Origin of the sequence: Pedobacter vanadiisoli (assembly GCF_042684385.1) — a bacterium.
GTDB classification, from domain to species: Bacteria; Bacteroidota; Bacteroidia; order Sphingobacteriales; family Sphingobacteriaceae; genus Pedobacter; species Pedobacter vanadiisoli.
The window spans coordinates 56951-105397 of sequence record NZ_JBHULL010000042.1 but is presented as its reverse complement, the minus strand read 5'-3'; the positions used below and the strand labels follow the sequence as shown (position 1 = coordinate 105397).

The 48447-nt window shown below is 38.0% G+C and carries 33 protein-coding genes (1 of these 33 running past the window's edge); 22 read left to right on the top strand and 11 right to left on the bottom strand.

Features of this window, described 5'->3' with window-relative positions; translation table 11 throughout:
- The coding region (locus ACFSR6_RS20205; protein WP_379081631.1) for an IS3 family transposase at positions 1-81 on the top strand (81 nt) is incomplete at its 5' end.
- A 414-nt stretch (positions 82-495) separates the two neighbouring features.
- On the opposite strand, the gene ACFSR6_RS20200 is transcribed toward ACFSR6_RS20205, so the two are convergent.
- Positions 496-1191, bottom strand: a complete 696-nt coding sequence (locus ACFSR6_RS20200) for a zinc metallopeptidase (RefSeq protein WP_379082292.1) — start codon at positions 1189-1191, stop codon at positions 496-498.
- A gap of 83 nt (positions 1192-1274) precedes the next feature.
- Here ACFSR6_RS20200 and ACFSR6_RS20195 point away from each other — a divergent pair, with 83 nt between their 5' ends.
- Entirely contained in the window at positions 1275-2414 is a 1140-nt protein-coding gene (locus ACFSR6_RS20195) for an NAD(P)/FAD-dependent oxidoreductase (RefSeq protein ID WP_379082290.1), read from the top strand.
- Positions 2415-2599: 185 nt separating this feature from the next.
- On the opposite strand, the gene purU is transcribed toward ACFSR6_RS20195, so the two are convergent.
- A complete protein-coding gene (gene purU, locus ACFSR6_RS20190) occupies positions 2600-3439 on the bottom strand; it encodes a formyltetrahydrofolate deformylase (protein WP_379082288.1) in 840 nt (279 codons plus the stop codon).
- Positions 3440-3557: 118 nt separating this feature from the next.
- On the opposite strand from purU, the gene ACFSR6_RS20185 reads away from it, so the two are divergent.
- Positions 3558-4931, top strand: a complete 1374-nt coding sequence (locus ACFSR6_RS20185) for a DNA recombination protein RmuC (protein ID WP_379082286.1) — start codon at positions 3558-3560, stop codon at positions 4929-4931.
- 313 nt (positions 4932-5244) lie between these two features.
- Here ACFSR6_RS20185 and thiL read toward each other — a convergent pair whose 3' ends face one another.
- From thiL to nadA, 3 genes are all read right to left on the bottom strand, one after another.
- Positions 5245-6285 (bottom strand): thiamine-phosphate kinase, encoded by a 1041-nt coding sequence (gene thiL / locus ACFSR6_RS20180; protein ID WP_379082283.1) that lies wholly within the window; start codon positions 6283-6285, stop codon positions 5245-5247.
- Between the two features lie 121 nt (positions 6286-6406).
- Positions 6407-7645: a dicarboxylate/amino acid:cation symporter gene (locus ACFSR6_RS20175; RefSeq protein WP_379082281.1), complete on the bottom strand. Its 1239-nt coding sequence runs from the start codon at positions 7643-7645 to the stop codon at positions 6407-6409.
- A gap of 70 nt (positions 7646-7715) precedes the next feature.
- A complete protein-coding gene (gene nadA / locus ACFSR6_RS20170; RefSeq protein WP_379082294.1) occupies positions 7716-8756 on the bottom strand; it encodes a quinolinate synthase NadA in 1041 nt (346 codons plus the stop codon).
- A 407-nt stretch (positions 8757-9163) separates the two neighbouring features.
- On the opposite strand from nadA, the gene nadB reads away from it, so the two are divergent.
- Together nadB and ACFSR6_RS20160 are read left to right on the top strand one after the other, a co-directional pair.
- Entirely contained in the window at positions 9164-10750 is a 1587-nt protein-coding gene (nadB, locus tag ACFSR6_RS20165) for an L-aspartate oxidase (protein ID WP_379082278.1), read from the top strand.
- A gap of 228 nt (positions 10751-10978) precedes the next feature.
- The gene (locus tag ACFSR6_RS20160; RefSeq protein WP_379082276.1) at positions 10979-11491 is read left to right on the top strand and encodes a gamma carbonic anhydrase family protein; all 513 of its coding nucleotides are present in this window, start codon (positions 10979-10981) and stop codon (positions 11489-11491) included.
- A 73-nt stretch (positions 11492-11564) separates the two neighbouring features.
- Here ACFSR6_RS20160 and ACFSR6_RS20155 read toward each other — a convergent pair whose 3' ends face one another.
- From ACFSR6_RS20155 to ACFSR6_RS20130, 6 genes are all read right to left on the bottom strand, one after another.
- Positions 11565-13202, bottom strand: a complete 1638-nt coding sequence (locus tag ACFSR6_RS20155; RefSeq protein ID WP_379082274.1) for an Ig-like domain-containing protein — start codon at positions 13200-13202, stop codon at positions 11565-11567.
- Between the two features lie 121 nt (positions 13203-13323).
- Positions 13324-15186, bottom strand: a complete 1863-nt coding sequence (gene mnmG / locus ACFSR6_RS20150; RefSeq protein ID WP_379082272.1) for a tRNA uridine-5-carboxymethylaminomethyl(34) synthesis enzyme MnmG — start codon at positions 15184-15186, stop codon at positions 13324-13326.
- Positions 15187-15373: 187 nt separating this feature from the next.
- The gene (locus ACFSR6_RS20145; RefSeq protein WP_379082270.1) at positions 15374-17236 is read right to left on the bottom strand and encodes an ABC-F family ATP-binding cassette domain-containing protein; all 1863 of its coding nucleotides are present in this window, start codon (positions 17234-17236) and stop codon (positions 15374-15376) included.
- 245 nt (positions 17237-17481) lie between these two features.
- A complete protein-coding gene (locus ACFSR6_RS20140) occupies positions 17482-18114 on the bottom strand; it encodes a GIN domain-containing protein (protein WP_379082268.1) in 633 nt (210 codons plus the stop codon).
- A 376-nt stretch (positions 18115-18490) separates the two neighbouring features.
- Positions 18491-18928: an rRNA maturation RNase YbeY gene (gene ybeY / locus ACFSR6_RS20135; protein ID WP_379082266.1), complete on the bottom strand. Its 438-nt coding sequence runs from the start codon at positions 18926-18928 to the stop codon at positions 18491-18493.
- A gap of 147 nt (positions 18929-19075) precedes the next feature.
- Positions 19076-22147, bottom strand: a complete 3072-nt coding sequence (locus ACFSR6_RS20130) for a DUF4175 family protein (protein ID WP_379082264.1) — start codon at positions 22145-22147, stop codon at positions 19076-19078.
- Positions 22148-22702: 555 nt separating this feature from the next.
- Between ACFSR6_RS20130 and ACFSR6_RS20125 the strand changes: the two genes are divergently transcribed.
- The 17 genes from ACFSR6_RS20125 to ACFSR6_RS20045 all read left to right on the top strand — a co-directional run.
- On the top strand, positions 22703-23251 hold the full coding sequence (locus ACFSR6_RS20125; protein ID WP_379082262.1) for an RNA polymerase sigma factor: 549 nt from the start codon (positions 22703-22705) through the stop codon (positions 23249-23251).
- 99 nt (positions 23252-23350) lie between these two features.
- On the top strand, positions 23351-24412 hold the full coding sequence (locus ACFSR6_RS20120; RefSeq protein ID WP_379082260.1) for a FecR family protein: 1062 nt from the start codon (positions 23351-23353) through the stop codon (positions 24410-24412).
- 31 nt (positions 24413-24443) lie between these two features.
- Complete coding sequence (locus tag ACFSR6_RS20115; RefSeq protein WP_379082258.1) at positions 24444-27536, top strand: SusC/RagA family TonB-linked outer membrane protein; 3093 nt, start codon at positions 24444-24446, stop codon at positions 27534-27536.
- A 9-nt stretch (positions 27537-27545) separates the two neighbouring features.
- Positions 27546-28979, top strand: coding sequence for a RagB/SusD family nutrient uptake outer membrane protein (locus ACFSR6_RS20110; RefSeq protein ID WP_379082256.1), 1434 nt, complete (start codon positions 27546-27548; stop codon positions 28977-28979).
- Positions 28980-28995: 16 nt separating this feature from the next.
- Complete coding sequence (locus ACFSR6_RS20105; protein WP_379082253.1) at positions 28996-29757, top strand: DUF4843 domain-containing protein; 762 nt, start codon at positions 28996-28998, stop codon at positions 29755-29757.
- A 20-nt stretch (positions 29758-29777) separates the two neighbouring features.
- On the top strand, positions 29778-31301 hold the full coding sequence (locus ACFSR6_RS20100; protein WP_379082250.1) for a PKD-like family lipoprotein: 1524 nt from the start codon (positions 29778-29780) through the stop codon (positions 31299-31301).
- A 30-nt stretch (positions 31302-31331) separates the two neighbouring features.
- On the top strand, positions 31332-32711 hold the full coding sequence (locus ACFSR6_RS20095; RefSeq protein WP_379082248.1) for a TlpA family protein disulfide reductase: 1380 nt from the start codon (positions 31332-31334) through the stop codon (positions 32709-32711).
- A 74-nt stretch (positions 32712-32785) separates the two neighbouring features.
- Complete coding sequence (locus ACFSR6_RS20090; RefSeq protein ID WP_379082246.1) at positions 32786-33940, top strand: TlpA family protein disulfide reductase; 1155 nt, start codon at positions 32786-32788, stop codon at positions 33938-33940.
- 20 nt (positions 33941-33960) lie between these two features.
- Positions 33961-35457, top strand: a complete 1497-nt coding sequence (locus ACFSR6_RS20085; RefSeq protein WP_379082243.1) for an aspartyl protease family protein — start codon at positions 33961-33963, stop codon at positions 35455-35457.
- A gap of 4 nt (positions 35458-35461) precedes the next feature.
- Positions 35462-36595, top strand: coding sequence for a thioredoxin family protein (locus tag ACFSR6_RS20080; protein WP_379082241.1), 1134 nt, complete (start codon positions 35462-35464; stop codon positions 36593-36595).
- A 175-nt stretch (positions 36596-36770) separates the two neighbouring features.
- Positions 36771-38276, top strand: coding sequence for a glycerophosphodiester phosphodiesterase family protein (locus ACFSR6_RS20075; RefSeq protein ID WP_379082239.1), 1506 nt, complete (start codon positions 36771-36773; stop codon positions 38274-38276).
- 234 nt (positions 38277-38510) lie between these two features.
- Positions 38511-40880, top strand: a complete 2370-nt coding sequence (locus tag ACFSR6_RS20070; protein ID WP_379082237.1) for a phosphocholine-specific phospholipase C — start codon at positions 38511-38513, stop codon at positions 40878-40880.
- A 55-nt stretch (positions 40881-40935) separates the two neighbouring features.
- The gene (locus ACFSR6_RS20065) at positions 40936-43857 is read left to right on the top strand and encodes a ligand-binding sensor domain-containing protein (protein ID WP_379082234.1); all 2922 of its coding nucleotides are present in this window, start codon (positions 40936-40938) and stop codon (positions 43855-43857) included.
- Positions 43858-43892: 35 nt separating this feature from the next.
- Complete coding sequence (locus ACFSR6_RS20060; protein WP_379082232.1) at positions 43893-44519, top strand: response regulator transcription factor; 627 nt, start codon at positions 43893-43895, stop codon at positions 44517-44519.
- A 105-nt stretch (positions 44520-44624) separates the two neighbouring features.
- Positions 44625-44990, top strand: coding sequence for a VOC family protein (locus ACFSR6_RS20055; RefSeq protein ID WP_379082230.1), 366 nt, complete (start codon positions 44625-44627; stop codon positions 44988-44990).
- 1 nt (position 44991) lies between these two features.
- Positions 44992-45858 (top strand): helix-turn-helix transcriptional regulator, encoded by an 867-nt coding sequence (locus tag ACFSR6_RS20050; RefSeq protein ID WP_379082228.1) that lies wholly within the window; start codon positions 44992-44994, stop codon positions 45856-45858.
- 289 nt (positions 45859-46147) lie between these two features.
- On the top strand, positions 46148-48447 hold the 5' portion of the coding sequence (locus ACFSR6_RS20045) for a SusC/RagA family TonB-linked outer membrane protein (protein ID WP_379082226.1). It continues 877 nt past the right edge of the window; only the first 2300 of its 3177 coding nucleotides appear in the window; it begins with the start codon at positions 46148-46150; the stop codon falls past the right edge of the window.

Sequence of the window (48447 nt, the reverse complement as noted above, 5' to 3'; positions counted from 1 at the left end):
TATTATAACAATAAAAGGATAAGATTGAACTTAAATGGAATGAGCCCGGTTGAATACCGGGCACAAGTCTTAAATAATTAATAAGTTTGTCCAACTTTTTGGGGGCAGTCCAGCGCTGTGGGCTTTTCACGGCAATCAGGTTTAATTTGCAATAATACTACTGCTATTAATGGTTAACGCTATAGTGTGTGAAAAGAAGTATTCTGCTCCTTGCAACCCCAAATAGTAGAACCTGCTGTTCCACCTAAAACCGGATCGAAGCAGGATGCCGATATTTTTCTATCGGCAGCAGCGGGAGCGGAGCTCACATAGCACCGCAAAACCTGCTTTCCTAAAACTGGATATATCTTACCGCTACAAAAAGTTAATAACTTATGTGCCAAATATACTTTACGTATATCGATCTAGACCCAGAAATAATTTAAGGATGACGACAAAGCAAAAACGGCCAGGATATTATCCCGGCCGTGCAATAATTTTATCATTGGATATTTCTTAATCCCTGCTTCTACCAAAAAGCATAGATGCATAATAGAGCAAGTTAGCAAGCGCACCAACAGCAGCTACCACATAAGTCATGGCTGCCCACCACAGTGCGTCTTTCGCCTGTGCATTCTCTTCCTGCGTTTGCATTACGCCACTATTATTTTTTAACCAGGCCAAAGCCCGGTTACTCGCATCAAATTCGACCGGTAGGGTAATAATACTAAAAACGGTTACCAAGGCTAAACCGACCACACCAATAGCCAAAACAATTGGATTTCCGGTAAAACCGATCAACAGTATACCAATTAATAAAACCCACTGTAAAAGATTAGATGATATGCTCACAACCGGTACCATACTGCTCCTTAACTGCAGCCAGTTGTATGATTTCGCTTGTTGAACTGCGTGCCCACATTCATGAGCCGCTACAGCCGCAGCAGCTACGCTTCGGCTATAATATACATCTGTACTTAAATTAACGGTTTTATCTGATGGATTGTAATGATCTGTTAATTGTCCTTCGGTACTCATCACCCTCACGTCGTATATCCCATTATCGTGTAGCATTCTTTCTGCCACCTCCTTTCCCGATAAACCAGAGCTTAGTTGCATTTCGGCATACATAGAAAACTTGTTCCTAAAACGCCACTGTACAAACATGCTCAACAATAATACCGGGATGATTAATATTAAATAAACTCCCATTTTCTTATGTATGTTTTCCGTTAAACATATATCAAAAAGCGTTCCTATATTATTTTGGTACTAAAAAACAGTACATTTATACCATGCCAACCGAGCTTTCATACTGGGAAAAAGAATCATTTTTTTGTAATTATGATGCCATTATTATTGGCAGCGGCATTGTTGGATTAAACGCAGCCATACACCTCAAAAAATCGTCCTCATCGCTAAAAATAGCGATACTCGAAAGGGGATTTCTACCTACGGGTGCAAGCACAAAAAATGCTGGTTTTGCCTGTTTTGGAAGCATTTCTGAACTCATTGAGCAAGAAGAAATGATCGGTACCGACCAGCTTGCGGCACTCATCGAAAAACGATGGAAAGGCTTGCTCAAACTACGCAATTTACTGGGTGATAATACCATAGATTACCAATGTTTGGGCGGATATGAATTATTTAAAAATGAAGATCATTTTTTAGCTGAAACAGGTGTATCGAAAATTGAACATTTTAACCGTCTTACTAACGGTATTGTTGGGTCGGATGCTTTTAGTTTAAAAAATAAAAAAATCAAGTCCTTTGGTTTCGATGGGGTAAGCACTTTAATAGAAAACCAGTACGAGGCCCAGATCGATAGTGGTAAAATGATGTCTGCTTTACTCCAATATGCGCAGCAGCTCGGCATTAGCATTTTTAATAAATGTACTGTAGATCGGATTGAAGAAAACTCAAAAGGTTTACGCCTGATCACAAGCGACGGAATTTTTTTCGGTAAACAATTAATCATTACAACCAATGCCTTTATCAAAGATCTTTATCCTGATGTTGATATTAAGCCGGGCCGGGGTCAGGTTTTAATTACCAAACCCATCAAAGATTTAAAGATAAAAGGAACTTTTCACTACGATAAAGGCTATTACTATTTCAGAAATATAAATAACAGGGTTTTGTTGGGTGGTGGCAGAAATATTAATTTCAAAGCTGAAGAAACCGCTGATTTCGGACAAACTGAACCGGTACAGCTGGCCTTAGAAAATTTATTAAAAACCATAATCTTACCAAAAACTGCTTTTGAAATCGATTACCGTTGGAGTGGTATTATGGCCTTTGGTAAAATACTAGAACCCTTTATTGAAGAAATCCGTCCAAATGTGTTTTGTGCAACCAGGTGTAATGGCATGGGTGTTGCCATCGGTTCGCAAACAGGAGAAGATGTGGCGGAACTGTTGCTGAAGCGTTTGTAATTGCTTTTACCACAGAGAACGCGGAGTTTTATATTTAAATTACGGACAAAAAGCATTGTCCTCTCGACTGAAACGCCGTGGAACGGAGAGATTTACTTCGATAGGTTTCACTCCGCTTGAAATGACGAGTAGGTGAGTAAAGTCTCTCAAAAAACCTAAGCGCAATCCACCAAACGCTAACCGCTCTACTTAAACACTACCGTTTTATTCCCACTTACAAAAACCCTGTCTTCGAAAATAAGTTCTAACGCTTCCAACAATACTTTTTTCTCTATTTCCTTGCCGGCACGCACCATTTCTTTCACCCCAAAGTTATGGTCGACATGATTGGTATGCTGGGTAATAATTGGGCCTTCATCCAGGTTATCGGTAACAAAATGGGCTGTGGCCCCAATAATTTTTACACCACGCTCAAAAGCTTGCCGGTAAGGGTTAGCACCTATAAAAGCTGGTAAAAAAGAATGGTGGATATTGATAATTTTACCTGCGTAATCTTTTACAAAATCAGCAGAAAGAATCCGCATAAACTTGGCCAATACCAGGTAATCTACCCCAAATTGGTTAATGATTTCTTTTATTTCTGCTTCGAATACACTTTTATCTTTGTTGTTGTGATCTACATAAAAATAAGGAATACCCAGTTTTTCGGTAAAACCCCTCAGGCTTTCATAATTACCGATAACACATTTAACATTGGCACCTAACGTTTTAAACTGATTTTTGATCAGTATTTCAGCCAGACAATGGTACTCCTTGGTTACCAAAACAGCAATCTGTTTCTCTTGTTCCGTAATTAAATTTACCTCGGCAGCATTAGGAAGATTTTCTAAAAGTTTAGCTTTTAATTTTTCAGCGTTCTCCAAATTTCCGGTACAGGCAATTCTGGTAAAAAAAGCCTTATTGGCTTCATCAACAAACTCACGCATGGCAATAATATTAAGTTGATGTGCTGCCAGCACACGGGTAATATGGGTAACCAAACCCACCTGATCGGGACAGGAAATAAGGACTGTTAATGCATTCATTTATAAAATACTAATGTTCAATTATAAATAAATTTTACGGTTTTATCTGCCTTAAATTGACTAATTTTTTTTGGTATATCTATTTTAAATTTCCATTTTTACTAAAATTTTTATCATTATGGAAGTTATTGGCATTGCTTTACTAATTGTTATTTTAATTGCCCTGGTTGTTTTATTGCTAAAGAAACCTCAAGCCGCATTATCGATTGTTTCAGTAGAAGATTTTGAACGGATGAAAAGCGAAAATGAAGCATTAAAAATCAGTTTAGCGAAAGCCGACGAGCGCGTTTCTAATCTATCTGCTGAAAAAGAGCACATTACTATTCTCCTTAAGCAGGAGCAACAGCGCTTAATAGACGAACTGCAGGCCGAACGCGACCGCCTGGCAGATGCCAACCGTGAACTTGAAAGTACAAGGTCGTTTTACCTGGCCGAAAAAGAAAAATTAGCGGAACAAAAATCAAGTTATGAGCAATCGCAGCAAAAGTTGAACAAAGATTTCGAATTGATTGCCAATAAAATACTGGAAGAGAAATCTACTAAATTTATAGAGCAGAACCGGACCAACCTCGATATCATCCTCAATCCCCTGAAAGAAAATATCAAGGCTTTTGAAGATAAGGTAGAAAAGGTTTACAAAGCTGAATCAGACGAAAGAAATATACTGAAAGGCGTGATTTCCGAACTGCAGATTCAAAGCAAACTCATCCAGGAAGATGCCAATAATTTAACCAAAGCTTTAAAAGGCGACAGTAAAAAACAGGGAAACTGGGGAGAAATCATTCTGGAAAAGGTACTGGAACGTTCTGGTTTGGTACGCGATCAGGAATACCGCATTCAGGCTTCGCATACTTCTGCCGAAGGCAGCCGCTATCAGCCCGATGTGGTGATCGATCTTCCTGATGATAAACACCTGGTTATTGATGCTAAGGTAAGCCTGGTTGCTTACGAGCGCTCTGTATCGGCAGATACTGACGAAGAGCGTGAGGGCTATTTAAAACAGCATCTCGCGTCAATTAAGAACCACATTCAGGAGCTGTCATCAAAAAATTATCAGGATTTATATAAAATCAATTCCCCTGATTTTGTTTTATTGTTTGTACCCATTGAATCTTCTTTCAGTATTGCGGTACAAAAAGATGCCGAACTCTTTAATTTTGCCTGGGATAGAAGAGTGGTAATTGTAAGTCCTTCTACTTTACTGGCTACTTTACGCACCATAGCCAGCATGTGGAAACAGGAGCGCCAAAACCGTAACGTCATGGAAATTGCCCGTTTAAGCGGCAATATGTATGATAAATTCGTGGGTTTTATTACCGACCTCGAAAATATTGGCAAATACATTAAAAACGGACAGGATGCTTACGATAAAGCGATTAATAAATTATCAGCAGGTGCCGGAAATTTGACCAATACTTCAGAAAAGATTAAAAAACTAGGTGCAAAGGCCACAAAACAGATTGATACGAAGTACTTAGACAGTATCGAATAATCTTAACCATTTGATACAAAAGGGGCGAAGCCCCTCGATTTTTTAGAGCTTTTAAAATAAAATCAAAAACCCACTAAGTTAGTAATTTTTATTGACATCCCCAGGACGATTTTTTTAGTATTTTTTGTTTTTCGGAGCATAAGCTACTAATAAATTCATCATGACGATCGTATTTACAAAACGTCGTCATTTCGAGCGAAGTGCAACGAGTCGGGAACCACCTTAGTGCCAGTGAAGCTAAATCTATATTAGCAGATCTCTCCTTTTCGCTACGCTACAGTAGAAATGACGACATATCGTTTTTTACAAAAATCTATTTACTAAAAGCATTCCAGCCCTGGGCTTTTAGCTCATGTACATTATTCGATTTTGAAACCATTTTACACCCTGAATTTTTATCGGTAACATGCCCAATCACAGTGATATCTACATCATGTTTCAGTTTTTTATAATCATCCTGACTAATGGTAAATAACAACTCATAATCTTCACCACCACTTAATGCGCAAACTGTTGGATCTAAACCTAGCTCACGGGCAGTTTCATAAGTCATCGGATCTAAAGGAATTTTCTCTTCATAAATCGTAATTCCTTTATCTGATTGTTCTGCCAAATGCAAGATCTCAGAAGCTAAACCATCAGAAATATCGATCATGGAAGTTGGTTTAATATTCATTTCATCCAAAAGGGCAACAATATCCATTCTTGCTTCCGGTTTCAACTGTCTTTCAATGATATAATCCTTTCCTTCCAGATCAGGCTGGATCTGAGGATTTTCCAGGTAGATTAATTTTTCTCTTTCCAAAATCTGCAGGCCTAAATAAGCGCCACCCAGATCGCCAGAAACACAAAGTAAATCATGTTCCTGGGCACCGTTTCTGTATACTACTTTATCTGCATCAGCATACCCTATGCTGGTAACACTGATCACTAAGCCTTGTTTACTCGACGAAGTATCGCCACCTATTAAATCGATGTTATACTTATTGCAGGCAAGTTCAATACCTTTATAAATTTCTTCAACAGCCTCCAGCGGAAATTTACTGGATAAGCCTAACGAAACCGTAATCTGACTGGCTTTTCCATTCATGGCGTAAATATCGCTCAGGTTTACCTGTACAGCTTTATAGCCTAAATGCTTTAAAGGCACGTAAGACAGGTCAAAGTGGATTCCTTCCAGCAATAAGTCGGTCGAAATTAAGATCTGTTTTCCTTTTGCATCCAAAACGGCTGCATCATCACCTACGCCTTTTACGGAATAATCGTTTTTAATTTTAAAATTAGTAGTCAGGTGTTTAATCAATCCAAACTCGCCTAATTTATTGATATCTGTACGCTCTTTGTTCTCAAACATATCCATTAGTTAGGGTTAAACCCTTATTTTTATTTTAAAAATTTACTGTCATTCTGGGCATAGCGAAGAATCTTTATAATGACTTAAGCAAGCAATTCATAACAAACAGATCCTTCCTTCGTCAGGATGACAAGTCTTTATTTTCAATCCAATTTTTACCTTCGGTAAATCTGGCAATCAACATGGCCGCAACATTATCGCCGGTGGCATTTAACAAAGTAGCCATGGGGTCAACCAGAGTTCCGATAATCATAGCAGGTGGCAAAGCTTCAGGTGGTAATTGATAAGCCGAAATCATTAACAGTTCTCCAATATACCCTCCATTTGGTATGCCACCTTCTACTATACTCACCAAAACTGTAATGCCTAAAGCCAAAATGATAGTATCTACATGTACCAGGTCCTTACCAAATATGGCAAAAACCACGGCAATTTTTATAATGGAGCTAATGCTCGAACCATCCTTATGCAATGTTGATCCCAAAGGAATAGTTACATTGGTAATGTATGCCGGGACACCCATTTTTGCAGTTCCTTCCAAATTTGCCGGAATAGTGGCAATGCTGCTACAGGTTCCTATTGAAGTTAAGGAAGGCACAATATTATTTTTCCAAAACAATTTTATCGCTTTAAATCCTCCAGCAACAAAAGCATATAAAGTGAAAAAGACAATAAAATAAAATGCCCCAATACCATAGTACAAGCCTAATGCCTTTGCATAAGTACCAAAAAGTTGTGGCCCAAATACACCAACCTGATAAGCAAAATAAGCACCTAAACCTATAGGCCCGAGTTTCATGATCAAAATGATAAGTTTCTTCATCACTTCATTACCAGAAACGAGGAATTTCTTAAAACTTTCTCCTTCTTTTTGGGCATATAAAGTAGAAAAACCCACTAAAACAGAAAAAATAATCAGTGCCAGCATATTTTTCCTGCTTCCAATTTCAAAAAACTCTCCAACAGTTAAAAGTTGGGTCATTTGTTCGCCAAATGACTGAATTTTTTCTGATTCTGTCGGTATTGTAGCATTTCCCAATTGCTGATGAATTGGAAAAATCCATGTAGCTACCAATGTTAAAACTGCAGAAATTAATACCGTAGCCAGGAAAACCAAAACCATTGTGGTTAATAATGTACCCAGTTTTTTATTCCGGTCGATATTTGCAATAGCAGATGATACTGCAAAAAATACCAATGGGATAACGGCAGTAAACAACAAGTTCAAAAATATATCACCCAGGGGTTTTATATTCTCAACACTTTTCCCCAAAATTAAACCTACTATGCTACCAACAGTAATACCTGCCAAAAGCCATAATAAACCTGAGTAATTTTTAAGAATGTTGTTTTTTTCCATTTTATACCGTTGTGTCAGTCTGAGCTTGTCGAAGACTATAGCACTTCGACAGGCTCAGTGTGACAATTATTTATAAACCCAGCTCTGCCGAAATATCCAACATACGTTGGATCGGTTTACGTGCCTGTTCAATAATATGCTCAGGAACAGTTACTTCTGGCAAACCATTTTTAATACATAAATATAGTTTTTCTAAAGTATTTCTTTTCATATACGGACAATCGTTGCAGGCACAGCTGTTGTTCGGTGGCGCAGGAATAAAAGTCTTTGTTGGATTTGCCTTTTCCATTTGGTGAATAATGCCGCTTTCTGTTGCCACAATAAATTCGGTTGCCGGGTTACTAATGGTGTACTTTAATAAACCGGTGGTAGAGCCAATATAATCAGCCATTTTCAAAACCACTTCTTCACATTCCGGATGTGCAATAAATTTGGCATCCGGGTGGCGTTCTTTCAGTTTTGTAATTTTCTCCTGCGAAAAAATTTCATGAACCATACAGGCACCATTCCATAATACCAGGTCTCTTCCTGTTTTTTTTGCAACATAGGCACCCAGGTTACGATCGGGACCAAAAATTATCTTTTGATCTTTCGGTAAACTTTCTACAATCTGCACAGCATTGGTACTAGTACAAACAATATCACTTAAAGCTTTTAACTCGGCTGTACAGTTAACATAGGTAATGACCAGGTGATCCGGGTATTTTTCTTTAAATTTTCTAAATAAATGTGGCGGACAGCTATCTGCCAATGAGCATCCTGCCTTTACATCTGGTAATAAAACAGTTTTATTAGGCGATAAAATCTTTGCCGTTTCGGCCATAAAATGTACGCCTGCAAACACAATTACATCAGCATCCGTTTTGGCGGCTTCCTGCGATAAGCCCAAACTATCACCAATATAGTCAGCAATATGCTGAATATCAGGGTCTTGATAGTAGTGTGCAAGGATTATAGCATTCTTTTCCTTTTTTAATCTCTCAATCTCTGCAAAAAGATCGAGTGTAGGATCAATTTCTTCTTCTGCGAAACCTTTTTTGTTGATTTCTTCTAAGACATCTATGTTCATTTTAAAATTTTCCTTTTTTGAATTTTGACGTTTGTCAAAGATAAAGCTTTCCACGTCTCAATAATTAATAAGTTATTTTAAATAAATAAATCTTGTTTGTTTATTAGTGTGTTAATATTGTTGGCAAGTTTAGAAATTTCTTTCGTTTAGATAAGTTATTAATTGTTTACTAACATTTAGATTACATTTATCTAATATTATAAGTTTGATTTTCAGCTCGATCTAAAATTGGTTCAAATTTTATCAATACTGGAATGTTAATTGTTTATAAGTAGTAAAAAAGTTAATTACTTGTATAAAGCTGCTTAAAAATTGCGCAAAAGATTGTGGCAAATTGTGTTTTTAGAGTAGCTTTAAACATTCAAATTTATTTGTTAGAATAATTTAGACATGGAGTTAACATTTATCAATAAGTTGTTAACATCGTGGATAATTAAAAGGTTTTATTGATGAGAAAAGTAGATTTTCTGGTAATTGGTTCAGGTATAGCGGGTTTAAGTTTTGCACTTAAGGCTGCAAAGTTTGGTAAAGTTTTAATTATTACTAAGTCGAATGAGGACGAATCGAATACTAAATACGCTCAGGGTGGTGTTGCAGTTGTGGTAGATAAAGGTGATTCTTTTGAGAAACATATCGAGGATACTTTGATTGCCGGAGATGGATTGTGTGATGAAAAAATTGTGGAAATCGTTGTAAAAGAGGGGCCTCAGCGTATCCAGGAGATTATTGACTATGGTATAAATTTCGATAAAGACAACTCTGGTTTCTATGATTTGGCTAAAGAAGGGGGGCACTCCGAGCACCGTGTTTTACACTATAAAGACATCACAGGATACGAAATTGAGCGGGTGTTGCTAAAAGAAATTCACGAGAATAACAACATAGAGATATTAACACATTACTTTGCATTGGAGCTGATCACACAGCATCACCTTGGTGAATTTGTTGATAAGCGTACAGAAGATATTAACTGTTATGGGGTATATGCCTTTAACACAGAGCTTAACGATGTGGAAAAGATTGTGGCAAATGTGACTGTGATGGCGTCAGGTGGAGCTGGACATGTATATTCTGCTACAACTAATCCGGTTATTGCCACCGGCGATGGTATGGCCATGGTTTATCGTGCCAAAGGAAAGGTGAGGAATATGGAATTTATTCAGTTCCATCCGACTGCTTTGTACCACCCTGGTGAGTATCCATCGTTTTTGATTTCGGAAGCTGTAAGAGGCTTTGGCGGTGTTTTGAGGCGTAAAAATGGTGAAGAATTTATGCATGAGTACGATGAGCGTAAATCATTAGCCCCTCGTGATATTGTTGCCCGCGCTGTGGATAACGAAATGAAAAAGTCTGGTGATGATTTTGTTTATCTGGATATTACCATGCGCAGTAAGGCTGATATCTTAAAGCATTTCCCAAATATATATGCAAAGTGTTTATCGATAGGGATTGATATGACGAAAGATTATATCCCGGTTACGCCGGCATCGCATTACATGTGCGGGGGTATCCTTGTTGATGAATATGGCCGTTCTTCAATTAAAAACCTGTATGCTTGTGGGGAATGCTCTTCAACAGGTTTACATGGTGCCAACCGGTTGGCTTCCAATTCGTTACTTGAAGCTACTGTTTTTGCGCACCGCATTTATCAGGATGCTGTTGAGAATTTTAAAAATAATATTATTCCAGATCATATTCCGGAGTGGGATTCGAAAGGTGTTACACAAAGCAATGAAGATGTATTGGTAACACATAATTTAAGGGAGCTGCAAAAAGTGATGGGCGACTATGTAGGTATTGTACGTTCTGATTTTCGTTTGGAAAGAGCGCATCGCCGTTTGTTTTTAATTTACCAGGAAACAGAAGAATTTTATAAAAAGAATAAGGTTTCGGTTAAACTATGCGAGCTTAGAAATGTAATCCAAACTGCATACCTGGTTATTAAATCGGCGATGCAGAGAAAAGAAAGTAGGGGATTACATTATACTACCGATTATCCTGAACATGCCAAAGAATTAGTAGATACTGTTTTTTAACTCCTAAATCCCCTTCAGGGGGACTCGGATCATCATGCTGAATTTAGTTTAGCAATTATAATATTCTGTAGAAATTATTAATTTAAAGGAGCTTGTATTATACATATAGAATTGTCATCCTGAGCCTGTCGAAAGACCTACTATAACATCATTTATGGTTCGTTTAGATAAGCTCGGCATGATAAATTTGTTTATTACATCATCCCATTAACCATATTACATCATAAAATGCCTTTAATACTGCCTGTAAAAGACAAATATCCTGAAATAGGAGAAGATAATTTCATAGCTGAAAATGCCACTATTGTTGGCGATGTTGTAATAGGTAACAAGTGCTCGGTATGGTTTAATGCCGTAATCAGGGGCGATGTAAATGCCATTACGATAGGAAATGAATCAAATATACAAGATGGGGCAGTAATTCACGCAACCTATTTAAAAGCCTCTACCCACATTGGTAATAGGGTCTCAGTTGGACACAATGCCATAGTACATGGCTGTACAGTTCATGATAATGTTTTAATTGGTATGGGTGCTATTGTAATGGATCATGCTATTATTGAAGAGTATTGTATTATTGCGGCCGGTTCTGTTGTTCTTGAAAATACAATATGCGAAAGCGGCTATTTATATGCAGGTACACCTGCAAAAAAAATAAAGCCCATTACTGAAGAGCAAAGGGCTTTATTGAATAAATTACCGGATAATTATATCATGTATTCCGGCTGGTTCACTACTTAGTATCCTTCATGCTGAACTTGTTTCAGCGTCTTTTTTATTAAGAGCCTGAAGTAAATTCAGGGTGACGAATATTTTAAGGTGTTGGAGGTGGAATAACCAGTGGATCTTCCCGTTCCCAATTAGGCTTTAAATCCAGTAGGGCCTTTAAATACCAGACTTTTTCAGGCTGATAACCACCTTTAATGCTTCCGGTATCCCAGATTCCGTTTTTATTATCATCATAAACTACCCTTAAGAGATATTTCCCAGCTGGGTATTTTGAGAAAGTAATCTTTGAATTTTTATTTATAGGGTACGATTTTATAATATCTTTTTTTTCGGTTAAGAACTGCACCACATAATTTTTGCTCGTATCAGGGACAGTTACATTTAGTACGAGTGTAGTGTATGCATCCTGGCTTTCTAATGTGAACCTTTTAGGAACATCTTTATTTTTGGCGTTAAAAATGGCTGTAAAAGCACCTGCACCCAGCTTTAAATCGTAAGTTCTTTTAGTTTTCCAGGGATACTTCAGATAATATTTCTGTTGGTCTACACTGTCTTTTACCAGCTCAAAATTGGTACGTTTTACAGAATCTTCCAGTAGGGTAATCTTTGATGGATCTGCACTGATCATTGGAAACGGAAAGATCAGGGTTAATTGCTGGAAGGGATTTAATTTGCCTCCAGATAGGTTATCGTTAATAATTACATCACGTGTGTAGGTATCTTTTTTGCCGCGTGTAAAATTTAAAGTTTGTAATACTTTTCCCTGATCCTGGATTGCCACTTTTACAGAATCAAAACTTAAATCTTTTAACCAGATTTTGGCCGTATCGTTATTTTTGGTAAAGTGAACATATTTTCCGACGTCAACTGCCGGTGGGTCCGTTACCGTAATTTTAGGGCTTTTAAGCTGCTGATTGAAGATAATTGATATACTACCATCATTATTCAGTTTTCGGTCTACAACGCGAAATTCGGGGGCTAATTCCTTAAAAATTTGAAGGTTAATGTTATCCAGGTTTTTGTCTATTACCAAAGGTTCTTTAATAAAACCTACTTCATCAGAAATTTGCTGGTAAATTTTATCGCCACCACCGCTTTCCTTAAGGGCATAAACTTTATAAGTGCCTTTTCTTAAGTTGTTTAATTTATAATTACCTGCACTATCCGTAGTGGTGTATATTGAAGGGCGTTTTTTTCCAAAAATAGTATCTCTTTCGAGGGGAAGAATCATTACTGTAGCATCTTTTTCCGGCTCATCACTTAGCGAATTGATTACTTTACCACTGATTGAGAGTGAATCGATTTCCGGACCGGTAGAAAAAACGTAAGATAAATTTTTAACCACGTTACCTTCATTTACATCGGCAATTGCTTTACCAAAATTTAAGGTATAAGTTGTGTTTTTTTCCAAAGAATCCTGAAGTACAATTTCGAGTCTTTTCTGACGCTTCTTTAAAACCGGTAATTTTTCCTGATCGGGTGAAATTGAAAATTCTTTAAACTCGTCTTTGATATTAAAATATTCATCAAACTCAATTACGATTTTTTTTGCATTAAAATTTCTCGTCTGGTTTTTAGGCGTCATACTTAAAACTTTGGGCGGTTTGGTATCTTTTGGTCCACCCTGAGGACTTTGGATACTCGCACAACCAAAAAATAGGAGCAAGGCCGAAAAGGCCAGTAGATTTTTAAGGTTAAAATATTGATTTTTTAAATTTGGCATATTTTAAGCGTTCTGACGAATTTTTATACTTTTTGGAACTGTTATATTAAAAAATCTTTTTAATGCTTTATATCGATTTATTTAAAGTCTATTTTTATTTAGTTAAAATACTGATTATCAGTTATTTATTAATATAGACCATTAAAACCGAGATATCTGAAGGTGAAACGCCTGAAATTCGTGAGGCCTGACCTAAAGTACGTGGTTTGATCTTAAATAATTTCTCTCTCGCTTCTTTGGAGATGGAAACTATTTTATTGTAGTCGAAATCTGGTTTAATTTCCTTGTCTTCCATTTTTAGCATTTTCGCTACAATTTCATTTTCTTTCTCAAAATAACTTTCGTATTTAATTTTGATTTCGGCCTGCTCAATAGTTTCATTATCTAAATCATTAGTAGCATCAGCAAGAGGTTTGCTAACTTTAATTAGATCCTGTAAACCAACATGCGGTCGTCCTACTAAGCTATGGATTTTTACATTTTGATTTAGAGCGCTTGAACCTAAACTTTCAAGAACAGGATTTACATCGTTCATTTCGATACTCTGGTTCCTGGTAAATTTTACCAGGGTATCTGCATTAGCAATTTTCTGGTTTACTTTTTCTAAACGCTCATCTGAAATTAAACCAAGTTCGTGACCAATAGGGGATAGACGGATATCAGCATTATCCTGTCTTAATAGTAAACGGTGTTCGGCCCTTGAGGTGAACATGCGATACGGCTCTTCGGTTCCTTTGGTTACCAGGTCATCAATTAAAACACCAATATAACTTTCTGATCTTTTCATGATCAGTTCGTGTTTGTTATTGATTTTTTGATGTGCATTTATGCCAGCCATGAAACCCTGGCATGCGGCTTCTTCATATCCAGTAGTTCCATTTATCTGTCCGGCCAAAAATAAATTGCTGATCAATTTGGTTTCTAACGTTAATGATAATTGGGTAGGTGGAAAGAAATCGTATTCTATGGCATAGCCAGGTCTGAACATTTTTGCCTGTTCAAAACCAGGTATTAACCTTAGTGCCTTAAATTGTACATCTTCAGGAAGTGAGGTAGAAAATCCATTTACATAAATTTCGCAAGTGTTCCATCCCTCAGGTTCAACAAAAATCTGGTGACGATCGCGCTCTGCAAAACGGTTAATTTTATCCTCGATAGAAGGGCAATATCTCGGGCCTAAACCTTTAATACGACCGGTAAACATTGGGGATTTTTCAAATCCTTCTTTCAACGTTTCGTGTACTTCACTATTGGTATAAGTTATCCAGCAGCAGCGTTGATCTGAAGAAACGGTGGTATCTGTATAGGAAAATTTACCTGGGTTTTCATCTCCCCATTGTTCTTCCATTTTAGAATAATCTAAACTTCTACCATCAACACGGGGTGGGGTACCGGTTTTCATCCTGCCTGCTTCCATACCTAAGGCTACCAATTGCTCAGTAATTCCGGTTGAAGATCTTTCTGCAGTTCTGCCTCCTCCGAATTTCTTTTCTCCAATATGGATGATTCCATTTAAAAAAGTTCCATTGGTTAGTACCACAGCGGTACTTTCGATCTCTATACCTAAGGATGTTTTTACGCCATATACGGTATTGTCTTTAACTATCAGACCTACCACACTATCTTGCCAGATATCTACATTAGGGGTATTTTCTAAGGCCAATCTCCATTCTTCTGCAAAGCGCATCCGATCTATCTGTGCTCTCGGGCTCCACATGGCAGGGCCTTTAGATTTATTGAGCATCCTAAATTGAATGGTCGATTTATCTGATATAATACCAGAGTATCCACCAAGTGCGTCAACTTCACGAACAATTTGTCCTTTAGCTACACCGCCCATAGCAGGGTTACAACTCATTTGGGCAATGGTGCCCATATTCATCGTAATAAGTAAAACAGATGATCCTAAGTTGGCTGCCGCTGCAGCAGCTTCACAGCCCGCATGGCCTGCGCCAACAACAATCAAATCGTATTTCGAAAACATTTTATTTGTATTTTTTTTGATTGTTCCACGTGGAACAATCTGATTTTTATTCTTTCTTATTATCACAGATGATGTGAAGCGTAATTAAATTATTAGATTCTGCAACACCAATAGTGACATTCTTTTATTTTTTACTAATGTTCCACGTGAAACATAACGTGGAAAACAAAATAGAATTGTTTCTATTTTATTCTGAAAGTTCCAGCCAACGCATGGTATAATCATCTAATTTAACCTGAAGCTTTTCTATCTCTGAAGATACTTCCTGTATTTTAATATAGTCGGAAGCATCAATACTATTTAAGGTTTGTGTTAATTCAGCTATTTTATTTTCCGTTTCTTCTATGCCTTTTTCACTTTCCTCTAATTCTTTCTGCTCTTTAAAACTTAATTTTTTTGCAGTTTTAATCGGGCTTTGTTCTGTAACCGGGTTAGGTGCTTTTTTAGTTTCAGCCTTGGCTTTTGGTTGTTCTAAACTTAAACGGTATTCTGAATAATTACCATTGTAAATTTTAACTACACCTTCGCCTTCCATAATGAAAAGTTGGTCGCTCATTTTGTCGAGCAGGTATCTGTCGTGAGAAACCAACATTAAAATACCCGGAAAGTTTTCCAAGAATTCTTCGAGTACATTTAAGGTGTCGATGTCAAGATCGTTTGTTGGCTCATCCAAAATCAGGAAGTTTGGATTTTGCATCAATACTTTCATCAGGTTCAAACGTTTCTTTTCTCCTCCACTTAGTTTCTCAACCATGCCGTGTTGCTTCTTTGGCGGGAAAAGAAATAAGGTTAGTAGGGCAGAGGCAGTAATAACAGAACCATCGGCCATCTTGATATATTCGGCATCTGACTTTACAATATCAATTACTCTTTCCTTCGGATCGAAAGTTAAACCGCCCTGTTTGTAATAGCCGAAAACAGTAGTTTCACCAATATCAACTTTACCAGCATCTGGTTGTAAATGGTTGGTAATAATATTTAATAAGGTAGATTTTCCAGTTCCGTTTTTTCCAGCCAGGCCTATGCGATCACCTTTTTTAAAGGTATAGCTAAAATCGTTAATGATAGAACGGCCATCAAATGATTTTTTTATGTGCTCCAGTTCAATAATTTTTCCACCTTGACGAGACATCTTCATATTTAACGTAATATTCTGATTGTCAGTCTTTTTCTTGGTTTTTTCTTCAAGATTGTAGAAAGCATCGATCCTGGCCTGAGATTTCGTTGCCCGGGCCTGCGGCATGCGCCTCATCCACTCCAATTCTTTCTTTAATAGCTGTTGGTTCTTATGTAAAACCGTTGCGTCTAAAGCCTCCCTTTCACTTTTCTTTTCGAGGAAATAAGCATAATTTCCATTATAGTTATATATTTTTCCACTATCCAATTCTACTATTGTGTTGCAAACGTTATCTAGAAAATATCTATCGTGTGTTACCAACAGTATTGTTTTTTGTCCGGTGGTTAATAATTTTTCAAGCCATTCTATTGTATCAATATCCAAATGGTTGGTTGGTTCATCAAGCACCAGTATTTCGGGATCTTCAATCAATAATTTAGCTAAAGCCAAACGTTTCTTTTGTCCGCCAGATAGCGTGTCAATTTTCTGTTGAAGATGAGTAATTCCCATCCGGTTGAGAATGGTTTTGATTTGATGCTCATATTCCCAGGCGTTATGTTCGCTTAGTTCTTCATATAAACGGTTAAGCTTTTTCTCATCCGGATTGGGATCTTCAATCAGTTCCTCATATTCTTTGATGAGTTGCTGTTGTTTATTCTCCAGAGAGAATATATGGTCGCTGATTGAAAAACCTGGAGTAAACTGCGGCTCCTGGTCAAGAAAACCAATTTTAACAGACTTATTTTTTACAATTTTACCTTCAAGCGGAGGGAACCTTTCTGCCAATAATTTCAAGAGTGTACTCTTACCCGCACCATTTATACCAACCAACGCTACGCGCTGACCAGCGTTAATACCCAGGGTTAAATTCTTAAACAGCCATTCGTCATGGTAACCATGTCCTAAGCCTTCCGCCGCAATTAGTGTGCTCAATTTTTTTGTATTTCGGATTTATAAAGGAAAATTAGTGCAAAGGTAAGTATAAATTAATTGCAACGGCATATTCAAGTTGAAAGGACTTCTGTATCAGATAAAAATGGCAAAAGCTTGATGTTGTTGCTTCAGTCGTTTACTGGTTTATTTTTGATTGTAAGTAGCATTACAAAAAAACAGCGGTTGGACTCGCTCCACCGCTGCTTCAATCATTAACTAAAACTAAACTTTTATCTTGTGTGATGTTAGAAGATGGCTTCTAGTACATCAGTTTTAATGTCATTGTACCTGTTTGCACTATATTTTACAATTGGTGCCGCACTGATGTTACTATCAGTAGCAGTAAAATCAGTAGTATTTACCTTTGCAACCGCTCCCAATACTGCAGAATAATTTTCGGTCGAACCGCTTAATACTAAACTCGAGGCACCATTAATGTTTGTGTTTAAATTCACGGTATTTGCCGTGATATCAGCAGTAGCACCATCATTTAAAACAACATCGAGATTTAATAAATTAAAGTTTCCAGCTGTTTTAACATTAGAAATGTTTGATGCTTCAATTGCAGAAAGATTGTTTACATGTGCGATTACAGTTAACGGCTCTTTCGTGAAGGAACTGATCCTTAGCTCGCCATCCTGTTGTTGTACCAAAGCATTTTTTGCATAGTAGTTATCATAAACCTGAACACTTTCTTTGGCATCCTGAACTAAGATTACTTTTACGTTTCCGCTTACTTTGATTTTAGTGATATTCTTAACCGAAGTGATGTTGGTGTAGTTGCTGTTGTTTTCGTTTGCATTTGCTGCTACGCTTGCAGTACCTAAAATGATTGTTGCCAAGGCTGCTGCGAATAGGGTTTTAATAGAAGTTCTCATGACTTTATATTTTAAATTTTTTAAATCCTTTTTGTGTTTTTTCGAATATAAGACTTAGGTAAAGCCGAAAAGTTGCAACGAAATTGGCTGTATTATACCAGCAGAGGGTAATTGTCGACGAACGCCTGTAACTTTTAGACGAACGCCAATAAAAAATAAATGAGGATGGAGGTATTTTGCTTTTAATTAGGAAGTTATGGTAATGGGAATGTCATGAAGAGGTGTAATTAAAGAAAAACAGACATCCGGATTGGAGTGTAGCGGAATGGAGAGATCAGCATTAAGGTAGATTTAGCTTCACTAAGCACTAACGTGGCTCCCGACTACGTTGCATTCTGCTCAAAATGACGATCCAGAAAAAATACTGCAAGGAGGATTAAACCAATCCAAATTCAGTTCTATAACCCAAATGCTCATCTTCTTTTTGGGTCATCAGGGCTTTGGCAGCCTTTCCTTTGTCTTTATAACCCAACAAGTGGAGGGTTCCATGGATCATGATGCGACAAACCTCATCAAATTCTGAAGTTTTAAAGGTTTTGGCGTTTTCTTTCACGCGTTCTATACTGATGAAGATATCACTTACTATCTGTTTTTCTTCTTCTGAGTTATCGAAGGTAATGATATCGGTATAAGTATCGTGATTTAAGTATTGTTGATTGATGCCTAATAGATATTCATCACTACAGAAAATGAAATTGAGTTGCTGCAATTTATAACCTTCTTTTTCAATGCCAGCTTTAATCCATTTTTTGATTTTTAGTTTTTGAGGAAGGTTATAGCTAACTGATTCAGTGAAAAATGAGATTGCAGGCATATTGTTGTTTGTTATGGTGCAAATTTAGGAAAAAATTAAAGCGGTACATCACCCTGAATTTATTTCAGGGTGTTTCACTCAGGAGAGAACTATTATTGCCTGTAATTTTAATTTATTTATCTGTTATTCAGTGTGTTAATAATTTATTTATTGAGTAATATTCAACGATTTTAAATATTCAGCAATTTTATTTTTGTAATAGTAATTTAAACTAGGAGGCAGCTTTTGTAACATATCATTTCCATTCTGCTGCTGTTTTTTAAACTGATCGACCATTTTCTGGTAGGATGGAGGGAACTGTTTAGCCGCTTTACTTTCGCGCTTTGAATCTTCTTCCTGATCGCGTTCTGCTTTCTCTGCTTCTAATAATTTGGTTAAGAGGTCTTTCTGTCTGTTTAAGGTTTCCTGCTGTAAGCGCTTGTTAACCAAATCGCTTTCGGTCTGCTTCATTTCTTTAATAGCCTCGTTCAGGTTGCCCATTTTACCGGTTCCATCTTTATTTTCTTCGCGATTGATTTTTTCCAATGCCTGACGGATCATCTGCTGTTGCTGTGCCATTTTACTGAATTCCTGGCTCATCTGTCCTTTACCTACTGTACCTTGGTTGTCTCCTGATTTTTGCATTTGCTCCCTCGCTTTCTGCATACTTTTATTCAGCTGATCCTGCATCTGCGAAAGCTGTTTCATTCCCTGCTTTTGTTTCTTTCCGCTACCACCTTTACCATTTTTCTGCATGTTTTGCAACTGGCTTAAGGCTTCACTTAGCATGAGTGTGAGGTTGTTGATAGAAGTCATGGTAAACTGCTGAAAACGGTTGGCCTCGGGAGTTCTTCTATCGCCCAAGCTTTCTAAACTTTTGTCGAGATTGAAATTGATTTTATTCATTTCCTCGTTAACCGTCGATTCAATCTGTGGAACCCGCTTGCTTAAACTGTACAAACTATCGGCAATGGTTTTAAGATTATCTTTGATACCACGTTGCTTCTGGACATTACTGGTGTAAGATGGATCAGTTACATTCATTTTTTTTAAAGCCAGCATTACTTTTTCCTGATCAAATGAGGTGGTCAGTAAGTTTTCTAATAATCTTCTTAACTCTTTTGCATTCAGGTTGTTTTCCATTTCTTCACCCTGTTGTTGCATATCGCTCATTTTTTTAGATAACTTTTCCATCTGATCTGCAGCCTTTTGCTGTTTCTGGCTCGCATTTTTAGAATCTTTTTTATCTAAAGCATCTTTACTGTCTTGTTGTTCTTTTTGTATATCCTGAATATCTTTTTCAGGGTTTTCGAAGGGGTTTGGTCTTTCTAATGATTTATTTTTTTCTTCCAGTTTTTTAAGATCCTCTTTAAGGTCTTTCATCTCTTTATTAAGCGCATCCTGCTTTTGCTTTAGAGATTCGTTATCCTGTTTTTTATCTTTTGTTTGTTGTGCAAGCTCTTTTTGTTCTTTGGCAAGTTCATTCAGCCGATCGATATCTGCTTGAAGATTTTGCTCAAATTCTAACTGTTTGTAGAGTTCTAAAATCCTGTCCAATTCATTTTTGAGGGTTTTATTGTCTAATTGCATTTTGGAAAGCTCATTCTGTGTCTGATCTTTATTTTTCTCATTAATCAGATTTTGCAGCTTTTGCAAAAGTTCTTTGGTTTTTTCATCGAGTACATTATCAAAGAGGTCTTTAATCTGCTTTTGCTTTTCTAAAAGCTCTTCTGTTTGTTTCTGATCTTCCTGTTGTTGAATATTTTTGTCATTTTGTTCTTTAATTTCTTTTACAGCTTCATCGAGTTGTTTTTGTTTATCCAATAGGGCTTCAATCTGTTTTTTATCTTCAAAAGAGATTTGTTTTTTATCAATGAGGCTTTCGGCAATCTTTTTACTTTCTTTTTCGATGGTATTGGCCAATCGGATGGCCGACTGCACTTTCTTTTTCAGAACCTGGTTATTGGCATTTACCTGTTCTGCAGTTTCTTTTTTGGTAGGCTGTTTAAAAGTTTTAATTTCCGAACGGGTTACTTTAGCGCCATTAACCCTGTCGTTATCAGCTACTTCGAAATAGTATTCAATTTCCTGTCCAGCTTTTGCAGAAGCAGTTTTTAAATCCCAATAATAAAAGAATGTATTTTCGGTAACGTTGCTCTTAATCGCAATATTTTTGGTTACAGAACCAATAATCCGGTTATTTTCTTTGATGTTGTATTTAAAGCTTAGGCGGCTAAAACCATAATCATCAGTAACCTGACCACTAAAATAAAGAGCTTTATTACTTACAGAATCTGGTTTTTCTTCTACACTTATACCGGGAGCCTGATCTTTAACCACAGTGATCTGATGTGATAAAGAATCGCGGAGGGTAACATATTCATTTTTAGGGGTAATGCTATACCTGGAATTATTTTTTATAGTGGCATTGAAAACCGATTCATTATTTTCAACTTTTAAAACATTCTCAGCATTATTTAAGATAAACAAGATTGAATTGCTTTTTCCGGTTTTAAAGTTCCAGGTAACTTTTGTTCCTTCTGGGAGGAGCATGTCGCCAACGTTGGCAATTTGTTCGGGTTTTTTACCCAAATAGGCAGGGAAATTCAAAGTGGCACTTGCATTTAGCAGCTCCGGACGGGGTTTAACGGTAAGGGTAAATACCTGGGAACTAAAGCCTCCGCCTTTAAAAATCAGTTTTCTATCGTTCTGGATATTTTTTATGCCGTAATTAAACTTGCTGATATTCTCTTTTTGCAGCTTGTAAGTATTTTTTCCGTCTTCTACATAAATTTCGGCAGGCAGCTGATCGCCTGATAGTTTCAGGTTTATGGTTATATCATCACCCTGTGTAACGGTTAAACTTTTATTTAAAACCGCAAAAGTGAAAGGGGCTTTTGGTGCAATGTATTCGTCGTACTTAAAAAAACTGTTGGTGCCCTCGCGTAAAATGGCAGGCGCAATAATGGCAATCAATAAAATGATAGAAAGGGGGATAAAAAGATATTTTAGATACTTTCTGTTGTCGTTAATGCTTACTGCTGTATAAAACGGAACGGGTTTAAGTTCCAGTATCTTTTGATCTATACTGGCAATAATGAGGTGATTGTTGTCGGGCTGGTTTTCTGATAAACGGTGAAGCTGCAGCGTATTAAGCAACTTATCCTTAATATCGGAAAAGTGATTTCCGATGATAACCGATGCTTCATCAAAAGTAAGGTGTTTGCCCAGTTTTAACATGGAAAGCAGGGGTTTAACGATTAAAAGACCTACTAACAATACAGCAACGAGTAAATAAGCAAAAAATACAAAGGTTTTGAAACCCGTCGTTGGGTTGAGGTAATAAAGGCTTAAAAAAACAATTAAATATAGGGCGAGAAGTATTGCCGCGGCGTAAATACTGCCCCGTAAAATTTTATTGAGGTAAAATTTTCGGATAAACTCGTCTATCTTTCGTAATAAATCGCTGTAATTATTGCTCACCATATCTCTGTAAATGTAAAAATTGTTCCAGTCAATTAAAAGAAAACCGGTAATTGGATAACGTGTTTATTACAAATTGGTTATGTACGTGTGTTTTTCAATTTGATGCCAAAATAGGTAAAAACTGATTTTATTGTTTAAAATCAGACAAACGTTTGTTTAATGTCTTAGCGGTCATATTTTCAATAAAATCTTTTAAAAACTTTACTATAAGTTGATATTTACTTTATGAAAAAATATCTTTGGGTTCATCAACCTCTCGAAATAACTATTAAATCATTCCTTTTTAATATTTGTTAGGATAGCAAACTAATGAACTATGTTGCTGATTTAGCGTCGGGTTGCTTACAAACTTTTCAGACCGTTTACAGTTTGTTCAACCAAAAACTTTATGCTTATGTACTGAAGAAAACCAATTCGGTATACATGGCAGAAGAGGTGGTGCAGCTTACTTTTATCCGTTTATGGGAAAAACGCGAAACTTTATCAGCAGAATACAACATTTCCACTCAGATTTTCAGGATTGCTGGAACTATTTTAATTGATCAGCTTAGAAAAGAAGCAGTAAGTAAAAAACACCTGAGTGTTGTAGAAGACGATTTTGCTCTAAAAACAGAAACTGATCAACCTGAAATGCTACATGCGCTGGAGCAGGCTATTGAACAGATGGCACCGGTGCGTAAAAAGGTATTCAAAATGAGTAAAGTGGATGGTTATTCTTACAAAGAGATTGCAGAAATGCTTTCTATTTCGCCTAAAACTGTAGAAAATCATATTTCACAGGCATTAAAACAGCTAAGGGCTGCTTTTTCTTCTATTATTTCACTGGCTGTCATTATGGAGGCCATAATCAAGAAGTAATTTTCTCTTTTTTTAAACCTCAGCACCTTATTTTTAGAAATTATCTAAAATATTTTTACTTCACTAGGGGTAAAGCGCTTTCAAAAACGTAATGTAGTTATGCAAATCAACCAAAAGCTTGTGGAGAAGTTTTTTTCTGGCCAATGTACTGCCGCGGAAGCCCGCCTGGTGAGTAAGTATCTTGCTGATGAAAACAACCGCGAAATTTACTTAAACAGCGAGGAATGGGAACATTTTGAACCTGTTGAAAAGGTTGATGAAAAAATTTCGGACCGGATCTATGTCAACGTGCTCGATCATATTCACAATAAGCGGGAAACCAGGCGTATCCGTTTCAGATACTTGGCTTATGCGGCATCAATTGTATTAATTGCAACAGTAGGATTGGTAGCTTACAAATTGGGAAATAACCGGGTAGCAAATCCAAGCTACGTTGCTTCTAATCGCTCAAAGCCAGTTACCAGGGTTGAAACGTTTATTACCAATACCTCAGCCGTGAAACGAACCTATACTTTACCCGATGGAACCATTGTTGAACTGTATCCGAAAAGTGAAGTCAGTTATTTCCCTTTTGATCAGGGAAAAAGGGATGTTAATTTAATTGGCCAGGCTTTATTCAGGGTGCATAAAGATAAAACCAAACCTTTTACTGTTTTTGCAAATAACCTGGCAACCACTGCATTGGGTACTGTTTTTAAAATTACTGCCTTTAAAAAAGGTTTGTATACTAAAGTGCGGTTAATTGAAGGAAAGGTAGTGGTTAAACCTCAAAACAAGCTCCTATCGGCGGGGGTAGAAACAGTTTATTTACTGCCGGGAAAGGTATTTATAGTAAATATGCAGACTTATGCGGCTAGTGTTAAGCCGTTTAATGTTGTGGCACCTAAACAACTGGAGACATTGGATCCAGGAAAAGCAATTGTAACGGAGGCAGCGATTGTTTTTGACAATGAACCGCTGTCAGGGGTTTTTAATGCTCTTGAAACTAAACTTAACATAAAAATAAATTTTACTCCCAGTGAGCTTATTAAATTGGAATTTAAAGGGCAATATGAATTCGGACGCGATGACATTGATGCTTTCTTAAAAATGATTGGTTCATTAAATAACCTTACTGTAGATAAAACTGATGTGGGATATACGATAAAGAAGATTAAATAAAACCAGAGTACAACTAAACCAAACTAACTTCATGATTAAAATTTTTACTAAAAGGAGCGTTCCAAAACGCACCTTACTGCTACTGCTTTGTCTTTACCTTGGGGTAAAGGCTTATGCGCAAACACCTGCAGTTAAGGGAGTTGTGAGAGATGCCAAAGAAACTATTGTAGGAGCTACCATTATTGCGCAAAATGTGCAAACCGGGGTAAGAACAACTACCTCATCAGATAAAAACGGGGTATTTACCTTTGTAAGATTAGCCGCAGGGCCATATAGATTTACCATCAACTTTATTGGCTATGAGTCCAACATCGTAACAGGGATTGTAAAAGATGGTGGAACTTTTTCGTTATCAGTGGTTTTGAAAGAAAGCGCTACCAGCCTGGACAAAGAGGTTGTTGTAACCGGAACAGGGATTAACAGGAGGAAAGATAGCTTTACTGGTACAACTGCTGTTTTCTCTGGCGAAGAGCTTAAGGCAATCGGGAACAATAACATAATCCAAAGTTTAAGAACAGTAGATCCTGCATTTCTGGTTATGGAAAATATTGCAGCCGGTTCAAACCCGAATGTTTTGCCTGTTATCGAAGTTCGTGGTAAAAGTAGCATTCCCAGTACCACATTAAAAGACCAGTTTGGACAGGATCCAAACCAACCACTTTTTATATTAGATGGATTCCCAACAACGCTGCAAACTATTGTTGATCTGGATATGAACAGGGTGGCATCGGTTACCATTCTGAAAGATGCGGCATCAACAGCATTATATGGCGCGCAGGCTTCTAATGGTGTAATTGTTATTGAGACGGTAAAACCAAAACCTGGCGAGCTAAGGTTTTCATACTCTCAGGATTTCCGTGTTGAATTACCTGATCTCTCTGCTTACAATATGATGAATGCAACTGAGAAACTGGAGTTTGAACGTTTATCCGGTAGATATACGGCAGCCGAATCGAGTCCTAACCAAGTGATTTATTTAGAAGGACTTTATAATTCGCACCTTGCTAATGTGCAACGTGGCGTAGATAGTTATTGGTTAAGCGAACCTATACAAAATGGCTATTCAACCAATAACTCCATTAATGCATCGGGCGGTGATAACGCTTTTACCTATAATCTGGGAATGAATTATAGAGTAGGTAAAGGCGCTATGAAAGGATCAGGGAGGGATAGTTACAGCGGTTCGATTAACCTGGCCTACAGAACTCGGAAATTGAATATTAACAACATTACCTACATCAGGGGTAATTCCAGCAACGATTCTCCTTACGGATCATTTTCGAACTTTGTTAATGCCAACCCTTATTTTGAAAAGAGTAATGATAACCGTTATTTGGAGGTTTCGAGAACTTCGAACGGAACGGAACTTTTTGTAACCAATCCTTTGTTCGATGCTATCCAACCACAGTACAGCACCAAAAAGGGCTTTGAAATTCAGAATAACCTGAATTTGAACTATGATTTAAGCAAAACCTTAAGGTTGAATGGTGGCTTACAAATTACCAAGGGAACCGGGGTTAGTAAAGATTATCGATCGTCGGAAATGTCAGAATTTCTAAATACACCTAATTTAAGAAAAGGTAAATATACCGATTACCGTACTGAGAATTTATCTTATCAGGCTAACTTAATGCTTGTTTACCATACGGTTATTGCTGCAAAGCATGTAATTAACGCGAACTGGAGAAATACCATTTCAGAAGAAAATAATAATGGGTATGGAAGTGTTGCGGAAGGTTTTCCGGCAGGAAATTTAGGAAATCCGAGGTTTGCTTATAGTTACCTGTTAGATGGGGCCCCATCAGCCAGTAGCCGGATATACAGAACCTTAAATTCTACCATATCTGCCAACTATGCTTATGATAACAGGTACTTGGCTGATGCGGTATATAGATTAGATGGGTCTACCGCTTATGGCAGTAATAAACAGTTTTCGCCTTATTATGCTTTTGGTTTAGGATGGAATATCCATAACGAAAGCTTTGTAAAAGGTAGCCCATGGATTAATTCGTTAAGGTTAACTGCAAATATGGGTATAACGGGTAACCAGAATTATGGTAATACGAGCTCAGTTTCTATTTATAATTACAACAGCAATACCAACTATAATCAATTTGGGCAGGGTGTTACCTTAAGTACACTGGGAAATCCGAATCTGGCTGCACAAAAAACAAGGCAGATCAGTACATCAATTGATTTTAGCTTATTTAATAACCGTTTTACAGGCTATGTAAATGCATACAACAAAAAAACCGACCCTTTAATTGTTCCGGTTGATTTACCATCGTCTACAGGTGTTGTTGCCTTTCCCTACAACATTGGAGCACTTACTTATAATGGTTTAGAAACCAAACTTACTTTTTTTCCGATTTATAATCTGGCTAAACGTTTCACATGGAGCATAGGTGTAACCGGTTCATCTTATAAAAGCAGATATAGTGGTTTTGGCAATACACTAAACACACTTAACAAACAGCAGGAAAAACAGGACGGCAGCAGCTCATTAATCAGGTATAACGACGGGAATAGTGCCGAGGCGATATGGGCAGTAAGATCATTAGGGATTGACCCGGCAACCGGAAGAGAAATTTTTCTGACTAAAGATGGCCAGTATACATTTGATTACAATGTGGCAGATATTACAAATGTTGGTAATACCGTATCGGTAGTAGAAGGTGTTGTTTCTACCAATATACGCTATAAAAACTTTAGCCTGGGTGCAAGTTTCAGGTATAAATTGGGTGGAGATATTTATAACTGGGCCTTATTTAATAAAGTAGAAAATATCTCTTTTGCTGATGCAGCTTTGAATCAGGATAAAAGGGCACTTTATGACCGTTGGAAAAGCCCTGGTGATATATCACAATTCAAGGGGATTTCACAAACAGCAGTTACCCAGCAATCATCAAGATTTGTGCAAACTGAAAACTCGTTTAGCAGCGAATCATTAAATTTTGGCTATATGTTCGATGGGGCAAAATGGCTGAAAAGTGCAGGATTAACTAATCTGAGTCTCAACTTACTCACTAATGATCTTTTCTACTTATCAACCGTGAGAAGAGAAAGAGGAATAGATTATCCTTTTGCAAGAACGTTAGCATTTTCACTTAAAGCTTCATTTTAATCTTTAGATATGAAAACAAGTTATTTAAAACTAATAGTATGTTCTCTGGCCGTGGTGATTACACTCGGATCCTGTAAAAAGTTTTTACAGGTACAACCAGAAGATAAAGTGATGGAAACCCAACTTTTTTCTACCAAGCAGGGCATAGAATCTGTTTTAAACGGAATTTATATTTCATTGGCCGGTAGTAATTTATATGGTGCTAACCTTACGTTAAATACCACAGAGGTATTGGCACAGCGATATAATATTCCATCTACTCATAATTTAACCAAAATAGCCAATTATGCCTATACGGATGCGCCGGCAACAACAAGATTGGAGTCGGCCTGGGTTGATGCTTATGCCGGAATTCTTAATGTAAACAGTTTTTTGGAGAACCTGGAAAAGTATAAGGGTGTTGTAGATCAAAACACCGAATCGGTGTATAAAGGTGAAGCACTGGCCATAAGAGCATACCTGCATTTTGATTTGTTGCGTTTGTTTGGGCCAAGATATGGCACAGCTGATTCTACCAAACAGAGCCTGCCATATTACGATGAGACAAAAATTTCGATCAACCCGTTATTGCCTGCCAATGAATTTATGAATAAGGTAATAATCGATTTGAAAAAGGCAGAAGAATTATTAAAAGGCGATGTTATTATAACTTCAGGAGTCAACCTGGTGAGCAATACCCAAACAGCCGATTTCTTAAAAAACAACAGAAACTACCGCTTAAATTATTATGCGGTAAAAGCATTACAAGCCAGGGTCTTTTTATATCGTGGCGATAAAGTTTCTGCATTGGCAGCAGCTAAATCAGTAATCGAAAAGGCAAACCTCTTTCCGTGGACAACCGTAACTAATGCTCTTTCAGAAAAAATTAATCCCGACCGGATATTTTCGACTGAAATGATATTTGGTATTTTAAACACCCAACTATACAATACCTACATTTCTATTTTTGATCCATCCAATACAGATCAAAATATTTTGGCCCCACTTCCGGCAAGACTTACAGCTGTATTCGAAAATAATGAGAATGACTACCGGTATAATTTAAACTGGCAGGCACCATCTACGGGGCTTAAGCCATATAAAACATTTTTAAAATATACAGACGTGGTTGATAAAACCAAGCTATTCCGGTTTACCATTCCACTTATCAAAATCAGTGAGCTTTATTATATCGCTGCCGAGTCTGAACCAAATGCAGCTGATGGAATAAACAACTATTTAAACGTTGTTCGGTTTAACCGCGGGCTTACCAATCTGGCTACTACAGTAAACATTAATACAGAATTGCAGAAAGAGTATCAGAAAGAATTTTACGGCGAAGGTCAGCTTTTTTACTATTACAAGCGTCGTAACGTAACCTCAATTCCAAACGGATCCAGTACATCAAACATTACGGTAAATTATGCCATTCCGTTACCGCTTTCTGAATCTCAATACCGTTAACCTGATTTTTATAAAGATGAAAAAAAATATTGTATCAATAATAGCATTTATGGTTACCCTGATAATGCTTTCTTGTGAAAAGCCATTGAACACCTATGATTCGAAAGATTCAATTTATTTTAATGATGCTGCCAGGTTACCGCTTTTTTCCGGAGACATAATAAAAGATTCTACCATTGTTTCTTTTAGTTTGGCAAAATCACAGGATTCAGTAGTTAATATGGTAGTAAGTACTACCGGTGCAAAATCTGCGCAGGATAGGCCCTACAAATTAACGGTTAATACTTCTTCTACCGCTAAGGAGGGAGTGCATTTCGAAATTCTGAATAAATCTTTTTCTATTAAGAAAAACCAGCTAAAGGATACGGTAAGGATAAAATTTATGAGAAAAGCTGATATGCAAACCAATACGTTTTTGTTGAGTTTCGATTTGCTTGAAAATGAGAATTTTATCACGGGTATGAACAACAAAGTTACCAATCAAACTACAGGGAAAAAGATCTCATACATTAATTACAGATGGTACATAAACGATATCATTAAAAAACCTGCCAGATGGTTAGATACTTACCTGGGTACATTTACGCGGAAAAAATTGTTTCTGATGGTCGCTGTACTCAATATCGACCCGGCTTATTTAGATGCCTCTGTATCCGTTGCTGAAATGGTTGCCTATGCAAAATACATGCAAAGGTATCTTAATGATCAGAAGTTGCAGGGTAATACAATTCTGGAAGATGATGGAAGCATTATGATAATGGGACCATCTGTTCAATAATAATTTTTAAATCAGATAAAATGAAACTTAAACAATACAGTTGCCTTTTTATTGTGCTGTTAATCATAACTATGGGTGCTTGTAAAAAAGACCTGGGAAATTATGATTATAATGAAATTAATAAGTTAGAATCCATAGCAGAATTGCCCAGCGAAGTAGTGGCTACCTATGGTAAAACAGTTTCTGTTAAACCTTTAATTAAGTTTAGCCTTGACCCGAATTTTGATGAATCTAAATATACCTACGAATGGAGTTATATTGGTCCGAACGGGTTGGGAGGGAACAAGCTCTTTATTTTAGATCAGAACCGGAATTTAGAGCAGATCATGCGCGTGGTAGCAGGTTCTTATCAGGCATATTATGCCATAACAGATAAAGTCAGTGGTGTTAAGTATAGGGTTGCATTCACTTTAAAGGTTGTTAATGAAATTAACGAGGGGTGGATGTTAATGTGTGACGTAAATAATCAGGCCAGGGTTGATATGTTATCGCTTAATACAGCCGGAGGTTTTGATCTTATTAACGATTTGCTTGCCGGTACAGGATCAGAACTTAAACTATCTGGAAAGCCCGTTATGATTTATAATTACAATACAGGGCTTTTAATCGGACCAGATAAAATAAGCTTTGGTATTTACCTGGGTACCGATCAGTTTACTACAAAGGTGGAACCCAATACTTTTAAATGGACGCCTACTATGAACCTGACTTACGAAATGTTTGGAAGCACTCCGGCAGGTTTTTATGCTGATGTAATTCAACAACGGGGATCCGGATCGGCATATATGATTGGAAAAGAGGGGGCATATTATTATGAGCGGGTTCAAAATATTTACTTTTCTTCTCCGATTAGCTATATCGCTTCCGAACAGAAAGAATTTAAAGTAGCCCCGTTTGTTGGTGGTGATAAAAATATCTCTGCTACTTCGCACGCCATTTTTTATGATAAAACCAACAGGCGTTTCGTAAAACACACAGGATCTAATTCAACCTGTACCACATTACCTGACCCTGATCTGGCCCAAAGAAAATTCAGCTTCAGCACAGGAATGGATTTGTTGTACATGGCTTGGGTTCCTTACAATGGCGGAGAGGTTTTTAGTGTTTTAAAAGATCCGAATTCAACCAAAAGATACCTGGCCAGGTTTAACAGTGCCTCACTTGTACAAAGTTATTATGATGAGATTACTGCTACGAATTTTGCCAACGCAGAGTTTTATGCAGTGAGTCCGGCCTTGGGTTATATCATTTACAGCATTGGAGGTAAAGTTTACGAGTACGATATGTCTTTAAAAACAACCAAACCGGTTGTTGATTTAGGCAACAAGAAAATATCACTCCTACAGTTCTACGATTTTAAAAACACTACCAAATATAAAGACAGCAATAACTTAATGGTTGCTTTTTACGACCCTGCTTTGCCCGAAGGCACTAACGGAAGTATCAATACGTACGTTGTACCTCCCGTTATGGGCGATTTAGTCCTGGCTAAAAGCTTTTCTGGTTTCGGAAAGGTAAAAAGCATAACCTACAGGGAACGTTAATTAAAAATCATCCAAATAAAACCAATGAAAATGAAAAAAGTATTAAGTGCCGGACTTTTATGCCTGGCCTCACTAACAGCTATGGCACAATTGCCTGTAGAAGTAAAAGGATTGTTAAAGAAAAAACGCCTTTCTGCCGTTAAACTTTTTAAAGTTAAAGATGGCAAGGCAGTAGAAATTGCCAACACTATACCTGCCGAAAAAGGCCAGTTTGGTTTTCTTTTTTATCCTGAGTATGAAGGTTTGTACGTAATTGGTACTGGTAATGAAGGTAGCCCGAACGATAACTATAAATTCTATTTTAAAGGCGGCGAAGAATTATCAGTAAGCCTATTAGACTCAAGTTATGTATTAACAGGTAAAAAGAATTCGAAAGAAAATACCGTGTTAAGCCAATGGCACGATTTAACAAATCCGCTGGAGCAAAAAGCCATTAACTTTATGAAAGTGCAAAGTACCTTTGTTGATTATTTCCCTCAGCAGGAAGAAATTGTAGCCAAAAGTAAAACTTTCTTAAATGGTAAAGCCACCGGAAATGTAAATTTCGATAAGGAAATTAAATCTATTATGGCCTGGGATCTGGCCTGCTATGCAACCAACTTCTTAAATACCCCAAGGAGTGCACATCCATCTGTTGAAGAATACAGCAATTTTTACAGCACGCTTAAAACCGGCGATTTTGCAAAAACGACAGCAAATGTTTATAGCTATCCCTATGGTTTCAGAACTTTAACCGGCCTCATTAGCCTAAATATGCGCCAAGATGGTAAAGCCTATAAACGCGGCCCTGAAGGTGTCGATCTAATGGCATCTTTTGTACCCAACGATACTTTAAAAGGTGATTTGATTTTAGATAATGCTGCAGGTTATAAAACGATTACCGAGTACGAAGCACTGATAAAAGGCAGGGAAAAATACATCCTTACCAAAAGACAGGCGGATAGAAGTGCTGCCATTATGAATCCTTTATTGACTTATAAGCCCGGTACCGATGCTTTTAAATTTGCATACGAAGATAAAAATGGAAAGCAGGTTACTATGGAAAGCTTAAAGGGTAAAGTGGTATTGGTAGATGTTTGGGCTACCTGGTGTGGACCTTGCAGGGCCGAAATTCCTTATCTGAAAAAACTGGAAGAAGAAATGAAAGGTACCGATGTTCAAATTATCAGCCTATCAACTGATGCCGTTAAGGATAAAGAAAAATGGCAAAAAATGATCAAAGATGAAAATCTGGGTGGTTTACAACTTTTTGCCGGAGGGCCTGAGAATGAATTTTCGAAATATTATAAGGTGAACACCATACCACGTTTCCTGGTTTTCGATAAACAAGGAAAGATTGTGACCGTTGATTCTCCGCGTCCATCTAATCCTGAATTAAAAGTATTATTACAAAAAACACTCGCTAACTAGTCGTCGTCCTAGACTCCGGCTACAAACCAATGGCCGGAGTCTTTTTTGCCTTAAAAACATCTAATATGAAAACAATGAAAACATTGTTTATAGCTACGCTTTTGCATTTTTTTTTACCTAAAGCTTACTCCCAGAACGATAGCATCCAAATTTCTGGCCGCTTAAAAGGGTTGGGTAATAAGTCGGTATGGATTTCTTTTACAGATGATGCCGGTTTATCAAGGAGCTATAAAGCCAATGCCAATAATGATGCTTTTGCATTAAAAGTGCCGCGTTTGCCAAATCCGGCCATTGCCCGTTTTGACGTCTCGATATCAAGAACAGGCACCAAGAATTCAAATCCTGCACCAAAACTAGATCTGTTCGTTTTTGATCGGGATATTAGCATAAATGGCAATGCGCTACTGGTTCAGTTTGCCGATGTAAATGGCGATGAAGAAAATAATGCATTAGCGGTATATAAGCAACTGGTAAAAAAAGGCGAAATGCGTAATTATGAGATTATGCAAGAGCTTTTTAATGAAGGAAAAGCGGCCAGTTCCGCAAACAGGGAAGTTTTAATGGCCGAGGCTACAGCCATCAACAGAAAACTCGTTAATGTAAAAAGAGATTTTGTTAAAACACACCCCAATGCTTTTGCCTCAGTGTTTTTATTAACGCGAATGGAAAACCTCTATACAGCAGGCGATTTTATTTCCACATGGAACAGTCTATCCCCCCGGTATAAAAATCATTCCATTGCCGAAAAAATTAAAGCTTACATCAAAAAGGTAAGCGCTACACCTGATGGTTCGGATGCAATTGGTTTTCAAAAAAATGACAAGGATGGCAGGCTGATTAACCTGGCTGATTTTAAGGGAAAAACCGTATTGCTCGATTTTTGGGGCAGTTGGTGTGGGCCATGTCGCGCCAGCAACCCTCATTTAAAGGCTTTATACACCAAATACAAAACCAAAGGTTTCGAAATTATTGCCATTGCGCAAGAACAGAAAAAGATATTGGAAGAAGCACGTACTGCCTGGCTAAAGGCTATAGAAGAAGATGGGCTAACCTACATCAACATCCTCAATAACGAGAGTATTGAAAAGCAAAACCTGGTAAAAGATTATAATATCATTGCTTTTCCGACCAAAATACTGGTGAGTAACGAAGGCAAAATATTACTCCGTATTACTTCGAGTGCAACGGATGATATTGACCGTGCCCTCGAAAAAATTTATGGATTTTAAATGTTCCTGCTCAGATAAAAATGAAAATAAAAACAATATTATTTCTTGGGTTTTCGGTTTGGTCGGTCCAGCTTCGGGCACAGCAGGCCAATACACTTATTGAAAGCATGAACCTGATGTTTGCCCAAAAGGCAGTTGATCCGGTCGCAGCCAAATTAAGCAGCAGTTTTTCAATTGCGGCTTATACGAGGCCCTCGGCCGAAAGGCTGTTAAAAACAATATTGGAACGGTATCCATGCGATTCGATTCAACTCAAAAATGAAACTAAAGCAGCCGGAATGATGCGCTTAACCATAGTGCCTTTTAGCAAAGGAAAAGCGGGTAAAGAAAGCAGCATTTATACTGATACGAGCTATAAGCTGCTTTACGCTGATATTTTCGATCAGCTTTACGGCATGAACCGCTATAAAAAGTCGGTACTGGTATCCAAAATCCCTTTCGAAGTCGAGAATGGCTCGATTATTTTAACCGTAAAAGTTAATACCAGCGAAAGGCCTTTAAAGCTACTTTTTGATACTGGAGCTGATGGCATGGCCATTACCAAAGCCCTGGCCGATTCGGTTGGCATTAAAGCCAACCGTCAGCAAAATACCTCGGTGGTAGGCGGCAACATGAATATTGCTGTTTCAGAAGGGAATACCATTAGGCTCGACACCTTTGTGCTCAAAAACCAGAGTTTTGCCATTTTTCCTGAAATGCACAAGGGAAGCGATGGCATTATTGGCAACAGCATCGCTAAAAACTATATTACCAAAGTAGATTTCGATAAAAAAGAGCTTTCGCTTTACACGTTCGGTGATTATACCTATCAGGATCAGGGCATATCTGTGCCGGTAACCGTTCCGGCTGGTTTGTTTATTATTCCGGGAGAGGTTAGTGTTGTACCTGGGCAGGCCAATACGGGCGAATTTGTTTTCGATACCGGCGCATCTTACAATCTCATTTGCTTCAGGCCCTTTGTAAAAAAATATAAATTACTGGTGAGCGGTTTTAAACCCGAATATAACGGTACCACTACGAGCATGGGCATGAGCACGCCGACTTATAGTGGCCGGGCGGCATCGTTTTCTTTTGCGAATATGCCCAGGTTAACCGATTTTCCGGTTACCCTGATGGCGGGAGGTGGACAGAGCGAAAACTGGAATCCGGGTTTTGATGGCTCTATTGGCATCAGAACCATTGGCCGTTACAACTTCACCATTAACATGCAGCAGAAGGAAATTCATTTTGTGCCCAATCACACCTTTAATTTTCCTCATGATTTTGTTTTGGGTGCTTACCTTTTCGGTTTCGATCCTGACGGGAAATTAAAGCTGCTCAGTGTAGTAAATCCTGTAGAAGGCGAAACCCTGAAAGCTGGACAAATTATCGAAAGTATTGATGATGTTGCAGCAGTAACTTTGCTTAAAGACAACAAAAAAATGCTTTCCGTTTTAAGTGCACCGGCAGGTAAAATCTTCAAAATTACTTACATCGCCGACGGAGCGAAACAACATATTTCAGTAACCAAAAAATAGATTTATGAAAAAAGTATTTCATACCCTTTGCCTGTTGTTAACCGCTATAGGCTGCCTGGCGCAAAATCAATCCTTAAACAGCATATTGAAGCAGGCTAAAAAAGAAAATAAACTCATCTTTGTCGATTGTTACTTCACCGGCTGTATTCCTTGCGCCCAAATGGACGAAAATGTTTTTCCAAATGCGCTGATTAAGGCAGAAATGGATAAAAACTTTCTGATGCTTAAAGTTGATATTTTTAAAGATAAATTGGGCGATACTTTAAAGGTTCAACATATTTTAAATGGTTTTCCTACCTTTTTGGTCTTAAATGGAGATGGAAAACTCATCAGTTCCTCATCAGGATATAAAGATCCTGGTAACCTGATTGCGCTGTTTGCTGATGCCCGCCAAAAAGCTGCACAGCATAAATTTTTGTCGGGATTTTCTGCCAGCTATAACGAAACAAAATATCCGGCATTTTACGTAGAATTCTGCAAAACGCGTAAAGGAGTAACGGGCGAAACCATTGCTGCCTATACCGATACTTTAAAAAACTTTAAAGCCGAAAATGCCTTATTGCCCTACCTGGTTACCAGATCAGCAGATGAAAAAGCGATTGAAACCATTTTTGCAGATTATAGTGGATTTGCCGCGCTTTATGGCGAAGAGGTTTTACAACCGGTAGTAGACTACGGATTGAGCCAGAAACTGGTTAAAGCACTGAAAACAAATTCAGATCAGGAAGCTTTTGATGGGTTTTTGGCCAGCCAGAAGAAAAAATTTTCTGATAAAACCTGGAAAATATGCCTTCAAACCCTGGGCAGCAAGTACTATCTGGGGATGAAAAAAGATACGGTGGGTTTTCTGAAGTTTTCAATCAAAAATCCGGTTTTATATCAGTATCATTTCAATGCACTTTACAGTACGCTGGCAGCTAAAAAAGGCTTCAACCCTGAGGTAACCAGGCTCTTCTGCGAATGGGCCAATACTATCGTTACCGAAAACAGCGGGCTTGAATACATGAAAACAGCTGCAGCTGTACACCGGCTGGCCAAAGACGAAGCCGGCCATACCAAATTTGTAAAAATGGCAACAGCTTATATAGCCAGGTATCAAATGAAACCAGAAACTGCTGAGGCTTCATCTTCAAAATAAACAAGAAATTACATCATGTAGAAGTGGTGGAATATTTAATAGTTAATGTAGTTAATGAGCGAAAGGCTTATCCGGATGGATAAGCTTTTTGCTTTTGTTTATATAATGGTTACATTAACTTTAATTTGTTTTCGGCTAAAAAATCTACTTTTGAATTTTTACCAAAAATAAAGATATGAAACGCGCATTAATTTCGGCCTGTATGGTTTTCATGTTTACCTCTGCTTTTGCCCAAAAGTTTAACTGGAATAAAAACCAGGTAATTGCACACCGTGGCGCCTGGAAGAAAAATAATTTCCCTCAAAATTCTATCGCTTCGCTAAAGGAAGCAGTGAGGTTGGGTTGTTACGGATCTGAATTCGATGTGTGGATGACGGCAGATAACGTTTTAGTGATCAACCACGATCCCGAATTTCAGGGTTTAACAATAGAGAAGGTAAATTACGCAGATCTCTTGACTAAAACCATGAGCAATGGTGAAAAAATACCAACATTGGAAGCTTACCTGTTAGAAGGTAAAAAACAGAAAAGCACTAAACTGATTTTAGAAATAAAACCCTCATTAATCAGTAAAGAACGTGGTATTGAGGTAACCAATAAATGTGTTGAAATGGTTCAGAAACTCAAGGCCGTTGAGTGGACGGAGTATATCAGTTTTGATTACGATTACTGTAAGCGGATTTTAACGCTGTTACCAAATGCGAAAGTCGCCTATTTAAAAGGCGAAATTAGCGCCGAGCAAATGAAATCGGATAAGTTAACCGGTGTCGATTATCATTTCAGTGTGTACCAAAAGGACAATTGGATAGAAAATGCACAAAAACTAGGCTTAACTGTAAATGCATGGACAGTAAATACAGTGCCCGAAATGCAATGGCTTTTGGCGCACCAGGTTGATTATATTACCACCAATGAACCAGAACTGCTTTTCGAAGAAATTAAAAAAACTCCGGTTGCACAGGGATGGAAATTAAAATGGGCTGATGAATTTGATGATGCTGGTTTACCTTTAACCAAAAACTGGAGCTACGATGTTGGTGGTAAAGGCTGGGGAAATAACGAACTTCAGTACTACACAGATGCCGATAGTGCAAATGCACTGGTAAAAAAAGGAAACCTGAATATTACAGCAATTAAAGCAGATAAAGATACCAATCATTATACCTCGGCCAGGTTGGTGACCAAAAACAAATTCGATTTTAAATATGGCAGGGTTGAAGTACGCGCCATATTGCCTAAAGGCAGGGGCTTATGGCCTGCAATTTGGGCTTTGCCTACTGATTGGAAATACGGCAATTGGCCAAAAAGTGGTGAGATTGATATTATGGAACATGTAGGCTTTGATCCGGATAGTGTACATGGAACAGTACATACCGAAAAATTTAACCATGTAATTAAAACCCAGGTAGGTAAGGCCTTAAAAATTAATAATCCTTATACGGAATACCACGTTTATGCGATAGAATGGTTCGCAGACCGTATCGACTTCTTCGTAGATAATCAAAAATACTTGACTTTTAACAATACAAAAAAAGGACCTGGCGATTGGCCTTTCGATCAGAATTTCCACTTGATTTTAAATGTAGCCGTTGGCGGCGGATGGGGTGGAAAAAAAGGCATTGATGATACGATTTTCCCGGCAACCATGAAAGTTGACTATGTAAGGGTGTTCCAGAAGTAATGTAAGATGGATGAGGGAAGACGGTTTTTAGTTCAATAGTTCATTAGCCATTTGTTCATTGGTAATAGCAAACTGTCAACTAAGAATTGTTCCATTGCTTGATTGTTATATTGTTGGGATGAATGGCTTACTCGACTGTGGACTGCAGACTAAGGACTAAAATTGGTTAACTGAAAATTGCAAACTGCCAGCCGAAAACAATAACTTGCGCTATCTAAGCTATATTGTATAATTATGGATTCACGTAGAGAATTTCTAAAAAAAGCAGCTTTGCTTGTTGGGGCCACGGGTATGGCCAATACTTTGCCCAGTTCGGTGCTAAAAGCCATGTCAATTAACCCTGAGCCCGGCAGTACATTTTATGATGCAGAACACATTGTTTTTCTAATGCAGGAAAACCGGTCTTTCGATCACATGTTCGGTAAAATGAAAGGGGTACGCGGATTTAACGACCCACATCCGCATATCCAACCCGATGGTAACAAAGTTTGGCTGCAGAAAGATGGTCAGGGTTATACTTATGCGCCATTTCATGTAGACATTAATAAAACAAAAATTACCTGGCAGGGTGGCTTGCCACATTCCTGGAATGATCAGGTGGCGGCACGTAACGGTGGTCGTTATGATAAATGGCTTCCGGTTAAAACCCCAATGACTTTAGCATATTATGATCGTAACGATATTCCTTTCTATTATGCCATGGCCGATGCTTTTACGATCTGCGATCAGCATTTTTGTTCGTCGTTAACCGGAACAACACCAAACCGTTTGTTTTTTTTTACCGGGACCATACGGGGGGAGAAAAGTGCCAACAGGGTAGCCGTTGTAAATAATGATCAGGCCGAATCGCAGAACAATGTATTTGTTGATTGGCCTACTTTCCAGGAAACATTGGAGGATAATGGCATTGATTGGCGTATTTACCAGAACGAACTTTGGACATCACGGCTTCCGGAGGGCGAAATTGACGACTGGTTGGGAAATTATGGTGATAACCCTGTTGAATATATCAGTAGGCACAATGTTAAATTATCGGCATATTTTAGAAAAAATGGTGATAATACGGTTAAACCCCCTTTAACAGCCAAAGAGGTTCAGGAAAAATATGATAAATTATCGCAAAGAGAAAAAAATCTGATCGATAAAGCCTTTACCACCAATATTTCGCAAAAAGATTACCTGGAACTTGAGCCTTTTACCTTTAAAAACGACCAGGGGCAATCTGAAACCATCAATGTTCCCAAAGGAGATATTTTTTACCAGTTTAGAAAAGATGTTGATAGCGGAAAATTGCCTACCGTTTCGTGGCTGGTTGCGCCACAACGTTTTTCTGATCATACCAGTTCGCCTTTGTACGGAACATGGTATGTAAGCGAAGCCCTGGATATTTTAACCAAAAACCCTGAAGTTTGGAAAAAAACCATTTTTGTTTTAACCTACGATGAAAACGACGGTTATTTCGATCATCAGCCACCATTTGTAGTCCCTAATCCTGATGATCCGACCAGTGGAAAGGTCTCTGATGGAATCAACTTTGCTACCGATTTTGAGGCCAGGAAGGGCAGTCCGATTGGATTGGGTTACCGCGTACCTTTGATTATTGCTTCGCCATGGAGCAAGGGAGGTTTTGTAAACTCCCAGGTTTTTGACCATACTTCTTCATTGATGTTTATGGAAAAATGGCTGACAAAAAAAACAGGAAAAGCCATTAAAAGCAATAACATCAGCGATTGGAGGAGAAATATCTGTGGCGATTTAACTTCGGTATTCAGACCTTATAACGGAGAAGTAATTAAATCGCCGGAACCTTTAAAGCGTGATGTTGTGATTACCAATATCGGTAATGCCAAAAATAAACCTGCGCAGATAGGCCCAACTGCTTTAAATAAAACGGAGGTGGCTAAAATCAATAAATTTGAAGCCTTTTCACGTGAAACGTCTGTGCATGCACCAAAGCAGGAAAACGGGACCAAACATGCCTGTGCACTAGCTTACCATTTAATGGTTGATGCAAACCTGGTGAACAACGAAATCGAACTTACATTTCAATCGGCAAAAACCTTATTTGGCAGCGAAACAGAAAGTATAGGTGCACCATTTAACATGAATACCCTCGCTAAATTTAAAGGTGTGCAAGGGAAATTGTGGGCCTATGCGGTAAAAGCAGGTGATATTTTTAAAGATAACATCAAGATTGATGATTTTGACGACGAAGTTTACGATCTGGCCATCAATGGTCCCAATGGGTTTTACCGGTATTTTGCGGGTAGCAAAAAAAATCCTGCCATTGTAGTAAAAGCTTTTCCTGAAGCTAGCGGTCTGGTTAGTAAAAAACTTAGTGGAAACCTGGTTTTTTCGATAAAAAATAAAGGAACAGCCTCAATTACCCTACAGATTATCGATAATAAGTATAAAACCGGGATTAAAACAGTAATTATAAAACCAAAAACGGAGAGTAATATCGTGCTTAATCTGGCTAAAAGTGCTAATTGGTACGATTTCAGCATTGTACAAACGGGAAATAGCCAGTTTAAACAACGTTATGCTGGTAAAATAGAAACCGGAGAAATTACGCAGACAGACCCTTATATGGGGAACGCATAAAATCCCCCTTTTTGGGGGATGGCATTTGAAAGAAATTATGTTTATTTTGTATTATATGTGCAGTAAACTGTCTATAGTAAAGGTAAATCTCATATTTTCTTTCATTTTGGCCTGTAGCCTCCGGCTATCGGCCCAAAGCTATAACTTTACGAATTACAGTTTAAAAGATGGGTTGCCGCAATCGCAGGTCACGGACATTTATCAGGCCAGGGACAGAACACTTTGGCTGGGAACATTTGGTGGCGTAAGTAATTTCGATGGAAAGGAATTTATTTCTTATGGTAAAGCCGATGGATTGGGATCGAACTCTGTAAACAGTATTGTTGAGGATGATCAGAACCAGGTTTATTTCGGAACAGAATCGGGTATCAATATCCTTAAAAAGAGAAAAATAAGCACTATATTTTCGGGTAAGAGCGTAAGCCACTTATTTAAAGATAAATGGGGAAATATTTGGGGAATAAGTGAAAAAAAACTCTTCAGAATCGAAAAAGGAAAACCTGTTTTTCATTCCATTGCCGGTAAATACATCAACGCCATTAGTGCAGATCAGTATGGAAATCTTTATGCAATTGTTGCAGAAAAAGGAATTTACCTGCTCAAAAACCATAATTGGGTAATTTATGGGGAGTCATCGCCTGCGCTAAACGCCTTATCCGTCAGGAAAGTTCTTTTCGATAAAAAAATAAAGAATAAGTTTTATGTGCTTACTTACCATAACGGTATTTATGTAGTTGAGGATGGAAAAATAAAGCCGTTTTTTAAGAATAAAGCCATCGATACCTATTATGCCATCGCGCAGGACAGCAAAGGTAATATCTGGATCGGATCAGAAAAAGGGGCTTACCTGGTTCACGAAAATGGCTCGTTTGTTTATTTCAATGCCGAGAATGGATTGAGTGATAACCAGGTGAATGAAATTTTTTGCGATGCCGAAAACAACATCTGGGTATCCTCTTTTAGTGATGGAATTTATAAATATGAGGGCGATTCCTTTATCCGGTACAATAAATTTAAAGGTCAGAATATTGCTTATCCCATCAGTGGCATCGCTGCCGATAAAAATAATAACCTATGGTTCGGTACATATAGCAAGGGGGTTTTTAAATATGATGGAAATAATGTAACCAGCATTAACCATCCGGCATTTAAGAATAAAAAAATCTATTTTGTATATGCGGATAAAGCAAAAAATATCTGGATTTCGACCTATGGGAATGGTGTTTGGAAATACGATGGAAATAAATTTTTGCAGGTATTAAAACCTGAACGCTATGATAACAGTTCAATCGCCGAAGACAGTGAGGGCGGGATCTGGATCAATGGATTAAAATCTTCGATCTATTTAAAAGATGGGAAAACGGAAAAGGTAACTGGTTTTGAAGGATATTCATCCTGTATTTTTCCATTTCCTTTGAGTAAGGATAGTGTGCTGCTGGGTACATCGGATGGTGTTATGCTCATCCGGAACAAAAAACTGGATCGAAACTTTCAGATCAAATCACTTCAGAACACTTATGTGCTTACCATTATTAAACATGGTAATAACCTGGTTTTTGCTACGCTTGGCGATGGCATTATTACCTGGGACTTAAAAACAAGAACGAGCAAGCGTTACGTGGTTGCCAATGGTTTAAACTCAAATGATATTTATAGCCTGGCATTAGACGATAAAAACAATTTATGGGCTGGTACAGGCCGAGGGATAAACAGGTTGACTTATAACAAAGCCGAAGAGCGTTATGAGGTTTTCAGAGATCAGCCCCTGGTGGTGGAGTGTAACCAGAATGCCATCATAAATTACAAAAACAATATTTTGGTGGGTACCATCAACGGACTAATCAGGTGCCAGACCTCTTTACCGGCCGAAAACAAAAAAAATCCTTTCATTCATATCGAATGTATTAATGTATTTCACAAAAATGACCGCTCAAAAGACCTTTGTATTGATCAAAACCGCGAAAAAGAGGGCTTTTATAAATTAGACTATAGCCAGAACCATATCGCCATTAGCTTTAAGGGGGTTTATCTCACTAATCCGTTAAGTGTGCTTTATCGTTATAAACTGGTTGGTATAGACAACGATTTTAGCAAACCGGTGCCCAATACGGAGATTGAGTATTCAGCCATTAAACCTGGTAGTTACACTTTTCAGGTTTATGCCATAGCAAACGGCCAGCAATCAAATATAGAGCAATTCAGTTTTACTATTGTACCACCAATTTACGATACCGTTTTATTTAAGGTTGGTGCATTTTTGGTATTGATATTTTTGATCTGGCTTATCTTTTACCTGATTTTTAAAACGAGGGAACAAAAAAAACACCAATTTGAAAAATTGAAGCTGAAAGAACAGGAAAAAATCAGAAAACAGACCGCCGAAGATTTTCATGATGATATTGGCAATAAATTAACCCGGATTAATGTTTTATCAGAGATTTTAGATAAAAAAGTGGATGGTTCGGAGAAGGAGCTGAAAGAACTGATTCGTTTGATCAGGGAAAATGCAGGCCTGCTGTATACCGGAACAAAAGATATCCTTTGGGCGCTTGATCCGCATAGTGATAACCTTTTCGAAATTTTGGTTCATATTAAAAATTTCGGAATAGATTTATTTCAGAATACCGGTGTGGATTTTAAAATGGAGGGCGTACTGGCGAAATACGAAAAGTTGCATTTATCGATGGAATTTAACCGGAACCTTACCCTGATTTTTAAAGAGATGCTCAATAATGTATTAAAACATGCAAATGCAACACAGGTATTGATTATGGTGATTGAGACGGATCATGATACCATCAATATTTTAACTACCGATGATGGCCAGGGTTTCGATCTCGAATCGGTAGAAAGGGGACGGGGTTTAAATAATATCCAAACCCGTTGTAAACGGATAAAATCTACTTTTCAGATCTCTTCCGTTAAGGGAAAAGGCACTACTACAACAATTTCTACCAGAATTATCGTTACAAAATAGCATTAAACACTACTATATTAAAACCAGATACAAAAATGAGCCAGGATTTACGAATTGTTCTAATAGAAGATGACGATATTTTACGGATGGGTTATGAATCGTTATTAAGCGATGTTGAAGATTTTTTAGTTGTTAATGCCTATTCTTCGTACGATCTGGCCAAGAAACATCTGGAAGCCGATCAGCCAAATGTAATCCTGCTCGATATTCAGATGCCTGGTACAAACGGCTTACAGGCGTTGCCTTTTATAAAAAAGACCCTTCCCAATGCGCACATCATCATTTTAACCGTATTCGATTCGCCTGAACTGGTTTTCGAAGCCTTAACCATGGGGGCAGGGGGGTACCTCACCAAAAATTCGAGCGCAGCAAAAATTATCGATGCGGTTAGAGAAGTAAGTACCGGTGGTGGTGCCATGAGCACCAATGTAGCCCGGATTGTGATGCACTCGTTTCAAAAAAACCTTAACTCTCCGCTAACCAAAAGAGAAACAGAGATATTGGATAGAATAGCCAATGGACAAACCAAGCCACAAATTGCCAACGATCTCTTTATTGATCAGGAAACGGTTAGGAGCCATGTAAAAAATATCTACATCAAACTCGATGTAAACTCTAAAGCCGATGCCATCAAAACAGCAAAGGAAAAGCGTTTTATTTAAGCTATAAGAATGCCCCGGTAAAAAATAATGCTAAAATCACCCTTTTTGGGTGATCCTTCCTCTTCAATTCTACTTTAATTTTACACTATACAATTAAATGGAATAATGAGCCCCTGCGGAAAATTCTTTTATGTGCAAGTGAAGCAACTAAATGATGCGTGGGCCTTTTATGCTAATTGTTTAGGCATGGCTACCGAAGCGACTATGCTTAACGGCGGGGAAAAAGGAATATTGGTTAAGGCAGATGAGGAAACCAATATTTTTCTGTCGGAATGTAAGCACCAGGACCAAACCAATAAAATTGTACTGAACAGCGATGATTGTTTAGAGGATTATTGCAGGCTAAAATCGAGGGGTGTAATTTTTAAAAAAACACCGTCTTATTTAAGTGAGGGCTTAAGTGTCGAATTTTCTGATCCCTATGGTAACAATTTTACCATTCTGGAACAGCGTAACTATAATGAAGATTAACATGAGGTACGTAAAAGAATTGAGCAACAGGAACAAAATTATAAGTGAACAAACCTGCGAAGCACTTTACGAACAGCAGAACGATGCTTATACCATCAAGTTCGTTTTTAATGGTGCCGAAGACTGCGAATTAAACAAGCGCAGGTTCTGCATTTACCCTGATACGTTTGCCGTGGTAAATGCCGGAACCAATTTCAGCAGTAAAATAGACTCCATAAGTCCTGTAAATACATTTTCGGTTTCCTTTGGAGAAAATTTTATAAAGGATTTTCACCATAGCCTCTGCAGCAGCAGCGAAAGTTTATTGGATGGAAAGGAAGTTAAATCAGCACCGGTATTTACTGAATCGCTATATCCTTTTGCGGGTGACATGCGGTTTAACGTGCAACACTTAAAAAAACAGCTCGATAAAGGATTAAAAGATGAAATGCTCATCAATGAATATATGTACCACTGCCTTTTAAATTATTATAAAATTTACGATAGAGAGGTGGTACAGAAACTGGATAAACTGAGCTTTATCAAAACCAAAACCCGCGAAGAGGTTTTAAAAAGGTTAACCCTGGCCAGAGAGTATATTAGCAGTAACTACAACCAGAATATCACCCTGGAAGATATTGCCGGGCAGGCCTGTTTATCGGTTAACCATCTGCTCCGCACTTTTAAAGAGGCATATGAGATCAGCCCTTATCAGTTTCTGATGCAGCTGAGATTAAACCGGGCCAAAGGATTATTACAAACTACGGGTTATTCGTTAAATGAAATTGTGGCGCTGGTGGGTTTTGAATGCCCAAGTTCATTCATCAGGTTATTTAAAAACACGTTCAATATTACGCCTTTAAAATACAGAAAGAGTAGGTTGAATTAAATATAAATAGTGATTTCTGCATATTTTCTATATGGGGATAAAACTATTTTTGAAGCTCTTACAGGACAATTTGTAGAAGTTTTTTCCTGTTTAGGTTAATAATGATTAAAAAAGCAAACTGCCAGGATTGGGGTTTGCTTTTTGCATTTATTACCCCATCCTGCCAAAACGGTGATTTTCGCACATTTTGAGGTTTACTTACCCTGTAAATTGCTTATTGATTTGGTTTCATGCATCCCAGCAAAAAAACTAAAGAACAAAATAATTACTAACTATTTATTTACAAAACATGAAACAAAAATTACTATTGATTTTAATGGTAACGGTTTTGTCTTATTTCAATGTGCTTGCGCAGAATAGAACAATAACCGGGAAAGTAGTTGACGCAGATGATGGATTACCCTTGCCTGGTGTATCAATAAAAGTAAAGGGAGCTACCCAGTTAACACAAACCACAGGACAGGGAACCTTTTCTATTTCTGTTCCTGCCAATGCGCAAACTTTGGTGTTAAGCTATGTGGGTTACACGGAGCAGGAGGTAAGAATAACTGGCGAAACATTAAACGTGCGTTTGGTAGCTTCGTCTAAAAACCTGCAGGATGTAATCGTTGTGGCCTATGGAACCAGCAAGAAAGAAGCCATTACCGGTTCAGTAGCAACATTGAGTGCCAAGCAATTGGATAACCGTATCATCACAAACGTTACCAATGTTTTATCTGGTGTTGCCCCTGGTATCGTAACAACTTCAGGAAATGGCCAGCCAGGCAGTAGTTCGGCGATCCGTATCCGTGGCTTTGGTTCTATATCTGCATCAAACAGTCCGCTGTTTGTATTGGATGGCTCCGTATATGATGGTGAACTGGGCGATATCAATCCAAGTGATATAGAAAGCATCTCGTTGTTGAAAGATGCTTCATCTTCCGCTCTTTATGGATCGCGTGCTGCTAATGGTGTGGTTATCATTACCACCAAAAAAGGTAAATCGGGCGAGCCAACCTTCAATGCTAGCTTTAGTCAGGGTTTTTCTAAAAGGGGCATCCCTGAATATAATAGAGTAGGCGCATTAGATTACTATCCTTTAATGTGGCAGGCTTTAAAAAACAGTCTCGTTTATCCCGCTACCGGAACTGGCATAAGCGAGCAGGCGGCAGCAACACAAGCCTCTAATACTATTCAAGGTCAGTTGGTATATAATCCATTTAACGTGGCAAATAACCAGATTGTAGGAGTAGATGGTAAATTGAACCCCAATGCACAATTGCGTTATGATGATTTCGACTGGTTTAAACAGGCTTCGCGCGTAGGAAAACGGACTGAATTTAATGTGAACTCGAGCGCCAGCAATGGTAAAACCGATTATTATTTCTCGATGGGCTACTTAAAGGATAACGGTTATTTAATTAAAACCGATTTTGAGCGGTTTAATGCGCGTATTAATGTAAACAGCCAGATAAGATCATGGCTAAAAACAGGCGCAAACCTTTCAGGAAGCTTATCAAACGGAAACCTGGCACAGGATGCTTCAACGGGAAGTGCCTCTGCTTTTGTAAATGTTTTCAATTTTGCAAGGGGCATTGGCCCAATTTATCCGGTGCATGCTTACGATATCAATGGCAATCCTGTTTATACCACTACCGGCGAGCAATGGTATGATTACGGTGGGCATCCAGGTGCTGTTAACCGCCCGCAGGGTGCGATGGCGGGCAGAAATGTTATTTATGAAACCCTGTTGAATGATGTAACCAGCCGCAGACTTGCCTTAAACGGCAGGGCCTTTGCAGAAATTAAATTTTTAAAGGATTTTACTTTCAGGCCGAGCATCAGCATTGATTTTATCAATTCATACAGTAGCGAATACCGAAACCCGACTGTAGGCGACGGCAGTACGGTTGGAGGCTCATCAACCAAACGGAGTACACCAACACAGAGTTATACCTTTAACCAGGTACTATCATACAATAAATCGTTCGGTAACCATAATGTAAGTGCTTTGGCCGGACATGAAAACTATGATTACGACTGGCGCAGGTTAAGCGCAACCAAACAAAGCCAGATTTTAGATGGCAATACCGAGTTTCCGAACTTTGTTACACCAAGTGATGCGGGTGGGTATAAAGACACTTACCGTATAGAATCGTATTTTGGTAAAGCGGGGTACAATTACCTTGAAAAATATTTTGTTGATGCTTCTATCCGCCGCGATGGTACTTCGCGCTTATCAAAACAGTCAAGATGGGGAACTTTTTTTTCTGCAGGTGCCTCATGGGCAATTAACAAGGAGGATTTCCTGAAAAGTACCTCTTGGATTAACGACTTAAGGCTGAAAGCTTCTTATGGTGAGGTTGGAAACGATAATTTAATTGATGCAACCCTGGTAGAACACAATAGCCTTTACTATAATTATCAGGCCTTTTATGAATTGGGCTGGAATAATGGTACCGAACCGGGTTTACTTTTGGCTACTGCAGCAACGCCGAACCTGAAATGGGAATCTGTAAACACATTTAATACTGGCGTAGCTTTTAGTTTATTTAATAACCGCTTAAAAGGAGAGGTAGAATATTTTAAAAGAGGTTCATCAAACTTATT

Bases quoted from the DNA above. Each gene is read 5' to 3' on its own strand.
- ACFSR6_RS20200 (WP_379082292.1), bottom strand. From the start codon at position 1,191: ATGGGAGTTTATTTAATATTAATCATCCCGGTATTATTGTTGAGCATG.
- ACFSR6_RS20195 (WP_379082290.1), top strand. From the start codon at position 1,275: ATGCCAACCGAGCTTTCATACTGGGAAAAAGAATCATTTTTTTGTAAT.
- purU (WP_379082288.1), bottom strand. From the start codon at position 3,439: ATGAATGCATTAACAGTCCTTATTTCCTGTCCCGATCAGGTGGGTTTG.
- ACFSR6_RS20185 (WP_379082286.1), top strand. From the start codon at position 3,558: ATGGAAGTTATTGGCATTGCTTTACTAATTGTTATTTTAATTGCCCTG.
- thiL (WP_379082283.1), bottom strand. From the start codon at position 6,285: ATGTTTGAGAACAAAGAGCGTACAGATATCAATAAATTAGGCGAGTTT.
- ACFSR6_RS20175 (WP_379082281.1), bottom strand. From the start codon at position 7,645: ATGGAAAAAAACAACATTCTTAAAAATTACTCAGGTTTATTATGGCTT.
- nadB (WP_379082278.1), top strand. From the start codon at position 9,164: ATGAGAAAAGTAGATTTTCTGGTAATTGGTTCAGGTATAGCGGGTTTA.
- ACFSR6_RS20160 (WP_379082276.1), top strand. From the start codon at position 10,979: ATGCCTTTAATACTGCCTGTAAAAGACAAATATCCTGAAATAGGAGAA.
- ACFSR6_RS20155 (WP_379082274.1), bottom strand. From the start codon at position 13,202: ATGCCAAATTTAAAAAATCAATATTTTAACCTTAAAAATCTACTGGCC.
- mnmG (WP_379082272.1), bottom strand. From the start codon at position 15,186: ATGTTTTCGAAATACGATTTGATTGTTGTTGGCGCAGGCCATGCGGGC.
- ACFSR6_RS20140 (WP_379082268.1), bottom strand. From the start codon at position 18,114: ATGAGAACTTCTATTAAAACCCTATTCGCAGCAGCCTTGGCAACAATC.
- ybeY (WP_379082266.1), bottom strand. From the start codon at position 18,928: ATGCCTGCAATCTCATTTTTCACTGAATCAGTTAGCTATAACCTTCCT.
- ACFSR6_RS20130 (WP_379082264.1), bottom strand. From the start codon at position 22,147: ATGTTAAAACTGGGCAAACACCTTACTTTTGATGAAGCATCGGTTATC.
- ACFSR6_RS20125 (WP_379082262.1), top strand. From the start codon at position 22,703: ATGAACTATGTTGCTGATTTAGCGTCGGGTTGCTTACAAACTTTTCAG.
- ACFSR6_RS20120 (WP_379082260.1), top strand. From the start codon at position 23,351: ATGCAAATCAACCAAAAGCTTGTGGAGAAGTTTTTTTCTGGCCAATGT.
- ACFSR6_RS20115 (WP_379082258.1), top strand. From the start codon at position 24,444: ATGATTAAAATTTTTACTAAAAGGAGCGTTCCAAAACGCACCTTACTG.
- ACFSR6_RS20110 (WP_379082256.1), top strand. From the start codon at position 27,546: ATGAAAACAAGTTATTTAAAACTAATAGTATGTTCTCTGGCCGTGGTG.
- ACFSR6_RS20105 (WP_379082253.1), top strand. From the start codon at position 28,996: ATGAAAAAAAATATTGTATCAATAATAGCATTTATGGTTACCCTGATA.
- ACFSR6_RS20100 (WP_379082250.1), top strand. From the start codon at position 29,778: ATGAAACTTAAACAATACAGTTGCCTTTTTATTGTGCTGTTAATCATA.
- ACFSR6_RS20095 (WP_379082248.1), top strand. From the start codon at position 31,332: ATGAAAAAAGTATTAAGTGCCGGACTTTTATGCCTGGCCTCACTAACA.
- ACFSR6_RS20090 (WP_379082246.1), top strand. From the start codon at position 32,786: ATGAAAACATTGTTTATAGCTACGCTTTTGCATTTTTTTTTACCTAAA.
- ACFSR6_RS20085 (WP_379082243.1), top strand. From the start codon at position 33,961: ATGAAAATAAAAACAATATTATTTCTTGGGTTTTCGGTTTGGTCGGTC.
- ACFSR6_RS20080 (WP_379082241.1), top strand. From the start codon at position 35,462: ATGAAAAAAGTATTTCATACCCTTTGCCTGTTGTTAACCGCTATAGGC.
- ACFSR6_RS20075 (WP_379082239.1), top strand. From the start codon at position 36,771: ATGAAACGCGCATTAATTTCGGCCTGTATGGTTTTCATGTTTACCTCT.
- ACFSR6_RS20070 (WP_379082237.1), top strand. From the start codon at position 38,511: ATGGATTCACGTAGAGAATTTCTAAAAAAAGCAGCTTTGCTTGTTGGG.
- ACFSR6_RS20065 (WP_379082234.1), top strand. From the start codon at position 40,936: ATGTGCAGTAAACTGTCTATAGTAAAGGTAAATCTCATATTTTCTTTC.
- ACFSR6_RS20060 (WP_379082232.1), top strand. From the start codon at position 43,893: ATGAGCCAGGATTTACGAATTGTTCTAATAGAAGATGACGATATTTTA.
- ACFSR6_RS20055 (WP_379082230.1), top strand. From the start codon at position 44,625: ATGAGCCCCTGCGGAAAATTCTTTTATGTGCAAGTGAAGCAACTAAAT.
- ACFSR6_RS20050 (WP_379082228.1), top strand. From the start codon at position 44,992: ATGAGGTACGTAAAAGAATTGAGCAACAGGAACAAAATTATAAGTGAA.